The organism is Roseobacter sp. GAI101 (assembly GCF_000156335.1).
Classification (GTDB): domain Bacteria; phylum Pseudomonadota; class Alphaproteobacteria; order Rhodobacterales; family Rhodobacteraceae; genus Sulfitobacter.
The window spans coordinates 1,551,772-1,609,442 of sequence record NZ_DS999213.1; the positions used below are offsets into that span (position 1 = coordinate 1,551,772).

Below are 57,671 nucleotides of genomic sequence, written 5' to 3' on the forward strand. Positions count from 1 at the left end.
AGAACGCCCTGCAGTTCCGCCATCTCGATCTTCAGCCGGACGACATCGTATTTCAGCACGACCTGCGTCTGTTGCTGGCGGGCGTATGTTTCATAGACCCCGACCACATCCATCACCTGTCGCTGGCCCGCGTCATATTGCTCCTGAAAGATGTCCAGATTGCGCCTGGCTTGTGCGGCAAGGGTTGCGGCTTCGTCGGCCTGACGTGTCTTGGCGCTGATCTGCCTTTCCAGACGGCGCAGGTTGCGGTTTGAATCCTCGACCGATTGACGCAGTTTGCGGGTCGCAGTTTCATCAGCCTGTGCGATCGCCTCAAGCGACGCCTTCGTCCCGAAGCCCAGCAACTGATCGGAACCGATGCGCAGCCCAAGGGTGCTGCCTTCGCCGACGGTGCCACCGGCGGACAGGCCCGGCAACTGACCGGCGCGCGCGACCTTGGCGGCGGCGATCGCGCGGGTCTTTTCGGCTTCGGACCGTACGACGTTCAACGGCGCGCCCGAAAACGCCGTGACCGGCACGTCAGGCACCCCGCGCAGATCGCCCAGCGGGATGACTGACATGGCGTTCAGCTCCGCGATCGAGGTTGCCTCGCGTTCAACGGCGGCATCATGGCTGGCGCGGATTTCAGACAGTTTCTGGCGCAGGATGGTGAGGTCGGACATGTCGGACACACCACCCTTGACCCGTTCCCCCATCACCCAGGCGAAATGCGTCATATCCTTGAGCGTCATCTGATCAAGCGCAGCAGTCTCGCGCGCCTCGGCGGCGGCGGTGTAAAGCTTCAGCGCCGTTGCCACGCGGTTGTTGGTGTCTTGCGCCAGCGACACGGCAGCAACCTCGACGTCGGCCACGGCAAAGGCGCGTTCGCCCTTGCGGCGGCCATTGTCGAACAGCACCTGATCCACCACCAGATTGGCAGCAACCGCCCCCAGTGACGTCAGGCTGACCTGCGGGCCGATCCGGGGCAACCAGTTCTTGCTGGCCGCCTCGGACCGCAAGGTCGCAGCGCGCAATTCCGCCTCGGCGGTGCGGCTGTTGGCGGCCAGAACCGCCGACGCGACCTGATCGGAAACGGTACCGACAGGCAGGACAGATGCCCGCAGCGACAACCCCTGGATGATCTGACTGTCAGCGCTGATTTTTTCGGCATAGGTCGGTTTGACGGCCTGCGAGGCGTCGGGCGTCTTCATCCGGGTGACCATATCAGCTGGATCAAACACGCGGGCAATGTCTGACATGCAGCCCGAAAGGGCCAGCGCCGCCGCGCAAAGCCCTCCTGCCCATGTAAAACTGTGCCCCATATCCTGCCCTCAAACGTGCCGTCTTTTTCAAGACGCGGAGGATCGTTGCCCCCGCGCCATCGGCTGGTCCTGGTTTTAGATTACGACGTTGATGTCATCGTCGATCATCAAGGTACCTTCGGCCCCCAGTGTGTAGATGTCGTAGGTCTGGCCATCTTTGACTTCGGACCCGTCGCGCGTTGCTCCGGTGATCGTGACCGTATCGTCACTGTGACCGTTGATCACCAACGTGTTGGTATTGCTGGACAAGTTCACCAATGCGGCTTCGGTGATGGTCAGCTGAGCTTCTTCGGCGAATTGCAGATCAACGGTTTCGATGTTGAACTGGGCCAGGTTGGGGTTGGTCAGGCCCAGCTGTGTGTTCGCACTTTCGTCGTCCAGCGCCAGATAGGTGCCCGACGAATTGCCCGCGGCATCCGTGGCGGTCACGATCAGATCGGACCCGTCAGGAACGTCGGTGGTGAACAGAAAGTTACGCTCCCCGATCTGGTCGATATTGAAGCTGCTTGCTTCAACCTCTGAAATCGATCTGTCGGGATTGACCTGATGCACATCCAGCTGGTCCGGGCTGATCTCGGTCGAGATGCCGCGGATGCCGTCGCCGTCGCGGGTATAGGACGCAATGACGGGGCCGTCGGGGGCGTAGGTATCAATCGCCAGGGTGTCGCTGATCGACGCCATGTTGTCAGCGTGATCGGTGGCGGCGACCGAAATCTCGGCGTCATAGGTGCCCGGGCGGATTTCGGATGCAGGGACAGTGACGCTCCAGGTGCCATTGCCATCGACATCGGCAGCATAGGTGCGCCCGTCAAATGTGACCGTGACGGATGAACCGGCTTCGACCTGCCCGTTCAAGTCGATGCCTACAGCGGCTTCGCGCGCACTGACGATGCCGTCGCTGCCGCCGGCCTGGGCCATGTCAAGCGGATCAACCACGGTGTCGATCAGTACCTGATGGCTTGCGGTGGCCGTATTGCCGGCGCGGTCCGTCGCATCGACCTTGACGGTAACCGTCTCGGTGCCTTGGGGAACCTCAGCGGGGGCGAAGGTCACAGACCAGTTTCCATTGGCGTCAACAGTGCCGCCTGCGATGGCATTGCCCAACGAGATCACGACAGACGATCCGATTTCGGTCGTGCCGGTGACCAGCACGCCGCCATTGGCCAAACGCTCTGCGCCGCTGACGATGTCATCGCCTTCGACTGCGTTCAGCGCCAGATTGTCAACGCGGGTGTCGACCTGGACGCTGTCCTGTTCAAAACGGGTATTCCCGGCCGCATCGGTCGTTGTCGCAGTGATTTGCGCGGTGTAGACGCCCTGCGCCACTTCACCGGCTGCATAAAAGGACGTCCAGTTGCCGTTGCCGTCCGCGTGCACGGAATGCGTCACACCGGCAAGGGAAACTTCGACCAGGGCACCTGCATCAGCGGTCCCCGAGATTACAACACCATCGCTGCGTTCGGCAAAATTGACGACATCATCGCCCTCGATCGCATCGGAGTTGATGGTCAGCAGACCGGCTTCGGTATCGACAGCGACAGACTGCGAAATTGTTCTGGTGTTGCCCGCCGCGTCGGTGGCCGTGGCCGTCACAGAGGTGGCGTAGGTGCCCGCAGGAATGTCGGCGGACGCGAAAGTAACTGTCCAGTTGCCGTCAGTATCCACGATTGCGTCACGGGACGCATCGCCCATTCTGACCACGACTGACGATCCGGCTTCGACCTTGCCGGTCATCACGATGCCATCGCCTGCCTCGGGTCCGTTGATCGTCGCGTCAAAGCCACCGGCCTGATTGCCGAAGGACAGGCGGTTGACCAGCGTATCAATGCTGACCTCACCCTGCGCCGTCGAGGTGTTGCCAAAACTGTCGGTTGCCACCGCAATGACGGTGCCGGTGCTTTCCCCCATCGGAATTTCATTGGCGGCAAAATCGACGGTCCAGTCACCGTTTGCGTCTACTTTGGCGGGATGCGTGGCCGACCCGAAAGTGACGTCAACACTGGATCCCGGCTGTGTGGTGCCGGTCAGCGTGACACCCTCGGCGCGTTCCGCACCGTTGATCATGCCGTCGCCCGCGACTGTATCCTGCGATACGGAAACCTCGGAAACCGTGTCCACCACCAGCTTTTCGACGGTTGTGGTCGCATTGCCATAGCTGTCGGTGGTCTTGACGGTGATGTCTTTGACGTATTCGCCAGCAGGCAAGACCCCGGACTGCCAAGTCACGGACCAAGTCCCGTTTTCCGCAACAGTCGCGGTCCGCGTGAAGGTGTCGATGGTCAGTTCGACCTTGGCACCTGGTTCGCCCGTGCCGCTGATGGTGACGCCGCCGCCAAAGCTGTCGGCGTTATAGCTGTCGCCCGTGGATTGTGCGCCCGAGGTGATGGCGACCGACGGGGCCAGCGTATCCACCACAAGGGTGTCCGTTGTGGTGGTCGAGTTGCCATGTTGGTCGGTCGATTTGATCGTGACCTCTTGTTCGTATTCGCCACCGGCCAGTGTGCCGTTCTCGTATGTTACAGACCACGCCCCATCGTCGCCCACGGTCGTTACCTGCGTGACGCCGCCCACCGTGATTGAAATCGTCGATCCGGCTTCGCCCTGACCTTCGATCTTGACGCCCTGTTCAAAGGTTTCGGCGTTAAAGAAATCAGACGCGCTTTTGGTGCCTTCCGTCACGGTGGTGGTCGGGGCGGTCGTATCGATCACGAATGTCGGACCGTCCAGGGTCGTGGCGGTGTCGTCGGTCGTCACGTCGACAATGGCATCGTAGCTGCCATCGTCGGGGAAATTGTCGCCATCGAAAACGACTTCGAAGGTGCCGTCTTCGTCGATGACGGTTTCGACCGTCTTGTCGCCGATCGTAACGGTCACATCCGATCCCGGTTCGCCGCCGCCGGTAACAGTTACCGACTTCACGACGTCATCCCCGCCAACCGTGGCCGAGGAGTTTGCATCGTTCACGTAGGGGCCCGTCGCGGTCGCACCGCCCCCACCGCCACTGCCGCCGATGCCACCCACTACGGCCGCGCCGCCGACAACCGCCGCGGCGGCCGCAGCAGCACCGCCACCGCCCAGCAACCCTGCCCCCAGCAAAGGTGCCGCAAACATCGACACTTCGTCATCTTCGCTGCCGATGATGCCACCGTTGGCAGCGGCCATATCATTATGACCTAGATAGATCAGATCGTCAGAGGGGCTCCACTTACCCCATTCTTCCGTCGGGCCATATTGCGCAAAAAGGGTCCCGCCCTCGCCTTCGATAAAGCCCACCTCGTTCAGATAGCCATCCGACGAGATGTACAGCCGGTTGGGCGCACCGACGTCGTTAAAGTAGTTCTCGATCGTGATCACGGACCCGTCCGCCAGCGTCAGAACAAGGTCCTTGCCAACGCGCTGCTGACCCGCAAGGTCGGTCTGGCGCAAATTAAGCGAGATTTCCTGACCTGATGTTGCCTGAATGACGTGAAAGCTGGACCCATCGGCCACCACATCACGTTGCACTGCGCCCGCTTGATCGCGAACGACGAAATCTATCGTCTTCATAATATCACCGCTCTGCCCCGATGCCCGTTCTACGCGGATCATCTGGTTGGTTTAATTGACCGCCGCTCCGTTGATCGGATCGTGCAGCCGCCTGAAATTTCCCTTATGATGGGACGCAACCTTTTATTGTCTGGTAATGTACAAGTGGCGCAGACGAAAAGCCAAGTTATATTTCATTCCGCCCTACTGTTGCCGCATTCTTGGGTGCACGCGTGCCACAGTTGCGGTTTTCGGCTGGTAGCGATAACCATATTTAAGCGCGCAGCGGCCAATTATTGTTAGGTTTCGCGGACTTACAACCCTGACGGGATACCCGTTCAATGTCTATTTTCGCACGGCTGAATCGTTGACAACCGGCGGCTTGACGGCAAACCTTCGGCCATGAACACATCTTCAAACACCCCGCTCCCGCTGATCGAAGACCCTGATATGGGCATCACCATGTCCGATGGCTGCCGACTGTCCGCCCGCATTTGGCGGCCCGAAAACTCCGGCGATGTGCCGGTGCCCGTCATTCTGGAATACCTGCCCTACCGCAAGCGCGACGGGACCACGGCACGCGATGCGCTGACCCATCCGTGGTTCGCTGAACGCGGCTATGCCTGCGTGCGCGTCGACATGCGCGGAAATGGCGACAGTCAGGGGCTGATGGAGGACGAATATACCCCGCTTGAGCAATCCGATTGCATCGAGGTGATCAACTGGCTGGCCCAGCAGGACTGGTGCAACGGCAACGTCGGCATGATGGGGATCAGCTGGGGCGGCTTCAACGGCTTGCAGGTCGCAGCACATGGGCCTGAACCGTTGAAGGCGGTGATTACCCTGTGTTCCACCGTGGACCGGTTCGCCGATGACATCCATTACAAGGGTGGCTGCCTGTTGAACGAAAATCTGGGCTGGGGGGCGACGATGTGGGCCTATTCCAGCCGCGCGCCCGATCCCGCTTTGCGAGAGGACTGGCGCGAGATGTGGCTGGAGCGGCTCGAGGCCGAACCATTCCTGCCATCGCTCTGGCTGCGACACCAGTCGCGCGATGCCTATTGGCAGCAAGGGTCGGTGATCGAGGATTATAGCGCGATCAAGGCCAAGGTGCTGGCCGTCGGCGGTTGGGGAGATGCCTATAAAAACGCCGTTCCGCAAATTGTCGAGGCATTGCCGGGGGCAAAAGGCATTGTCGGGCCCTGGGTGCATAAATATCCGCATTTCGCCATTCCCGAACCGCGCATCGGCTTTTTGCAAGAGGCACTGCGCTGGTGGGACCGCTGGCTGAAAGACATCGACACCGGCGTTGAAGACGACCCGGATTACCGCGCCTATCTGATGGACGGCATGCGGCCCGCAACGTGGGTTCTGGAACGGCCCGGTCGCTGGATCGCCGAACCCACGGGGGCCACCACACACCTGCCGGTCGAGACGCTGCACCTGACCGACGCCGGGCTTTTGCCGCAAACGGCATCGCTGGACGCCACCGTAGCATCGCCTGCCCATTGCGGCGCAAGCGCTGGCGAATACTGTGCGATCTGGCTGGGGCCTGAAATGCCCGGTGACCAGCGCCAGGACGACGCGTTGTCCACGACTTTTGATACCGGGCCGCTGACCGAAAACATGGATATCGTCGGCGCGCCACGCATCACCTTGAAGCTGTCTTGCGACAAACCCCAAGGCCAGATCGCGGTCCGGCTGAACCACGTCCACCCCGACGGGTCCAGCGCCCGCATCACCTATGGTGTATTGAACCTGAGCCACCGCAACAGTGCCCAGAACCCTACGGCCATGGAGCCCGGCAAGACAGAAGAGATCAGCTTTGATCTGGATCACATCGCCTACCGCGTACCGGCGGGGCACAGTTTGCGGGTGTCAATTTCGACCGCCTATTGGCCGTTGATCTGGCCCACACCGGAAACCGCGACGCTATCGCTTTCATCCGGTCAGATCGCCCTGCCCCAGCGGCCCACCACAGGGGGCGACGAATACACCTTTGCGCCGCCCACCGCAGCGGCCCCATGGGAAACGGAAACCCTGCGCCCCGAAAACCACATCCGGCGGCAGGAAATCGATATGGTGACAGGTAACGTGTCGCTGGTGATCGAAGATGATTTCGGCAAGGTAAAAGATAGCGACCACGGCCTGATCAACGGATCAATCGCGCGCGAACGCTGGACGATAAACCCCGACGATCCACTAAGCGCCACGGGCGTGTGTCACTGGACCGAAGAACTCGAGCGCGACGGCATCAGCCTGCGCACGGAGACTCATTCGAAAATGTGGTCGGATGCGACCACATTCTACCTGACCGCCCGGCTGGAGGCCTATGAAAACGGTGCATTGATTTACGAACGCGACGTCGAGGATGGCATTCCACGACACTTCATGTAATAAAACCGACGCAATCACCGAGCTATTAAGTCTTGCGACACAAACGGAAATGCTTAACGTTGTGTCATCAGTCAATAAAAACCACGGCGCAAAGTCGTGGATAAATCACGCACCAATCAGGGAGACACGATCAATGGATGATCAACTAAAACACATGACAGGCCAAGTAGCCAAAGGTACAATGACGCGCCGCGAATTCGTTGGCCGCGCTGCTGCCTTGGGTGTTACGGCTGCCGTCGCCAACTCGATGCTGGCCAACAATGCCCAGGCTGCCGCGCACGAGGCTCCGATTCGCGGTGGCTCTCTCAAGATCGGGTCGTCGGGCGGTGAATCCACCAATACGCTTGATCCGGCCCTGACCGCATCCGAAGTGCCACTGGACAACCTGCGCCACCTGTATGAAACGCTGGTCGAAGTCGACCCCAGCGGCTCTGTCGAACCCCGCATGGCCGAAAGCTATGAAGCGTCCGCAGACGCGAAGACATGGGCGTTCAAGATCCGCAAGGGCATCCAGTTCCACAATGGCAAGGACATGACCCCCGAAGACGTGCTGATGACCATGCAGCGCCACTCGGATGAAAACAGCCAGTCGGGTGCCTTGGGCATCATGCGCGGCATTTCAGACATGAAGGTCGATGGCGACAACTTCATCGTCGAACTCGAAGTCGGCAACGCTGACCTTCCCTATCTGATGGCCGACTACCACCTGATGATCCAGCCCGGCGGCGGCATCGACAATCCCGGTGCGGGTATCGGTACGGGCCCCTACACGCTTGAAGTCGACGAACCCGGCGTGCGCCACGGCTTTACCCGCAACGAAAACTACTGGGATGCCGACAACCGCGGCTTTACCGACTATAACGAAGTGCTGGTTCTGAACGACGCAACTGCGCGTACCGCAGCGTTGCAATCGGGTCAGGTCAACATGATCAACCGCGTCGACCCCAAGGTTGCGGCCCTGCTGGACCGTGCGCCGAACCTGAGCGTTAAATCCGTTTCCGGTCGTGGCCACTATGTGTTCATCGCCCACATCGACACGGCACCGTTTGACAACAACGACCTGCGTCTGGCGCTGAAATATGCGATCAACCGCGAAGAGATGGTCGACAAGATCCTGCGCGGCTACGGTTCCATCGGGAACGACATGCCGATCAACGGATCCTATCCGCTGTTTGACGAATCCATTCCGCAGCGCGAGCATTCCATCGAGATGGCGAAAGAACATTACGCCAAATCCGGTCACGATGGCAGCCCGATCATCCTGCGCGTCGCCGATGGTGCCTTCCCCGGTGCCGTGGATGCCGCGTCGCTGTTCCTCGAATCCGCCAAAGCCGCTGGTATCCCGCTGGAAATCAAGCGCGAGCCTAACGATGGCTACTGGTCCGAAGTCTGGAACAAGCAGCCGTTCTGTGCCTCTTACTGGGGTGGCCGTCCGGTGCAGGACCAGATGTATTCGACAGCCTATCTGTCGACCGCAGACTGGAACGACACCCGTTGGAAGCGCCCTGAATTCGACGCGATGCTGCTTGAGGCACGTGCCGAACTGGACGAAGCCAAGCGCAAGGAAATCTACTCCAAGATGGGCATGATGATCCGCGACGAAGGCGGCTTGATCCTGCCGATGTTCAACGACTTCGTCGATGGTGTCGCCAATAACGTCGGTGGCTGGATCGAAGACCCGAATGCGGAGCTGATGAACAACAAAGCGCCGATCAAATGCTGGGTCAAAGACGCGTAAGGGTACCATAGATGCACCCGATATTGAAACTGATCGCCCAACGCTTAGCGTTGGGCCTTCTTCTCCTTTTTGCCGCATCGATCCTGATCTTCGTCGGCACGTCGATTTTGCCCGGTGACGTGGCACAATCCATATTAGGCCAGTCCGCCACGCCCGAAGCGTTGGCGAACATGCGCCGCGAACTTGGACTGAACGATCCCGCCATCACCCGCTATTTCTCATGGCTGGGCGGCGTGTTGCAGGGCGATCTGGGCACTGCCCTGACCAATGGCCGCGACATCGCGGAAAGCCTTGGCGGGCGTCTGAAAAACACACTTTTCCTTGCCTTCTGGGCAGCCGCAATTTCGGTCCCGTTGGCGATCTTCCTGGGGCTTCTGGCAGTACGTTACAAAGACCGCTGGCCTGACAAGCTGATCTCGGCTGTGACGCTGACCACGATATCCATCCCCGAATTCATGATCGGCTACGTGTTGGTCTATTGGGTCGCGATCAAGTGGCGCATGTTTCCGTCAGTGTCGATCATCAACGACAGCATGACCCTTGGGGCCAAGCTGAACGCGATTGCCATTCCCGTCATGGTGCTGACGCTTGTGGTGCTGGCGCATATGATGCGCATGACCCGCGCCGCGATCCTGAACGTGATGCAATCAGCTTACATTGAGACGGCCGAACTGAAAGGTCTCGGCATGCTCAAGATCATTCGCACACATGCCTTCCCGAACGCCATCGCGCCCATCGTCAACGTGGTGATGCTGAACCTTGCCTATCTGGTGGTCGGCGTCGTCGTGGTCGAGGTCGTGTTCGCCTATCCCGGCATGGGTCAGTATCTGGTCGACCATGTCAGCAAACGTGACGTGCCTGTGGTACAGGCTTGCGGCCTGATCTTTGCCGCCGTCTATATCGGCCTGAACCTGATTGCGGACATCGTGTCGATCCTTGCCAATCCAAGGTTGAGGCATCCCAAATGAGGTCAGCGTATTTCCCCCCGAAGAAATGCGCTGCGCGCGACCAAGCATCCTTTTGCGAAAAAGACGCTGACCGACGCCCGGTCGCCGTATCGCCACTCAGTCCCAAAACCCTGCCATCGAAAGGGTTTCGCCCATGAAAAACATTCCCATCTCTGCCATGATCGGCCTGTTCTTTACCGGCATTTACTTCCTCATGGCCGTCTTCGCACCGTGGATTGCACCTTATGGCATGGCCGAAGTCGTCGGCGACGTCTGGGAGCCGTCCTCAAGTGAGTTCCTTCTGGGTACTGACAGCATTGGCCGCGACCTGCTGAGCCGCATGATCTATGGCGGGCAAACCACGATATTCATCGCCACAGCGGCCACGATCCTCAGCTTCACGCTGGGGTCCGTCATGGGGTTTTTCGCTGCGGTTTCAGGCGGCTGGGTGGATCAGGCGCTGTCGCGTTTCGTCGATCTGATCATGTCGATCCCGTCCCTGATCTTTGCACTGGTCGTCTTGTCGGTCATGCCGACGACTGTGCCGATCCTGATCATCCTGATGGGCCTGCTGGACAGCACCCGCGTGTTCCGTCTGGCGCGCGCTGTCGCGGTGGACATCACCGTGATGGATTATGTCGAAGCCGCCCGCCTGCGTGGCGAGAAGATCGGCTGGATCATCTTTCGCGAAACCCTGCCCAATGCGCTGTCCCCACTGGTGGCTGAAATGGGCCTGCGGTTTATCTTTGCGGTGCTGTTCGTCTCGACCCTGTCGTTCCTTGGACTGGGCGTGCAACCGCCACAGGCCGACTGGGGTGGCATCGTGAAAGAGAACAAGGAAGGCATCAACTACGGCATCCAGGCGGCGCTCTATCCCGCCTATGCAATCGCGACGCTTTGCATCTCGATCAACCTTGTTGCGGACTGGATCCTGAACCGCACCACATCGCTGAAAGGGGGCCGGGGATGACCGAACCATTGCTTAAGGTACGCGGGCTGAAAATCGGCGCGACGGCCTATCCGCCCGGTGAAAAGCCCGTTGCGATCAAGATCGTACATGGCGTGGATTTTGATCTGGAGGCCGGCAAGGTGCTGGGCCTGATCGGTGAATCCGGTGCCGGCAAATCCACCATCGGTTTGGCGGCCATGGCCTACGGCCGTGGCGGTGTTGAAATCACCGGCGGTGAAGTCTGGGTCAACGGGCGTGATATCCTCAAGGAAAACCTGCGCAACCTGCGCCGTCTGCGCGGGGCCGAGGTCACCTATGTCTCGCAATCCGCTGCGGCGTCGTTCAACCCCGCCAAAAAGATCATGGAGCAGGTGACCGAAGCGGCCATTTTCCAGAATAAGTTCACCAAGGCCGAGGCCGAAGCCCGCGCGGTTGACCTGTTTCGCAAACTGGGCCTGCCCAACCCCGAAACCATCGGCAACCGCTATCCGCATCAGGTGTCCGGTGGTCAGCTGCAACGCTGCATGACGGCGCTGGCCCTGTGCCCGGAACCCGATCTGGTGGTGTTTGACGAACCGACCACCGCGCTGGACGTGACCACGCAGATCGACGTGCTTGCCGCGATCAAGGAAGCGATTGCAGCAACAGGTGTGGCCGCACTTTATATCACCCACGATTTGGCTGTCGTCGCACAGGTCAGCGACCACATCATGGTGCTGCAACAAGGCGACATGGTGGAATACGGCACCGTCGACCAGATCATCAACAACCCGCAAGAGGAATACACACAGGCGCTGGTGTCCGTCCGGTCGATCCGCCACGAGGAAAAGACCCCGTCCGACAATCCCGTGCTGCGGGTGGAAAACGTGACCGCCCGCTACAAGGGCACCAATTTCGACGTGCTGAAAAACATCAATGTCGACATCCATCCCGGCCAGACCTTGGCGGTGGTCGGTGAATCCGGTTCCGGCAAATCGACGCTGGCCCGCGTGATCACCGGCCTGCTGCCCCCCAGTGACGGCCAGATCACCTTTGACGGACGGACGTTGAACCCCGAACTGGCAACCCGGCCCATCGAGGACCTGCGTGAAATGCAGATGATCTATCAAATGGCCGACACCGCGATGAATCCGCGCCAGACGGTGGGCACCATCATCGGTCGGCCGTTGGAGTTCTATTTCGGGCTGAAAGGCAAAGCCAAGCAGCAGCGCATTCAGGAATTGCTGGACGAAATCGAATTGGGACAAGGATTTCAGGACCGCTATCCGGCAGAGCTTTCGGGCGGTCAGAAACAACGTGTCTGCATTGCGCGCGCCCTTGCGGCCAAGCCCAAGCTGATCATCTGCGACGAGGTCACCTCGGCGCTAGATCCCCTGGTGGCAGATGGCATTCTCAAGCTGTTGCTGAACCTGCAAAAGATCGAGGATGTCGCCTATCTGTTCATCACCCACGATCTGGCGACGGTGCGGGCCATCGCCGATAGCATCGCCGTGATGTATCAAGGCAAAGTCGTGCGCTACGGGCCGAAAAGTGAGGTCCTGTCGCCACCGTTCGATGCCTACACCGACTTGCTGCTCAGCTCTGTTCCGGAAATGAAAATCGGCTGGCTTGAAGAAACCATCGAAAACCGCCGTATGGAAAGCGCCGGGAATTAGGGACACCGGATTTTTCGAAAGATCCGGACCGGAAAATTCGACTTTTCCGGCCAGCCCCGCAAATGTAGGACCAGAACATGGACAAGAAACTGCTGTTGATCATTCTCGACGGTGTGCCCTATCGCAACTTCCGCCGTCTGTTCGGCAATCTTGAAGGTTGGGTCGACAGCGGCGATGCCCGTGTCTGGACACAGCGCGCCGTGCTGCCGTCAATCTCTGCCTCGTGCTATGCCTCGATCCATACCGGCGTGGCCCCCGCCGAACATGGCTGCACCGGCAACGGCAACGTCTTTCGGCTGAAGCACAAGGATGTGTTTTCGCAGGTTCGCGAAGCGCAGGGTATCACGGGGGCCGTGGCGCATTCATTCTGGTCCGAATTCTTCAACCGCCACCCCTTCGATTATGTTCGCGACATCGAATATGACGAACCCGACAGCGACACGATCAACCACGGGCGTTTCCACACGATGACGGGATATGGCCTGATCAACCAGATGACCCCGTCGGACGCGGATCTGTTCGGCACGCTGACCAATCTGGCGGGCCGTTTCGGGTTGAACTACGGCATGCTGCACACCTGCACGTTGGACAGCATGGGACACCGGTTTTTCCACGATTGCCAAGAGATGGACCATGCATGCGCCGTCATGGACGAGATGCTGGCCCCTTTCATCCCCCGGTGGCGCGCGATGGGCTACGAGGTCATCGTGACTGCAGATCATGGGCAAGACGACCGTGGCCACCACGGCGGGCGCAGCGCGCTGCAACAGGAAACCGCGTTGTACTATTTCGGGGATGCCGATGGCCCGTCAGAGGATACGGTGATCGATCAGTTGCAGCTTGCACCGACCATTCTTGGCCGGCTCGGGGCCCCGGTTGCCGACACCATGAAAGCGAAATCGTTCCTAAGCTAGGGGCGTGTCGCAGGCCATTCCCCAGCCCCCAAACGGCTGATCGCATCAACGACCCGATCAAAGAACGCAGCCGCCCTGCGTGACATCACGCGGGCGCGCAGACAGCCATGGACCAGCCCCGCCTCTTCGACCCAGACCGCCTGTCCGCAAGCGGCCAGAATGGCATCGCGGTAGGCTTCTCCGTCGCTGGACAATGGATCACATTCAGCCGTGATCATGACGCTCGGCGGCAGTCCGGCGAAATCCGTATCTTGCAGCGGCGCGTATCGCGGATCATCCTTTGGCGGTTCCCCGCCGGAACGCACCTGCTGATAGAATTCCATATCCGCAACAGTCAGTTGGGGCGCATTGGCGTGACGAAGATAGCTGCCTTGCGTCCGATCGCCCCCAAGCCCCGGATAGATCAGCAGCTGCCCCTTGATGCGCCCGTCAACGCGGCCGCGGGCATGGTGAGCGACAGCGGCAGCCAGATTCCCCCCCGCGCTATCTCCGGCCAACACAATGTCACCTGAATAGGTCTTGGCGATGTTTTCGAACGCGCTGTAGGCATCGTTGAAACAGCCGGGAAAAACGACTTCGGGTGCCAGCCCGTAATCGACGGAGATTACGCGGTATCCGGTGCGTGCACAGATTTCGGCGCAGACGTCATCATGGCTTTCCAGACCACCGACAACGAACCCGCCCCCGTGATAATACACGACCGTCACATCCGATGCGACGACCTCGTAACGCCGGCATGGGACGCCGCCAAATGGAGCGTCCCATGTCTGCACCCCGTCAGGGTGGGGTTGGTGAAAGGCAGCGCACATCTTGTTGTAGACCGCGCGCTGGTCTTCGATTGTCAGCCCGACGGCGTCCGGCGGATAGAATTCATCGGACCGTTTCATGTAGGCCCGGATTTCATCATCCAGCAGGACACCATAGTCGGGATCGCTCATGCTGCGTCCCAGCCAAAGGTGAACACATCCAGCACGCCGCCGACATCTTCCTTGGATGCGCCGTTCAGGGTGACCTGCGCCACCAGTCCACGCTTTTTATCGTCGACCACCGACGTGACCCGCGCAGCAGAGCCCGATGCCTCCAGCGCTTCGTTATAGATGCGGGTGATCGCCATCTTGCGCAGATCCGGCTTGAAGATCTTGCCAACGGCCGTCTTGGGCAGTTCGGGCATGATCGTCAGGTGCTTGGGCTGTGCGGCGCGTTCGTGTACCTTTTTCTTGCAGAACTCGAGCAGTTCCTCTTCGGTCACCGACGCCCCGCCGACCAGTTCGACAAAGGCACATGGCACCTCGCCCGCGTGGGCATCGGGCTGGCCGATCGCGCCCGCGAAGGCAACGGCGTTATGGCCCAGAAGCGCCTCTTCGATCTCGGCGGGGTCGATGTTGTGGCCGCCGCGAATGATCAGATCCTTGGCGCGACCGGTGATCCAGAGATAGTTATCCGCATCAATGCGCCCCAAATCGCCAGTGCGCAGATATTTATCGAAATAGTAAAGGTCCTTGTTCTTGTCGGCCTCGGTATAGGTGTGTCCCGCATAGACGCCGGGGTTCGAGACGCAGATTTCACCGATCTCGTCGATGCCCGCTTCGACGGGGCCGCCGTCGGTGCCTTTGATGATCTTCACATCGGTATAGGGGAAGGTGATGCCGATGCTGCCGACCTTTTTCACACCATCCGTGGGGTTGCAGGACACCAGACAGGTGGCTTCGGTCAGGCCGTAGCCTTCTACCAAAGTGATGCCCGTCGCCTCTTCGAAGCGGCGGAACAATTCGAGCGGCAAAGGCGCAGACCCAGAAAACGCCGTCTTCACGGTCGAGATATCCGCATCAATCGGGCGTTGCATCTTGGCCGAGATCGCCGTGGGCACCGTGATGATAAAGGTGACCTTCCAGCGTTCCACCAGCTTCCAGAAGTTGTCGAATACGCCCTCGCCCCGGTAGCCTTGGGGGGTGGGGAATATCACATGCGCTCCGGACGCGACCGCAGCCATCAGGATCACATGGCAGGCAAAGACATGGAACAACGGCAGCGGGCACATGATGTTGTCGTCTTCGGTATAAAGCAGCGTGTGCCCTAGCCAGCCGTTATAGATCATGCCCGAATATTTGTGCTGCGCGACCTTGGGCATGCCCGTGGTGCCGCCGGTGTGGAAGTAGAAAGCCACGCGATCTTCCTGAGGGTCGTCAAAGGTCAGGTCGGTGGGCTGCTTTGAAATCGCCGTGTTGAAGTTTTGATAGGCCGCCTGGTTGGTGACCGTCAGCTTGGGCCGGATCAACGGGACGATCCACGACTTGGGCGCGGTCAGGTAACGGCACAGGTCCACTTCGAGCACGTGTTTGACATTGGGGGCCAGCTTGACTGCGGCGGCGGCTTTTTCGGCCACGTCCGTCTTGGGGAAAGGCCGCAAGGTCACGACGACCTTGGCGTTCGTTTCCCGCAGGATCGATCCGATCTGTTCGGCGTCAAGCAGCGGGTTGATGGGGTTCGCAATACCGGCAACCGCACCGCCCAGCAAGGTGATGACCGTTTCGTTACAGTTGGGCAGAACATAGGCCACGACATCCGTCGGTCCGACGCCAAGCGAGCGGAACAGATTTGCCGCGCGTCCGACCTGCCCGCGCAGTTGCGCCCAGTTCAGCGTCTCGGCGTGGTCCTTCACGCCGGAAAAAAGCTGGTAGCTGATCGCCTCGTGGCTTGGGAATTTATCCGCCGTATTGCTCAGCAGGCCCCAAAGCGTCTTGGCGACGTTGCGGTCTTCCCACGGCATTTCCGCTTCGATTGCATTACGGTCTTCTATCCCGGCAAATGTCATAATCTTCCTCCCCTCGGGTGCGGTTTGCCCACATCCCGTTTCTTCCCTGCCTGTAAGGATGATGGCTAAACGCAAGTTTCGCAAGCGTTTGAGGGGCGTTGAACGTTGCGTCAGGCATCAATTGCGCGGGTCTGACCGCAAAAAAGCGGCAGATACGCTCTGCCGCTTTTTTCAGAATTGATGATACCGCCCGAAACGTCGGCGGGCAGGCAGATTACTTTGCCGGGATGCGCAGCATCTGGCCCGGATAGATCTTGTCGGGATCGGTCAACATGGGTTTGTTCGCTTCAAAGATTTCCGTGTAGCGTGCGCCGTTGCCAAGGGTCTTCTCTGCGATCGCCCAAAGCGTGTCGCCCTTTTCAACGGTGTGGAATGTGCCGTCGCCGTCACCGCCTTCGATGTCTTCTTCAACGGCGGCCACACCTTCGACGTTGCCCACGGCAAGGATGACCTTTTCCTTCATTTCCTGGCTCACGGCCTTGCCGGAAACAGTTACCTTGTCGCCGGCGACCTGAATATCAAGACCCTCGGACTCAAGGCCCAGGTTTTTCAATTCGTCCTGCAGGGCAGCGCCTTGCACTTCTTTTTCATCATCGCCGCCAAAAATCTTTTTGCCGGCGTCTTTTACGAAGCTCCACAAACCCATGATATTTTTCCTCTGGATACAATTACTCGTGATCATTCCCAGATAGCCCATGCCGGGCACTTAACAAGTGTCTTATTCGGCAGCGATCCCGTCGGTAAATTGCAGGCGGGCCAAACGGGCATAAAGCCCGCCCTTGCCGACCAGTTCGTCATGGGTGCCGGTGTCAATGATCCGACCCGCTTCAAGGACCACGATGCGGTCGGCCTTCTTCACGGTCGCCAAACGGTGCGCAACGATCAACGTCGTGCGATCCGCGCTCAGCTTGTCCACTGCGGCCTGCACCGCGCCTTCGCTTTCGGCATCCAGCGCGCTGGTCGCTTCGTCCAGCAGCAGCACGGGGGCGTCACGCAATATCGCGCGGGCAATGGCGATCCGCTGCTTTTGCCCGCCCGACAGCATCACGCCACGTTCGCCCAGATAGCTGTCATAGCCGTCAGGCAAAGCGCTGATGAAACCATGCGCGGCCGCAGCCTCGGCGGCGGCCTCGATCTCGGCATCTGTGGCCTCAGGGCGGCCAAAGCGGATGTTCTCGCGGGCGGAGGTTGCAAAGATTACCGGGTCTTGGGGCACCAGCGCTACGGACCGGCGGAATTGCGCGCGCGCCATGTCGCGCAGGTCGATCCCGTCAAGGGTGATGCGCCCCGACTGCGGGTCATAAAAGCGCAGGATCATCTGGATGATCGTGGTCTTGCCCGCCCCCGATGGCCCGACAAAGGCAACAGTTTCACCGGGGTTGATGGTCAGGCTGATGCCGTCCAATGCCTGTACCCCGGGACGCGCGGGATAGGAAAACGCCACATTCTCAAAGGTGATACGGCCCGCGACCGGGCTTGGCAGGACCGCAGGTTGCAGCGGATCTTGCACAGTATCCTCAGTTTGCAGCAGTTCCACCAGACGTTCGGTCGCCCCCGCCGCGCGCTGCAATTCGCCCCATATCTCGGACAGCGCGGCAACACCGCCCGCCACCATCACCGCGTAGATCACAAACTGCACCAGCGCACCGGCCGTCATGTCGCCCGCGCGCACATCGCGCGCGCCCATCCACAGCACGCCGACGACGCCCGCAAAAACCAGAAAGATCACGATTACCGTCATCAGTGCGCGGGTCTGGATCCGCCTGCGCGCCGCGTCATAGGATTCTTCTGTCATCTGCGCGAATTGACCCCGGCTGGCCGCCTCGTTGGTAAAGGCCTGCACCGTCTGCACGGCCCCCAGGCTTTCCGACGCATTGCCCGAACTGGCCGCGATCCAATCCTGGTTCTGACGGCTGATCACCCGCAACTTGCGCCCCAACACGAGGATCGGGATCACCACCGCAGGCACGATCAACAGCACCATCCCCGTCAGCTTGGCAGACGTGAACAGCATCAACACCAGCCCGCCGCTGAAGATCAACATATTGCGCAAGGCAATCGACACCGACGACCCGATCACGGACAGGATCAGCGTGGTATCCGTGGTGATCCGGCTCAGGACCTCGCCTGTCATGATGTTTTCATAGAACGCGGGGCTCATGCTGATCACACGGTCAAACACCGCCTTGCGGATGTCGGCCACAACACGTTCGCCAAAGCGCGTCACCAAAGCATAGCGCAGCCCCGTCCCCACGGCGAGAAACCCGGCAATGACCAGTGCCGCGATGAAATACTGATCCAGCAGTTCTTCGCCGCTGCCGAAATTGTCGATCACCCGTCGCACGGCAAGGGGCAGCATCAGCGAAATCACCGCCGTCACCACCAGCGCAAGAATCGCTGCAAACATCAACGGGCGGTAGGGCGCGATGAATGGCACCAACGCGCGCAACGCCCCCAGTTCGCGTGATTTTTCGCGTTCTTCTTTCGACGGGGCGGGCGTTGGGGTGCGTGCCATGAGACTTCCTTTGAAAACTAGGGTTTCATGACCCGCGCGTCGCATGGGGTCAAGACCTGCGGGTCCGACTGCACTGCGCAAACTGCATCATCGTGCTGAAAAATATGGGAAGTTGGAGCGGGCGGAGGGAATCGAACCCTCATCTTCAGTTTGGAAAACTGAGGTCTTAACCATTACACAACGCCCGCGTAACGGGTTGTGACCTATGGCAAAGCAGACCTATCGTCAAGAGCAATGAAGGTGTGAATTCCGCTCAAATGTCTGAGCCGTGACCGTAGTGCTTTACCTGTGGGCGAGTTTGCCGCAAGTTTTTCCCCACAAGCCTGCACAAGGGACATTCCGGATGGCCAATCTGCTTTATGACGCTCTGTTCGGCCGCCATATCGGTCAGAAGACACCGTTTTTGCACATGCCCGACGGACACGTCATTTCCCACGATGATTTCATCAGGTCAGCAGCGCGCTATGCCAATACCCTGGTCGGGCTAGGATCGGAAGCGGGCGACAGGATCGCCGTGCACATCAATAAATCCCCTGACGCGCTGGCGCTTTATGCCGCATGCGTACAGGCTGGCCTCGTCTTTTTGCCACTAAACCCGGCCTATACGGCTGCCGAAATGGAATATTTTGTCGTGAATTCAGGCGCGCGCCTGCTGGTGTGCGATCCGGCCGATCACGATGCGATGGAAAAGGTCGCCAGACGCGCGACCGTCCGGCTTGAGACGATGGACGCCACCGGCCGTGGCAGCCTGCGCGATCTTGCGCAGCTTCAGTCCGGCGATTTCACGACGGTCGACCGGGGGCCTGATGATCTGGCGGCGCTTCTATACACCTCCGGCACCACAGGGCGGTCCAAGGGCGCGATGCTGAGCCACCAGAACCTGCTGAGCAACGCCCAGACCCTTGGCGATGTCTGGCGGTTCACCAAGGCAGATGTTCTGCTGCACGCGCTCCCCATCTTTCACACGCACGGATTGTTCGTGGCGACCAACATCATGCTGCTGGCGGGGGGCGCGATGATCTTCATGCCCCGGTTCGACGTCGACCAACTGATCCGGCTGATGCCGCGGGCGACCGCATTGATGGGCGTGCCGACCTTCTACACGCGGCTGCTGGCCTCGGATGATTTCACCGCCGGGCTGACCGCACATATGCGATTGTTCATTTCCGGGTCTGCCCCGCTGCTGGCCGAAACGCACACCCAATTCGAAGAACGCACCGGCCACCGTATTCTTGAACGCTACGGCATGACCGAAACCAATATGACCACCTCGAACCCCTATGACGGGCCGCGGCGCGCCGGAACGGTGGGCACGCCGCTGCCGGATGTCGAGCTGAAGATCTGCGATCCGGACACAGGGACCACCCTGCCGGACGGCGACACCGGCATGATCGAAGTGCGCGGCCCCGGCGTATTTCAAGGCTATTGGCACATGCCTGAAAAAACCGCTGCGGAACTGCGCTCCGACGGGTTTTTCATCACCGGCGACCTCGGGCTGATCGACGATCAAGGCTATGTGCACATCGTGGGGCGCGACAAGGACCTTATCATCTCGGGGGGGTACAACATCTACCCCAAGGAGATCGAACTGGTGCTGGACACACAACCCGGCGTTCTTGAAAGCGCTGTCATCGGCGTCCCCCACCCCGATCTGGGAGAAGCCCCCTTGGGCGTGCTGGTGCCTGACGGGTCGGTCGATCTGGATCTGGACGCAATCGCCGGAACCATCGGCCAGCACCTTGCGCGCTTCAAATGCCCGCGTTTGCTGGTGCTGGCGCAGGACCTGCCGCGCAACGCCATGGGCAAGGTGCAAAAGAACCTGCTGCGCGCGCAATATGCATCAGCTTTTGCGCCTTAAACTTTGCCCAGCCGTCCGGGTATCTTTGCGCGGATGCCCGATTGTCGCGCCATATCCCATGCCAAAACCTGATTGCTGGACAGACACGGCATCCCTGTCCGCGCCTCGATCAGGTCGATCACGCCAAGAGTGCGCAGATTGGTGCAGCTCAGAAAGATCGCCTCGGTCCCGCCCTGCCCGGCCAGATCAACCGCTGCCGCGATGATGGACTCCGGCGCGATGCGCACGACCTTGCTTTCCTCGGCCTCGTCAAAGCTGCCGAAGGCGGGCGTCGTGATCCCTTGCCCCGCAAGGGCGGTGCGCAATGTCGCCGACACCTCGGCCACATAGGGCGACAGCAGGGCCAGCCGCGTGACGCCCAACGCTCCGCACGCCGCGATCAATGCGGCAAGCGGGTTGGTGACATGGTCCGTCGTTACGCCGTCGTGAATGAAACCGGCAACCCTGTCCGACCCGATCTCGGCCGAGCCGGAGGTGCAGCCATAGCCGACGCTGGCAAAGCGCGCGGCCTTTGGCAGCAGCGCCGCCGACGCCGTCAGATGCGCGGCCATGGCCCCCAGGGTTTCAGGTGTCACATCATCCCCGCTTGGTACCCTGCTGATATAAAGCGCCGTCTCAAGCGGCAGCATCGCGCGCATGTCCCCCTCAAGGGTTTCATCCGCTTGCAGCACAATCAGGCCAAGGGCGGGATCCAGATCAGGGACGGTGGCATAGGGATAGGTCATGACAGCTGCGTCAGGGTGCGGTCGGCGCGCGGGCTTAGAAAACGGCAGCCGGTTTCGGTGATCGCGATGTCTTCCTCATGCACCATGATGCGGTCCGTCCCCGTATCCATCCCCGGCTCAAGGGTGATCACCATGCCGGGCACCAGCACCGTGTGGTCGCTGACGATCAGCGACAGCCCCTCGGTCAGTTGCATGCCCAAACCATGCCCCAGCCGCCCCGCATCGGACCCGCCAGCGCCGCCTGTTACGATCTTATCCATCGCGTGAAACAATTCTGCGGCGGTGGTGCCGGGGCGGGCAATATCGGCGGCGGCGTCAACCGCGTCGATCAGATGGGCGTGGGTATCGCGGGCAAGCTGCGACGCAGGGCCGACTGCAAAATTCCGATCGTAATCGCAGAAATAGCCGTCAAATACCGCCCCCGTATCCAGCATCAGGACATCGCCCTGCATCAACAACCGGTCACTGGCAGGCGATATCACATCGCCGTAGCCATCCGGCCCTGCCCCGCCCGCAAGATAGGGGACCCAATCTGCACCCTCGGCCAGCAGCAGGCCCTGAAAATCGCGAAAGACGGCCGACAGCGCACGCCCCTGCCGCGCAATCTGCGGCACACGGGCAAAGGCGCGACCAGCGATGGCGCAGGCGGTTTCGATCTTGGCGATCTCGGCGTGAGATTTCACGGCCCGCAACTGCGCGGTGATACCGCCATCGCTGACCACCACGCCGTTTAGCGCCGCCGTGATCCGAGCCCAATCGCCCTGGGGCACGCGCAAAAATGTCTCGGGACCCGAGGGCAGGCCGATGCGCCCGCTGCCTGCGACCTCGTTCAGGGTGTCGGTCAGCAGGCTGACCCCGTCGTCCAGCGGCACTGGCGCGCGCCAGGTTCGAATATCGCTGACCCATGTCTGCGCCATCAACGCCGCCCCGATCGACGGGATCACTGCGACCGGCAGGCCTGCAACGGGCAGCACCAGATACCAGGGCCGCGAGGGGCTTTCCCAGAACCGCGTCAGGAAACCGGTGAAATAGCGTATTTCCGCCTCGGTCGTCAGCAGCAGCGCCGACAGGTCATGGGCCGCCATCAAGGCCTGAGCCTTGGTCAGCCGCGCCTCGTACTCTGCCCGCGCAAATCCGCGCATCAGATGGCGGGTCCTTCACTGAGCACCGTCAGGATGATCGAATGGGCGCTGATGCCCAGATCGGCCTTTTGCGCAACCGACAGCGCCAGAAGCCCGGCGATCCCCGCCGCCCCCGAGGGGGTGGAGGCAAGGCCAGCCACCATCGCCGTACCGGCACCTGCCTGCCCTTCTTCTTCGGTGATCAAGGCGAATGCATCGGCATCGCGCGCCAGCCCTTTCAGGGCAATCAGCGACGGCATCTTGCAATCCAGCCGCCCCATATCACTGACCGGTCCGGTGCTGAGGGTCGGCGCACCGGCCTTGATCGACCCGTGCAGGGCTGGCGCGGCATCCGGTTCGACTACGATAATGCACGGACCATCGCCCCACGCCTGCCGTGCCAACGCGGCGCAGGCGGCGGCCAGCCCCCCGACACCCGCCTGAAGAAAAATATGCGTGGGCGGCGCAGGCATCTGGGCAATCGCCTCGGCCATCAGGACCAGATAGCCTTCCATCAGGCGGTGCGGCCGGTCGGTGTAGCCGGGCCATGACCCGTCCGACAGCAAAGCCCAGCCATTGGCCTCGGCGGCATTTTCGGCGGCCATCAGGCTGTCTTCGTAGGTTGCCCCTTCGCGCACCACCTGCGCGCCCTGGTCAGCCAGTCGCGTGGCAAAGCTTTGCGGGACGGTTTCGGCAATGTAGACGACGGATTTCGCACCAAAGGCCTGCGCACCCGCTGCCACCGACATGCCGTGGTTACCGGCGCTTGCCGTCACATAGGTGCGTCCGCGATGATCGCCGCGTTCCTTGTCGCAGGCGATAACATAGGCAGCGCCCAATGCCTTGAAACTGCCCAGCCCCATGCGCCCGCGTTCATCCTTGACCCAGACTTGGGCGACGCCTGCTTCGACGGCGATGGCTTCGGCATCGGACAAGGGTGTTTGTGCGGCGACGGGACAGCGCGCGACCAGCGTTTGCGCGGCCTTTGCGTCGACTGACGGCATGGGTATATCGTCAAGACCGGTGACGTCTGCCGGGCGGGTGTTGTGTAAAATTTCCATGCGCCATCGAACGGTGCAACCGTCGCCGGGTCAAGGATTCGTACACCCCTGTCAGGGATCGTCCGCGCAAGGCGTGCCTGCCGCTGCCCATATATCAAGCGCCGCGATCATGTCATCCAGCGTGCCCGGCGGGGCGCTGCGCCCTGCCCCCGGTGCAAATCCCCACGCCACGAAGGCAGAGGTTTCCAGATGGGTGGCCAAGCCATCCATCGCAAAGCCGTCATTGGTGTCGGGGTTGCGCAACTGTGCACAGACCTCTTCGCTGCTTTTGCCCAGCCACGCCAGTTCCGGTGGCGGCAGCCGCCATGCATCGTCGATCATGGGCGGCGCATGCGGGGTCGCGTTGTCGGAGATTTTCGAGATATGACAGGTCCGGCAGGGCATGGTTTCCGCCCCGACCCGGCTTTCGCCGGCGTGCACATACATGCCATGGGCCGCGTCTGCGCCATAGCCCAGTTCGTTCCACATCGGAACGCCGTCATCGCCCACGTGGCAATTTGTGCAGCGCGGATGCGAGGCGACGGCAAAGATATCCTCCCAGGCGGCAAGGCCGACAGCGCGGCTGGCCTGATCCTGTGCCACAGCGGGGGTGGCCAACAGCAGGCCGATCAGCAGCGTTCTCATACGAAATCAATCTGTTTTGACAGTGGCAATTCACGGATACGCTGACCCGTCGCGGCAAAGATCGCATTGGCCAGCGCGGGGGCTGCAGGCGGCACGCCGGGTTCGCCGATGCCCTTGATCCTGTCGCCGTTCTCAAGGCCCCGCACGATGATCTCCGGCGTCTGGTACAGGCGCATTCCCTCGTAGACGTGAAAGTTTTCCTGCTGGGCCGCGCCGTTCTGATAGGTGATTTCGCAATTCATGGCATGACCAAGGCCAAAGATCACGGCCCCTTGAAGCTGCGCCTCAAAGTTCACGGGGTCCAGCACGCGGCCCACATCGGCGGCGACGAAAACCTTGTCGATGCGAATGCCTGCATCGGTGCTGGTGACCTCGACCACCTCGGCCACAGGCACACCGAAGGCCAGCGTAAAGGCCAGACCGCGCCCCCGGTTCGGGCCAGGGTCACTGCCCCAGTCCGACATCTCGCCCACGGCCTCGAGCACCTTGCGGGACGGATCGTGCCAGCACAGACGCAGCCGTTCCGCCAGCGGATCGGCCCCCGCAGCATGGCACAGTTCATCCACAAAGCTTTCGTGCAGGAACCCGTTGCCCGACGCGCCCACCGACCGCCATGAACTGATCGGCACCATCGCGGGCGTGCGGTAGCCGGTGACCCGGTAATTGGGGATGTTAAACGGCTGATCCCACGCCCCTGCGACGATCGCCACATCAGGACCAATCGCAGGCTGGCCCAGCCGCGCGAGCGAGGATTCAGCGACGGACGGGGCCGCAATCGACAGATCGAACGCGTCCACTTTGCCATCCCTCGTGCTGCCCTTGGCACGTGCCATGGCAAGGGGACGGGGGAAATCATGGGTAAAGTCTTCTTCGCGCTGCCAGACCATCTTGATCGGGGTGTCGGGCAGTTGCATGGCGATCTCGACAGCTTGGTGGATGTAATCATCCTCGAGCCGGCGGCCGAAGCTGCCCCCGGACATCAGCACATGGACGTGGATATTATCGGCGTCCAGACCTGTCAGCTTGGCCATGTTGGCCTGCACGAAACGCGGGATCTGCGTGCCGGTCCAGATGTCGAGCCTCGCATCCGTCAGCCTGACAACCACGCTCATCGGTTCAAGCGGGGCGTGGGCCAGATAGGGGATGCGGTATTCGGCCCTGATGATCTCTGCACCCTCAAGGGCCGCGGCGACATCGCCTTCGTCCTTGAAGCGGCTGTCTTGCATATCATCCTCAAAAGACGCGGCAACGGCGGCAAACTGATCCGCGCTATTGCCGATGTAGGGCGACGGGCCCCAGTCACATTCCACGGCCTGCGCGGCCTGAAATGCCCGCCAGGTATTGTCGGCCACGACGGCAATGCCGCCGGTGATTGGCAAAACGGCCTGCACCCCGCGCATGGTGCGGGCGGTTTCGGCGTCAAACCCGATCAAACCACCACCAATCGCGGGATTGGTGCGGGTGGTGGCGATCACCATACCCTCCATCTGCATGTCGATGCCGTATTTCTGGGTACCGGTGGATTTCGCGACCATATCGGTCCGCTTGAAGGGCTTGCCAAGGTAGCGCCATTCGGCCGGGTCGCGCAGGGTGACGTCCTGAACCGGCTCGATCTCGGCGGCGGCGGCGGCAAGGTCGATGTACTCGAGCTTCAGGCCATCGGGCAGGACGATGCAGCCGTTTTCCGTGCTCAGCTGATCGCGCGGCAGGCCGGTCTGGTTCATTGCCGCCTTGATCAGCGTTTCGCGGGCGACGGCCCCCGCCATGCGCAGACGGTCATACATGTCCGGCACCGTGGTCGACCCGCCGGTGATGTGCAGGCCCATCAGCTTGCCCATGACATCTGCGGCACCGCGCCCGGTGCGCGCCAGCAAGCTGTCCGATGTGGCGGCGATCGGCATCGCTTCGGCACCGACAACGCCGTTGTAATAGATTGCGCTGGCAGGCCCCGGTGACAGTGTCGCGGTTGCGGGATCAATATCAAGCTCTTCTGCGATCAGATAGGCCTGCATCGACCACGCCCCCTGCCCCACGTCGGCGCGCGGCGTGATCAGGGTAACGCCATTTGCGTCGATGATGACATAGGGGGTGATTGCCGCCTGCCCCGGCTCAAGGTCAGCCAACAGCGGGTTGGTGCCCTCGCGCTTGTACAGGTAGGTGCCAAAGGCCACGCCGCCTGCAATGGCCGCCGACCCGATCAAAAAGCTGCGTCGAGCGATGGTTTTAACGCGTCCCATGTCAGACCCCCTTCAGCTTGGTCGCGGCGGATTTCACCGCAGCGCGGATGCGCGGATAGGACCCGCACCGGCACAGGTTACCGCTCATCGCGGCATCGATCTGATCATCGGTCGGGGTGGGGTTCAGGTCCAGAAAGGACGCGGCCTGCATGATCTGGCCTGCCTGACAGTAGCCGCATTGCGCCACCTGCAAGTCGATCCATGCCTCTTGGACAGCATGCAGGACCGCCGGTGTGCCAAGCCCTTCGATGGTCGTGATGTCCCCCGAGACGTCACCAGCGGCCAGTTGGCAGGACCGCACCGCTATGCCATCCACATGCACCGTACAGGCCCCGCATTGGGCAATGCCGCAGCCGTATTTCGGGCCCGTGATGCCAAGTTCATCGCGCAGGACCCATAAAAGCGGCATGTCCTCTTCGACATCGACCACATGAGATGTGCCGTTTACGGTCAGTTTCATGGGAACCCTCTCGCTGCTCTAAACTTAGAGTAGCATAATTCAGGGCGGGGTAAACGCAATGCGGGCCTACGGGGCGATGCCCTTGCGGCAGGCCGTATGGCTGCAGACGACCTGCCCCAACTAAAAACGCTGCCCTTGCGGGGCAGCGTTCAGTTTTTTTCGACAGTCTGGCGTCGGATCAGAATTCGACGACGGCCCGGATCGATTTGCCCTGATGCATCAGCTCGAAGCCATGGTTGATCTCGTCCAGGGTCAGTTTATGGGTGATCATCGGGTCAATCTCGATCTTGCCGTTCATGTACCAATCCACGATCTTCGGCACGTCCGTGCGCCCCTTGGCCCCGCCAAAGGCGGTGCCGCGCCAGACGCGACCGGTTACCAGCTGGAACGGACGGGTCGAGATTTCGGCACCCGCAGGGGCCACGCCGATGATGATCGATTCACCCCAGCCCTTATGCGCGGCTTCAAGCGCCTGACGCATGACCTTGGTGTTGCCGGTGGCATCAAAGGTGTAATCCGCGCCGCCTTTGGTCAACTCGACCAGGTGGGCGACAAGATCGCCTTCGACGTTGGACGGGTTCACGAAATCGGTCATGCCGAAATAGCGGCCGGTTTCTTCCTTGTCGTCATTAAGGTCGACACCGACGATCTGGTCCGCCCCGGCAAGGCGCAGGCCCTGGATCACGTTCAGACCGATGCCGCCCAGGCCGAACACAACGCAGCGTGCACCGATTTCGACCTTGGCCGTGTTGATCACAGCGCCGATGCCCGTGGTGACACCGCACCCGATGTAGCAGATTTTGTCAAACGGCGCGTCCTTGCGGACCTTGGCCAGTGCGATTTCGGGGATGACGGTATGGTTGGCAAAGGTCGAGCAGCCCATGTAATGATGGATCGGCGTGCCATCCAGCATCGAAAAGCGCGTCGTGCCATCGGGCAGCAGCCCCTGGCCCTGTGTCACGCGGATCGCCTGGCACAGGTTGGTCTTGCCAGACAGGCAATATTCGCATTCGCGGCATTCGGGCGTGTAAAGCGGGATGACGTGGTCGCCGACTTCAAGCGTGGTCACACCTTCGCCGACCTCGAGCACGACGCCCGCACCTTCGTGACCGAGGATGGCGGGAAAGATACCTTCGGGATCGTCGCCCGAGCGGGTGAATTCATCGGTGTGGCAAAGGCCGGTGGCCTTGATCTCGATCAGGACTTCGCCTTTGCGGGGGCCTTCGAGGTTGACCTCCATGATTTCGAGCGGTTTGCCTGCGGCAACGGCGACAGCGGCGCGGGTTTTCATCATTGGGGTCATCCTTTTCCTGTTGGTTGCAAAAGGCCGAAATTGAGCCTTCTTGTCAAGTATCGGGCGTGGACGGGGGCGCTGCCCCCGGGCCCGGCAAGCGGCCCCTCCCCCGGGATTTATTTCCATTTGGAATGCAGAAGGGTGGTGATCACCGGGAGATGGCGCTGTGGAGGGCGGTGATCATTGCCGTTATTTCAGGACTGTCGGACAGGCCCGCGCGTTGGCTGATGCCAACGGGTCCGGCCATCATCGGCGCGTTCAGTGACAAGGCACGCAACGACCCCGTGCCGAGTTCTTCAGCGACGACGCCACGCGAGATGAACCAGATCGCATCGGTCTGGTCCAGGATCTGGCGGCCAAAAGCGAGCGAGACGGTTTCAAAGGCGGGCGCGATGTCATCAATGCCGATGCTGCGGAGGTAGGAGCGTACCAGCGGACCGATCACAGCCCCCGGTGGCGGCAGGACCAACGGGAATTGTATCAATGCGTCGGGGCCAAAGCGGTCTTTGAGCGGGTGATCGGCGCGGACAACGGCCACCACGTCTTCGGTATAGAGTTGGCGAAAACTCAGCCCCTCCATCCGGTCGGGTTCGGCCATCCGGCCCACAACCAGATCAAGACTGCCTTCGCGAAGTTGCGACAACAGCAGCCAGTTCGGGCCGGTTGTGACACGGATCAGGCAATGGGGATGCGTGGCCCGAAAGCGGATGGTCGCAGCCGGTACCAGCCGCGTCGCCGCCGTGGGCAGCGCCCCGATGGTCAGCCGCGTCCGGGCCTGCGTCTTTGACTTCGCCTGCATTTGCGCCCGCAGCAAGGTAGTCATGGCCGCACCTGCCAGTTTCTGGAACCGCTGCCCCGCGCTGTTCAGCCGCAGGCGGCGCGCGGTACGGTCGAACAGGGGCTGGCCCAAGATGTCTTCGAGGTCGCGCAGGGTTTTCGAGACGGCGGGCTGGGTCACCCCCAGTTGACTTGCCGCCGCGACAATAGACCCCGCCTGGGCGATTTCCAGAAAGGTCGAGATGTGGCGCAGACGCAGGCGGGGGTCGATATTCATAACCATACGGTTATATGAATTGCTGGAAATCTCAATACCTTTGCGCCAAGCGTTATGCGAAAAGCAGCATGAACCCAGATGGAGGACCATGATGTCACAGAAATACGAAACGGGTATGAAAACCCGCCGCCATGTGCTTGGCGATGCGCATGTGGACCGTGCCGAGGCGGCAAAGACCGATTTTGACGCGCCCTTTCAAACCCTTATCACCGAAGGGGCCTGGGGCACCGTGTGGTCCAGCGACAAGATCACCCTGCGCGAACGGTCGATGCTGACGCTGGCCCTGCTGGCTGCCACCGGAAATTTCGAAGAAATTCCCATGCATATCCGCGCGACGGCCAACACCGGGGCCAGCAAGACCGACGTGATGGAGGCTTTTCAGCACGTTGCGATCTATGCGGGGGTGCCAAAGGCGAACCATGCGCTTAAACTGGCGAAACAGACCTACAAGGAAATGGGGGAGGACCTATGACCGACCAGAATGGCGCATTCTTTCACCGCGATCGCAACTGGCATCCGCCTGCTCTGACGCCGACCTATAAGACCAGCGTCGTGCGGTCGCCGCAAAAGGCGTTGATCTCGATGAACACAACGCTGAGCGAACAGACAGGGCCGGTGTTCGGCCACGATATTCTGGGCGCTTTGGACAATGATCTGATCCTGAACTACGCCGCTGCGGGCGAGATGGCGATTGGCCAGCGCATCATCGTGCACGGGCGCGTGCTGGACCAGAACGGGCGTGGCATTCCCGGTGTTCTTCTTGAATTCTGGCAGGCCAATGCCGGCGGGCGCTATCGCCACAAGAAAGAGGGTTATCTGGCACCGCTTGACCCCAATTTCGGCGGATGCGGGCGTACCGTGACCGATGCGCAGGGCGGCTACAGCTTTCGGACAATCAAGCCCGGCCCATACCCCTGGCCCAACGGGGTGAATGACTGGCGTCCGGCGCATATCCACTTTTCGCTGTTCGGCAGCGGCTTTGCGCAGCGGCTGATCACCCAGATGTATTTCGAGGGCGATCCACTGATCTGGAAATGCCCCATCGTGAAAACCATTCCGTCCCGCGAGGCGATCGAGCAGTTGATCGCACCGCTGGATATGGAAAACACCGTGCCGATGGATGCGCGTGCCTACAAGTTCGACATGGTCCTGCGCGGGCGCAGATCGACCCTGTTTGAAAACCGCCTGGAGGGGAATTGATGCAAGAGTTGAACCACCTGAAAGAAAGCCCTTCGCAGACCGCAGGGCCCTATGTGCATATCGGTTGCGTGCCGAATTTCTGCGACATCAAGGGGGTCTATCCCCATGATCTGGGTGATACGATGGTCAATGCCGACACGCGCGGTGACCGCATTACCGTCAAGGGCACCGTGTTCGACGGCACCGGCACAGCGCTGAAGGATGCCATGGTCGAGATCTGGCAAGCCGACGCCGACGGCATCTATCCAAACAACGATCCGCGCGGGGCGGCCGACCCGAACTTTTCCGGATGGGGCCGCAAGGCTGGCGATTACGACACGGGCGAATGGGTTTTCGACACCATCCGTCCGGGCGCGGTGCCTTTTCCCGACGGGCGGATGATGGCCCCGCATATCAACCTGTGGATCGTTGCGCGCGGGATCAATCTGGGGCTTAACACCCGGATGTATTTCCCCGATGCTGACAACAGCAGCGATCCGCTTTTGACGCGGATCGAACATCAGAACCGCGTGCAGACCCTGATCGCGGTGCAAGAGACGGCGGGCGTGTACCGCTTTGATATTTACCTTCAGGGTGAGAAAGAGACGGTGTTCCTAGATGTCTGATCCTTGTATCCTATGCGTTGCCATTACCGGCAGCGTACCGACCAAAGCCGCCAACCCCAATGTGCCGATTTCCATCGCCGAACAGGTCGAAAGCACCCACGAGGCGTTTGAGGCAGGCGCAAGCATCTGCCATGCCCATGTGCGCAACGACGACGAGACGCCATCCTCCGACCCGGAAAAATTCGCGGCGTTGAAAGAGGGCGTAGAGAAGCATTGCCCCGGGATGATCATCCAGTTTTCGACCGGCGGTCGGTCGGGCGCGGGCAAGGCGCGCGGCGGGATGCTGTCCTTGCGGCCCGATATGGCGTCGCTGTCGGTGGGATCGAATAACTTCCCGACGCGGGTCTACGAGAACCCCCCGGATCTGGTTGAATGGCTGTCGTCAGAGATGCGCCAATACGAGGTCGTGCCCGAAGTCGAAGCCTTTGACCTCAGCCATATCCTGCAAGCCATCCAGCACCACAAGGACGGCAAACTGTTCGGGCGTCTTTACGTGCAATTTGTCATGGGCGTGAAGAACGCGATGCCGGCGGACAAGACGGTGTTCGACTTCTATGTCGAACAGATGAAGGCGCGAGCGCCCGATGCGGCATGGTGTGCGGCCGGTATTGGCCCCAACCAGATCGTCGTCAACGAATGGGCGATTGCGGCGGGCGGCCATACCCGCGCGGGCCTTGAGGACAACGTGCGCCTTGACCGTGACACGCTGGCCCCGTCAAACGCGGCCCTGATCAAACGCGCCGCTGACCTGTGCGAGAAATACGAACGCCCCGTCGCCACATGGCAGCAGGCGCGCGAGATTTTGCGCCTGCGCCCCGTCAGCGTCTGAACACCTGCCTGCCCGGCGTTCTAGTTCAGACGTACGGGCAGGTTCAGCGGACCGCGAAAGCCGAAGCCCGACCAGACGACGGCATCGCGGTCCACCAGTTCCATGTTGGGGAACCGTTCGAACAGCATCGGCAACATGATCTTGCCCACTGTGTGCCGCGAGATGTGAGTGCCCATGCAATGATGCGGCCCGCTGCCAAAGGACTGGTGCGGCGCGGATTTGCGGAAGATGTTGAACAGATGCCCGTCTTCGAACACCTCTTCATCGTGGTTCGCCGAAGCCTGGATCGTCATGACCACATCGCCCTTGGGGATGGTAAAGCCGCGAATTTCCGTATCCTCGACCGCCACCCGTGAACTGGCCTGAATGGGCGCGACCCAACGCACGCCCTCTTCGAAGGCCGATCCCCAATCGCCGGATGATTTCAGCGCATCCAGCTGATCGGGGTTGGTCAGCAAGCCATAAAGGATCGTCAGCAAGGCATCGCGGGGTTCGTTGATCCCGCCCCCGATGGCGATCTTGATGTTCGCGATAATCTGGCTCATCTCGATGGGGTCATCGGCATTGATCATCACAGACAAGGCGGATTGATCTGGCGCGGCGCGCAGGATCTCGACCCGTCGTGCAATTTCCGCGTTCATCGCGACATTCGCTGCTGCGACCCGGGCAAAGGGTTCATCCGCCCAACCGAAATTGCCTGCTCCGTCGATCAGCGCCTGTGACCAGTGCTCCATGTCCGTGTCGGACGCGTCCGGCAGACCCAGAATTTCCGCGAGAATGCGTGCGGCCAAGGGGCCGGCCAGCATCGGGAACAGATCTATCACCTCATCGCGGGGCAAACGGTCAAGGTAGTCCGAGGCGTGTTTTTCATAGGAAGGTGCCCAGATCGTCTTGATGTTGCGGGCTGAAAACGTGGGCATCATCGCCATCCGTTCGCGCATGTGCTCCGCACCGTCCTTGCGCATCAGTGTGTGGGCCTCGAACGCCTTTTCCATCGGTGTATTGGGATCATTCGAACTGAACAGCGCCGGATTATCCTTGACCGCACGGGTGTCGGCAGCCTTGGTCAGAAAGGTCCGGTTCACAGATTTGACCCGCAGCACAGGGGTTTGGGTCCGCAGCCTTTTATAGATCGGATAAGGATCGCGCGTCAGATCGGCGATCGTGATCGTCTCGTCCAGCGGTGCTAATGGCATAGGTCCCCCTCCCAAGGTCGCAAATACGCAAAGTGTTCTACGACCGAACGGTAAGTGAAGCAGGGCGCTTAGGCAATCAGCACGGAGCGGTCACAAAAAGATTTCTTCGAATGCAATATCTGACTCGGCCTCAAGCGTCTTGACCGCGTCCTTGATGTCCTTTTCCGATGGATTGACCCAATCGGCGTTCTCGATCAGCCCCGCATCCTTGAGCGCCCGGGACGTCTTGGCAAAATCAATCAGCGCATAAAGTTCATTATACTGCACCTTTTCGCCCGTGCGGAACCAGAACCGCGTGCAGGCATCCACCACATCCGGCACCACCCCTGCAAACCACTTGAGCTGCAAGGTGAAGTCTTCGAAGATCGTGCCCGGTCGGCGCAGCAAAATGCCGATGCGGCAATCGGGCGGGATCACGAAAGCGGCAAGATGCAGCGCGGAATTATCGGTCGAGACGATCACCGATGCACCCTTGTACCACGCCAGTTGTGTCTCAAGATCATGGGCCTGAGGGTGAAAAATGGTAAAGCCTTCCGCCTCCATCTTGGCCTCGATATAGTCTTCCATCAAGAACCGCCCGCGTTTGCGAAACAGCCCCGACCGGGTGATGTAGATCTTGTCCGGCCCTGCGGGTTTCACCGTTTGGCGCAGCCGACGGTCGGTGAAATCGCGCATTTCGGGGCAGCCGACCATCAGCCCGCTGGTGCCGAACCCCTGCGGGGCAATCACCAGCCGCTCGATGCGGGTTGGTTTGTTAAAGGCCGTGTGGCGGGGCAGATCGCCGAAACGGTCGGTGATGTTCTTGACCATGCTCAGGCTGCGTTCGGGCCATGTCATCTGCTGCTTGGGTATAAAGGCCAGCGCGTCAATCGGTTCGTCAAACACATCCACCGCCCAGAGCCGTGCAAGGGATTCGCACAGCGCGTGTCCAAAGTGGCCATAAGACATTCCCGCATAAAGCATCGTGCCCGCGACCGTGCGGTCAATCTGGTCCTCGGACGGGAAATGGGGTTCAACCGTCGTGGGCTTGCCGCCCGACCGATAGGTCTGGGCGTCAGCGCAATATTCACCGTCAGCAGTAAACACCCCCGCAGGGCGGGCCATGCCTTGGCGCTTGCCTTCCCCCCACGGGACAAGAATGGCGTTTTCGACCACGCGAATATCCCCGGCCAAGGGTTTTTCTGGGTCTAGACGCAACGCCATAATTCTCTCCATTCACGCGCTAAGACGTGTGTTTAGCCCTGACGGATCTGGGCTTGCAATTTCTTAAAGGATACCCGCCCGTCAATGCGGATAAAGGACACGCCCAGACGGATATCGGCGCGGTCCGAGCCGGTGATCTGGATGTCGGGGTTCGCAGGCCATGCAGACAGGTCCAGTTGGTAATCGTCCTGCCAGCCGGTGATCAGCGTGACGCCCCCATAGGCCACATGGAACACCACGCGCCCCTCGCCCGGTTCAATCGTGTTATGGCCGCTGCCCACATGAATATGGTCGTCGCCCCCCGCCGAACGAACGATGTTGCGCCCCGGTCCGGTATGGATTTCCGATCCTCCCGGCCCGTCCGAGATGTCATCATTGCCCGGACCGCCGTAGATCTTGCTGCTTCCCTCGCCACCGCGAATGACGTCATCGCCCGCGCCGCCATCCAGAATATCGCGCCCGTTGCCGCCATAGAGCGTGTCATTACCCGCCCCGCCATAGAAGATATGCACGTCCTTGCCGCGTCCTGATTTGGCGATCAGCAGGTCGTTGCCCGCCCCGCCATGAAACGTGGCACCTGCGTATTTCGCGCCGATCATAACGTCGGCCCCGCGACTGCCCTGCACGTTGACGGCAACGCGCTCAGACGTTTCGAAATTCATCGGCGTTTCAGGGTGGGCCACGATGGCGATTTCCTTGCCCTCGCTGGCGTTTTGCTCCTTGCGCGACACGACCGTGGCGATGCGGATGTTCTCGATATAGGCGGGCATGTGCAGCACGTAGTCATCCGGCCCCGCCATGTACCATAGCGTGTCATTGCCGCCGTCTTCGTCTTCGGTAATTTTCTCGGCGTTGGCCCCGTAGGCCCAATAGTCATTGTCGGCATTGCCGCCCGCCAGTACCACAGACCCGTCCAGCGCCATCATCGCATTGACGCCCCGCTGCGGGTTCTCGAACCCGCGCAGGTCAAGCCCAAGTTCAAGCGCATTATCGACCATGGTGGCGCGCAACTCATCAAGTGGCGCGTCGGCCACGATGTTCGTCGTCTCGCCGGGATCGGCAACAAGATCGTAGATATGTTCTTCGCCATTGGGATAGCGGAAATAGCGATAGCGGCTTAGGTCAGGCTCGGAGGATCGCACCGACAGCGTGCCAAAGACAGAGGTCACAGGCGATTTACTGGCGTTGTACTGGCCGAAACTGTCATCGACCAAGGGCAACAGGCTTTGCCCCGACGTCCAGTCAGGCCGGTACGGCAGTCCCGCCAGATCCATGATCGTTTTGGGCACATTGTGCAAAGACACCGGCAAGTCGATCACCCGCCCCTGTTCCATGCGCGCATTCCAGATGCCAAGCGGAACGTGGGCCGCACTGTCCCACTGGCTCATCTTGTGGAAACTGTCATGGGTGCCAAGATTGAAACCGTTGTCCGACAGCAAAACAACCGTGGTATTCTGGCCCAGTTCGGACTTTCGCAGCGCCTCCATGAACCGGCCGATTTCAGCATCCACATGGCTGATCGCCGCGAAATAGGCCCGCACGACCTGACGCCACGCCTGATCTCCCGCCTTTTCCGGCGTCCAAGGGCCGTTGGCGATATAGGCCGCCTCGTAGACGGCCATGCCCTCTTGGGGGCCGAAATAATCCTCGGGGGCGGCGGTGGTGGGCCAGCTGATCCTGTCGACGTCATATTGCTGATAAAATCGGTCGGGGCATTGCAGGTTGTAATGCGGATGTTTGAAGCCAAGCTGGATCAGATGACGCCGTTTGGGGTCGGCGCGGCCCAGATAGTCGATGGCATTCTGCGCAACCATGTTGTCGTAGAACTTGTCGTCCTGGCTGCCGTCGTCATTCGGGTGATTGATCCCCGCGATCCCCGGCCCCTTGTCGAGGTACTTTTTGACATTGCTGCGCTTGCCCGCATCCTTTGCCTCGGGCTGTTCATGGAACAGGATGCGCGCGTATTCCTCGGGCATGGGTTTGTAATTGCTGTCGACCTTGCCGGTCGTGAATGTGCGAAAACCGGCGCGGCGCAGATCGAATTGCCAGCCCGTCGTAGGCGGCAGGATATCGCGCCAGAACCGGTTGAGATCGACCAGCCCCGTCTGAAACGGCGACAGGCCGGTGGCCAGTTCCGCACGGCACGGCGCGCATAGGGGCACGGTGGCATAGGCGTTGGCAAACCGCGTCCCCTCGGCCATGAACCGGTCAATGTTCGGAGTGCTGATGGTCAGGCCAAAGGCGTTGCGCCATGTGAAAATGTCGATCATGTCATCAATCCAGATGACGCAGATATTGTCGCCCTCGGCGGTCTGTCTGGTAAAGCTCATGACGCGTCCCCTTGGGCTTCGGCAAAGCGGCAGGCCTGGGTGATTTTTTCCAAGTCGGCTGGCCCCGTTCCGGCCGTATCAAGCCAGAACAGCACATCATGGATCACTGAACTGCCCAGCGTTTTCAGGATGCCCTTGCGGTGCGATCGGCACCCGATGAACAGATCATTGGGCCCCGAAAGCGCAGTGGCAAGGGGCGCGCTGGCATCGGGGCTGATGTGCGGAGCGGGGAATTTTGCGCCGGGTTTGGCCGCGCTCAGGCTGATCCTGCCGTGATCATAGCCGACCAGAACCCAGAATTCCGGTCCTGGTGCGGGCGCTGCCACCTCGACCGATCCGGCATCGTCGCGCCATTCCAGCATCCCGTCCTTTTCGGACAGAAACAGATAATTATCCCCGCCCGACGGGTTCAGGGTGATGATCGTGCGCGCCTGCCCCTCGGGCGAGGTCAGGCGCACGGCGCAGCAGAACCGTTCGGCTTCGACCAACGCGGCATCGACGACAAAACCGCCGTTGACCTCGCGGATATAGCCGACACCGCCGCTGGGGGTCAGGCGCGCATGGCCATCATTCGGTTCAGCGGGACGAGCGGCGGTGCCAAGCCCGTTTTCCGGTACCCACATCGCAATCGCGCCGCCTGGGTCCAGCCTCATGGCATCCGCATGACCGCGATACCACATCGCATCGGCGTCATTGGGATGCTGCATCGGCGGCACGTCGGGTACCGCGGGCGCAGGGGCGTCGCGTAGGATCACTGCGTCAGGCAGGTCAACATCCACGAACAGGGGGGCAAATTTATCCATCAGTGCACCGGCAATGCTGCGGGCAAGGCCCAGCGGTGAAGGCGTGTTCCGGTGGCGCTGACATGGGCAAAACCGTCGCGCAAGGACCCGCGATTGGCGGGCATCCCGTCATCGGATGCCGGATGGCCAAGCGCATAGCAAAGGGTCAAATTCTTGCCCTCGGGTGGCTTGTCGCAGGTGATCAGCAGATCGTTGCGATCGTTTCGGTCCACACGGACGTCAATGATCTTGGCCAGTTTCTCATCGCCCTCAAAGCGAAAGCCGCAGGCATCACCGGCGTTCAGCGGATCGTCGGAATCCAGCACGAACGCGCCCAATCCTTCGCCCCGACAGCGGATCACCCTGGCATCCGCCTCGCGTTCGGCCAGCAGCAGCACCGGACAGGCCCATGGGCTGTCGCTGTTGCGCGCCTCGATGGCGAAACTTTCCATCTCGGCCATCTGAATGCGCGCATCGGGTGTCGGGCGGCCAAAGGCGTCTTGGGCGAACATATATCCGGCGGCCGCATAGACGTGGTCATGGCCGCCCTTGTTCCACGCCAGATCCCATTGCGCGCGCAGGATCGGGCTGTCGGAAATATCTGCCGTTCCCGCATCGAAAATCGCGGTGAACAGGGGTTTGCGCAGGCCTTTATCAGCAAACAGATCGGTGATCTGGTGCATCAGCGCGTGCATGCCACGGGTCCAGTCGGGCGCGCTGCTGATCACGTCCTCGAGGGTGAAATCCAGCCCGACGGACAGCACCTTGGCGGGTTTGCCCAGCGACCGCGCTGCATCGCACAGATTGGCGACGGTCTGCCGGAAATTCGCGAAAGCCGCCCCTTGGGACAGTGCCGCGATGCTGGCCGAACTGTCGGTTTCAGAGCGTGCATAGATCAGCGGCAAGGCACGATGGTCGGCCTGACGCCGGCGCAGGATTTCATCAGCGATCAGGCTGTCGCGGGTCTGTTCGGTCAGCTTTTGGATCACGGGCGTTGCGGCAACGTCTTCTGTTCCGGCGGCCCCCGCAGGCCCCAGATCGTCGCCGGTGGTCACCACGTGATAGGGAAAAGACAACGGTTCATGCGCCGTCACCGCACGGCGCGTGCCGCCCAGGGCCAACAACCCGTAAACCGCACCAGCGGTGTCGGCGATGATGTCGGGCGCGCTGGCATCCGGCTCCGCTTTGACGGCGCGGCGAAACTGGCGCGGGCCCTGGGCACCGGGCAGATTGGCGCTGAAGACGTACCAGTCGCCACGCTGGCGTAGGTTCCATGCATCCACATCGCCCAGCACGGCCGGATCAACGGCGGCATCGGCCTGCCCTGCCGGCAAGCGGCGGTGGATATCGGCGATGACACTGTCGGACAGGTTCATCCGCAAACCAGTCTCGTCAAAGCCGATCACATCGCCGTTTTTCGCCCTCAAAAGGACGCCGCGTTTGGGGGCTCCGTGGTCTTGCATCTGTTCCATGTCCTTTGACGGATCGGTGTTGCGGTCAGGTATGGCATGATCCGGCATCGTTCTAAAGGGATCGCGCGTCCGGCTGTTTCATTTGTAGAAAGGTGTCCATTTCTTGATCAAGCGGTGAAAGCCCTTTTCCTGCGCAATCTCAAGAAATTTGCGGGCGGCGGGCTTGTTTTTCTCGTGAAGGAGGGTGCCAAGTTTGCGCAGATACCGAAAGCCGTCACGCCGCCCCGACCGATAGGCGTGACGCAAGGCGCGGGCCGAAAGATCGCCGCGCAGCAGGTCGAAAAGCGCCTGTGACTGGCCCATCCCCACGATGGTCTGGATGCCCGCATGCCCTGCCCCGTGCAGCAGGACACGGGCATAACCTGCCGGCTTGGGCAGGCGTGCCTCGTGTTTCTTGTCCTGCCCGTGCAGCGGATCGAACATCACGATATAGCGGCGCGCGCTATCCATATGGGCGCGCAGATCATGGTGCCAGCCGTCCATTCTGGCCCATTGTTCGCCATAGCGGCGTTCGAAGCGCACGGCACTGGGGTCGATCGAACTTTGCGGGGACACGGCGATGGCGCGGCGCGCATCCAGCGCCTTTGCCCCCAGCAGCGCGCCATAACCGCCCATGCTGAACCCGTAGGCTGTCAAATCTGGCGTGGGTCCGAAGAACGCGCGACAGGCCTGCATCGCCGTGAAAAATTCATCATGCTGGTGCCAGTCCTCGTTGCGATGGAAGACGCAGACATGGGCCATGCCGCGCTTGGTGAAGGACCGCGATCCCCAGCCGCCATCGTCGGCCTGAAACGGATAGTCGAAGGGGGCAAACGCCACTAAAACCCGCGGTGCGGCCCCAAGCGCAGGGCCGGTATATTCCAGCCGAAGCTGCGTGCCGTCATAGATCACCTGACGGCTGACCCACCCTTCGGGCAAGGCGACCTCGGCGCGGGTGGCGTCAGTCATCAGCCAGCAATTTGGCGGGATCGACCTTGTCAAAGCGACGTTCGCCCACGTGCTGCTCCAACATGCCTTTGGCCTTGCGCAGCATATCGACCTCCTTGAGGACCTTCATGTTGCGGTAATGGATCATCTTGATGTCCTTGTCTTCCGGCAAGGGTTCCCCGCGCAGGCTGCCGCCCAGAATATAGTGCTGTTCTTCGGGCAGGATATTCCAGTCCAGCCCCGCTGCGCGGATCGCCAAAGGCAGGCTCATCTGATCCAGATAGGGGCGTTTCTTGATCAGATCGACCTTGTCGATCACCTGCGCCAGACGCATCCACACATCGACAAAGGTTTCACCGCTGTCCGTCACCGGCCCTTCGGGAAAAACAATCAGACCCGCGTTGAAATAGGGCATCAGCTTTTTGCGGCGCTGGCGCGACAGCCAGATGCGCTCTTCGGGCAGCGGCATGTCGCAGGCCCTGTAGATGTCCTGCCAGATATCCTGGCCGGACCACAGCATCGACGTGGCCGGGGCCACCGACACATGCCCGGCCTTGAACATCTGATCTGTGCTGTTGGCCGCGATGAACAACATATCGCTATCCATGAACGCCGAATAGGGCGTGCGCCGGGGTTGCTGCGCCGCGACCATCTTGTTGCCATGGGGATAGGGCGGATCAAAGATACCAGCGGTTTCAATCGGCCGGATGTCCACGTCCAGCTTTTTGTAGATCGCAAGGGCATAGGCGTCCATGTCGCCGATGGTTTCCGCCGGGCAATAGCCGATCAAATCCACATCTTCCTTGAAATGCGTCCGGATCGACGCCGCCAGATAGCAGCCCATGTCCTGATATTTCGGAGGATCCACGACAAAGAAAATCGACAGGTTCGGCACGCTCATAGATCAGGCCCTTTGATCGGCATATGGAAGTCACCCATTGGATGTCTTGCGCTTTTTGGAGGATCCGGCCTTTTTAGCGGCGGGTTTGCGCGCGGGGGCAGCCGGCTTCCGGACGGTGGCCGTCTTCTTGCCCGCCCCCTTTTTGACAACCGCCTTTTCGACGACCGCAGGCGTGGCTTTTGACAGCCCCAATCCATCGCGCATCCCGTCGATCACACCAACAGCGATGGTCTGGCGTAGGTCCGGATCGGCAAGGAATTTGCACATCTCGGCAGAACGCGCCACCATCGCCTTGCAGTCGTCTTGATGATCGTCGCACCACGCCAGCCGCTTGTGCACGTTTCCGTGGTTCTTGCGGATCGGCACAAAATGTTCCCACGGCTTGAAATGATGGGTCGCAAAGGTTTCGAACTGACAATCGACCACCATGGCTACGCTGCCGGAATTCAAAGACCAATACAGGCTCGACCCGACGTCATTGCCGGGCAGCACAACGATGTACTTATAGGTCTGGAAATCCTCACGCGGGATGCGGGGGCGTTCGAAATCCGCCAGAAACGGTTCTTCCTCAAGGATGAAGCCGTCGGAATTGGTATACCCCAGATCAAAGCGGGGATCATCGATATAGCGGTGCAAAAAGTTGAACCGCTGCATGGATTTCAGCACATGCAGGGTTTCATCACGGCTGAATTCACCACTTTTGTATTTGCGCAACAGCGGGTGCATGCGGATCATCTCTCCGCGGGCGCGGGGGCCCAGACGGCCACGGTTGCCCGGCCCGCCCCGCCACACCATGCGGTCTGATTTGTCTTCCCACGCGATGCGGGTCGGATCGAGATTGCCAAGAAATTCGGGACTGTCGATGTCATGGTACAACGGCAACGGCCACAACACCTGCCCCATGGGGCGTGCGTGCAACCGGTTGAAGTTAAACAGCGGTGCCGCGCGGCCTTGTTCATCGGTGACCACGCGGTTGCGATGATCCTGCATGTCGATCAGAAAATCGAAATCCGCCCCGGCGTCCAGAACGGATCGTAACGCGTCTGTCGTCTTGTAGCTGTTTGCACGGCTGCCTTGTTCCGCCTGCCACGGCCGCGCCGGGTCCTTTGACGGCTGCCAGTCGTTCAGATCCTTGGGCGCACGGGCGGCATGATCCCATGACAGGGTCATCCCGCTTGATGCGGCGGCCGCGCGCTCGAACGCTTCGGGCGTATAAGACAGCCCCGCCCCGGCATGTGTGCCCAATTGGTGCGCAATCGAGGAGTCTACAAATTCTTTCGACGTCACCATGGAATGCCCATACCCCAGCAAGACAGCGGATAATTGCCTTTGTTCCCTGTCTATTACGCCTTAAACCATAGACCGGTTTTCCGTGAGGAGGCAACCTTTTCAATCGGCGCAGCCCGCCGTTGTGCCGCGTAAAAACTGCCCCCGTATTGCGCGATTATCGCCAAAGTCTTAGCACTTTGGTAACAGAAGCTGTCACGACGACGCACAGATCAGAATTGGAAACGTGGACTATGGCCATTGGTGGTGAAAAAGCCCTGCTGCTTGCGGTGATGCGCAACGAGGGACCCTATATTATCGAATGGATGGCGCACCACTTTGCCCTTGGCATTGACGATCTGCTGGTCTTCACCAACTTTTGCACCGACAACACTGACAAGATTCTGGACCGCATCGAGGAAATCTGGCCGCACCGCTGCAAACACCAGCCCAACCCCAAGGTGATGTTTCCCAACCACGGCAAATGGCTGATCATGGCGTTGCGCTTTGCGGGGCATTTCGGACGCTATCAGGCGGCCCCGTGGGTCTACACCACCGATCCCGACGAATTCCTGAACTTTACCGGCGACATCAAGACATTCGATGATTTCTTTGAGAAAACCGGCGAAGCCGATGTCGTGTCCTTCACCTCGATCGCGTTCAACAGCGGCAATCACAAACATGCCAAGGATGAACTGGTCACCAAGATGTACACGCAGATGGCAGCCGACCTTGAAAGCGCTGCCGCAGAGGACCAAGAGGTGCTGACCGCGGTCAAAACACTGTACCGCAACAAAGTCGAAGGGCCGCGCCGCCCGCACCGCCCTGTGACGATGGATTTCTCATCCAAAGGCTACAAGTGGATCAACGGCTCGGGCCAGACCATGCCTCCGGAATTCACCGACAGCGCCTACAAGGCGATTGCATCGAATGGCACGCGGGATCTGGCGCAGATCAACCACTATTCGATCAAGAGCGCCGAAGAATTCATCCTCAAGGTCGATCGCGGCGATGGCGGGCAAAACGACCGCGTCGGGGAATCCGAGAAGTATTGGAACACGGCCAACCGCAAGGGCAATATGGACACACGCGGCGTCGGGCTGTCACCGGCCGCGCGGGAAATCTATGATTTTCTGATGAGCGACGCAAAGCTGAAGGCGCTGTACGACGAATGCCTTGAACTGCGCCATGCCCGTTTCCAGGAAATCATGCAGACCGAAGCAGGTCAGGATCTGGCGCGCAGGATCGGCTATTACGACTGATCGGCAGCTTGGGCGTTGCTTCGCGGTTCGATGATGACAAATTCCGGCACGCTCAGGTCCTCCGACGGGGCCAGTGACGCATCGTCGACTTTCTTTTGTTCGCGCATGAAGGTCGCAATGGCGGGTCCGAACAAGACGATCCGTCTGACGCTGCCCAGATTGATCCGGCTAAGCAGTTTCGCCCCGACCTGTTCATAGCTTGCCCGCAGCACGTCGGGTTTTTCATCGGCAATCATCTGGTTGATCCGCGCGACGGTCTTGGCGTCGTCATTTGTGAACACGACCTGATCGGTTGTCATCTTCAGCTGCGCGCCCAGATCAATATCGTTATGCGTCAGAATGTTGCGCATGATTTGCATCCGCGACGCATTGTCGTCCTGCGCCACCACGACGGATTGTGGCACGGCCTTGGCAGTGTAGATCGACAAAAAGCCGATGCCTGCGCCAAGATCGAGTACCTTCTGCCCATCCTCGACCATGCGCCCCACCTTGCGCGCCAAGCGGCGCTGGTATTTGCCGCGCATGACAAAATCGAGCGTATTGTGCGCGAAAATGCGTACGTCGGCAGGCAGGGCGATATCGTGGCTGGGCACCCATTCCACGGCCGTTTCAGCGGTCACGTCAATCTCGCCAGGCACGAATCCATCCCCGCCCTCACCCACATCGGCAAAGTCAGGTTCGGGTTTCTTGCGGCGTTCCTCGGCGGGGCGGTCGGCGTTGTTCTTTTCAACCTGCGACATCAGCGCGGCGATTTCAGCCGGGTCGCGGGCCTTGGGCGGCTTGGCGACGATCTGGGTGATCGGCACCTTGGAAGCTTCTATCAGCGACTGCTTCAACTCTTCATAAGCTTCAGTCTGGCGGTATTCATCCAGACGCGCTTCGACACGGTCAATGGCCGCAAAATGCAGGCGCGACAAAACCGGATCGGTCAGCAACTCATCCATGATCGCCTTGCGGCGTTCGCTATAGCGCAGGATCTTGTCGTCATAGACCTCGTTGCGGTCCTGAAGCGACCAGTAATCCGCGTTATATTTGTCTTTCTTGTTGTTCACATTGCCGCGGAATTTGCGGATCGCATAGCTGTCGATGGATTTCACCGCATAGTGGTTCATTTGCGCCCACTGATACCCCACCGTGCGCCGGATCGACCGCCAGCCGCGAAACTTGAAGTAATCCTCCATCGGAAGGCCGGATCCGTTCAGCCATTTGACCGTGTCGGGAAAACCGGTTTCCAGATGTTTGTTCTTGATCGACGGTCGGTGGATGCCGATCTTCCACTTGTCAGGGTCGAACTTGAACAATGTCTTGACGCCCCAGCCCTTGTTCCAGGTTGGCGGGGCGGCATAAAGATACTGTTCGGTGACAGGCGCGTGCGACCAGTCGACCACATTGCCTGAACCGAAAATGCGCCATGTGATGACGATCCCGTTCGCATCGCCCGCCGCATCCAGCATCGGGTCAAGCGTACCGTCGCCATAGTTGATCGACAGAAATTCATCCGCGTCGAACATCAAGATCCAGTCCGCCTCGGCCACCTTCGGTTCGCTCTGCGCATATTTCATCGCGGATGGCTGTGGCTTGACGCCTTCGGGAATGTCGTTGCGACGATGATAGCCCAGCCCCAATTCCTCGAGGCGGATCAGCATTTCGTCGGTGCCGTCGCTGCAATCGTTCGTGTAGACAAGGATCTTGGTGAACCCCACGGCAAGGTGATGGGCATACCACTCCAGCAGGAATGGTGCCTCATCCTTCATCATCGAGATGGCCAGAAGCTTGCCGTGGGGGCTTTTGTGCGGTTTCAGTTTGATGGCGTCAGGCCCTTTTACTGTCGCTCAGCGCAGCGCCTTGGACGGGTCGATGCCGATCTTTTCACACATCCGCGCAGCATATGATCCGGGCAGCGGTTCGTTCTTTTCCCACCACGGTTTCGTGCCGTTGGTATAAAGATGCACCGAAAGGGTCTTGTCGGTGAAATGTCCTTCGACACGGCCATAGGGGTCGTAGAACACGTCGTTCAACTGAAACGGCACGGGGTACAAAACTTCGCGTTCGCTTGCCTTGTCATACTGGCCGGTCTGCTTGGCAAAATAGGTGAACGCCTGCGGGCCGAATGCCGTGCGCTCGGCGTTATAGATGCGGTGCGCGTGGGACAGTTTCGGGTCCTGGCGGTCGTATTTCTTGCGCTGGTTCTTGTTCCACCAGGCAGGATAATCCGGCAGGTTGTCGTAATAATCCAGCAGTTGATCAATAAGTTCACATTCCTGCGGCATCCCCACGACGCCACAGTTCAACGCCCCCGACATGCCGTGGCGGCCAAAGATATAGTCGTCTTCCTCGGGAAACGGCTGGTGGCAAAACGCGTCGCAATCAATCCAGATCGCGCCGGTCTTCTTGATCATCTTGTAGCGGAATACGTTCGACAGGAACGACGCGCTGGTGGCCTCGACCAGGGCACGGTCGATTTCCATGATCTCGGACGCAGGCCGCACCTCGACGCCTTCGGGGGCGTTATCAACCTTGTCGGCGCAATACAGGATCGTCTTGTGACCCGCGACGACATGGGATTTCAGGCAAAGCTGGTTCAGATAGTGAAGTTTCTCACCAATCCAAAGCGACGCGACGGGGCGGCGGTCATTCATAATTCAGGCCTCTCTGCTGACACTGTTTTTGCTGTGTCTGATACATCTGCTCGCGGGTCAGAATAGCTTAGCAGCCGTTGGCTTGTAAAGAATCCTTAGGGTTTTGGCGGGTTCAGCGCGCAAGATTGACTTGCGACCGCCCACATGAGAGTCAAATACGCAACGCAACCCTTTTTCCGACAAGGTTCCCCCACGCGTGACCCGCATTCTTGCCATCACCTGCATGCGAAACGAAGGGCCCTATTGCCTCGAGTGGATCGCCCATCACCGTGCCGCCGGCGTCGATGCGTTCCTGATCTTTACCCATGATTGTGACGATGGCACGGACGCGTTGTTGGATCTGATCCCCGGCGTGACCCATGTGCCTTTCATGCCAGAGCCCGGCAAATCCGTCCAATGGCAGGCGATGCGGCTGGCCGACGGGCACCCGCTGATGCAGACCGCCGACTGGGTAATCTTTTTCGATTGCGATGAATTTCTCAGCCTTGAGGCCCCGTTGCTGAGTTTCGGCGATCTGATCGCCTCGGTCCCCACAAACACCGATGCCATCGCGCTGCCTTGGCGATTTTTCGGCGCGGCGGGGCGGGAAGACTTCGAAGATCGCCTGACGCCAGAGCGTTTTACAAGGTGCGCGCCCGATCCGTTCTTTCTGCCTGCTGGCAATTTCTTCAAGACGCTTTTTCGGCCGGAACGTTTCCAAAAGCTTGGCGTGCATCGCCCGAAAAACAAAGGCAAAGGTCCAGGCGAATGGAACCTTGGCGGGGTCGCACAGGCAACGGCCGAGTTTGCGCAAAACGATAGCCGAATCAATCTGTTCGGCCTGATGCAAGCCCCTGCCCGCGCGCGGCTGCACCATTATTCACTGCGTTCGGCTGCGGAATTCATGGTCAAGCGCGGGCGCGGCTTACCGAACCGGACGGCGAAAACCCTGGATCTGCATTACTGGGCAGAGCGGAATTTCAACAGCGTCGAGGATCACATGATCGACCCGATGCTGGACGCGACCAGACACGAGATTGCAAATCTGCGGACGATCAAGCCCGTGCAGGATGCCCATGACCATGCGGTCCGCTGGCACCGCGCGGCCTTTGCCGCCTTGATGAACGACCCCGCCGAAGTGCAGGTCTACTGGCATCTGATCTTGCTGGGCAGCAGCACGCCCCCGTCAGCCGATCAGGCACGCGCCCATCTGGCGCGCCACAGACAGGCTGGGCAAAGCTGATCCCTTAGGACGGCTGTGGTTTCGGTGCGTCAGGCCAAAACCGGGTACCCGCGCGGGCATATCCGCCCCCCATCGCCATCGCTGTGCCATCCGCGCGCCAACAGGCAGCACCCGCCTTGGACCCTTGCGGCCCAAATTCGATCCCCGCCATGCCGCCGCCCACATGCGGCACATTCAAGACCTGCCAGCCTTTCGATCGCAACGCATCCCGGCAGGCGTCGCCATAGCCCTCCTCGACTTCGATCTCTTGGCCTTGGGTCCACAGGCGCGGCGCTTCGACGGCTTCTTGCAAGATCATGCCATGGTCGATCAGATTGACCAGCGCCTGCATGACCGACCCGAAAATCCGCAACCCGCCCGGCAGGCCAATCGCAAAGGCCGGTGCATCGCCGCGCATCACGATCGTCGGGGCCATCGACGTTGTCACGCGCTTGCCCGGCGCGATCGACAGCGCGTGGCCCGGATGCGGATCGAACAGGCACATGTAATTGTTGGGAATAATTCCCGTTCCGGGGATCATAAAGCGCGCACCGAACAGCCCGTTGATGGTTTGCGTGGTCGCCACGATATTGCCCGCGGCATCGGCCACACTGACATGGGTGGTGTTGGCAGATTCACCCGGCAGCGCCGGCGCAACCCCGGCCTGCCAGTCCTGGGTCCGGTCCAAGTCGATCATACCGCGACGCTGCGCGGCATAGTCCTTGGCAATCAACTGCGCGACAGGAACATCCACAAAAGCAGGGTCCGCCGTCGCGGCAGCACGGTCGGCAAATGCGATCTTGAGCACCTCGCCCAGCAGATGCGTCGCCTCCGGTGATCCGTAGCCCATCGCGCCGATGTCAAAGCCTTCGAGGATATTGAGCATCTGGAGCACATGCACCCCACCCGCCGAGGGGGGCGGTGGCCCATAAAGAGTATATCCGCGATAGCTGCCCCTGATCGGGGCACGGGTGATGGTGCGGACAGCGGCCAGATCATCCGCCGTGATCAACCCGCCGACACGCGCCATGTGATCTGTAACGGCTTGGCCAAGAGGACCGTCATAAAATACCTCGGGGCCGTCTTGGGCGATGGCGCGCAAGGTTCTGGCGTAATCCGCCATCACCAGCCTTTGCCCGGCCAAAAGAGGCACCCCACCGGGCAGCAGATGGCGGGCAATCTCGGGGTCCTGTGCCAGTTCGGCGGCGGCTTCTGCGATGCAATTGGCCAGATACGGCGTTACGGCAAAGCCCTGTTCGGCATGGCGGATCGCCGGGGCCATGACATGGTCAAGCGGCAAGGTCCCGAAGCTTTCCAATGAATCACACCAGCCCCGCAAGTTGCCCGGGGTCGCGACCGCCTTGGGCCCGATTTCGGTCTCGCGGCCCGCAACCTTCATGTAATCCGGCCCGCTGTCAGCAATGGTCTGAAAGGTATCCGCAGACGCTGACAAGGGCGCGGCACTCAACCCGTCCAGCACCACATGGTCGCCGTCCTTCATCCGGATGTGCGCGACACCGCCGCCGAAGATGCCGACCATCATCGGTTCGACCACCGACAGGGTGAACAAGGCGGCAATCGCGGCGTCAACGGCATTGCCCCCCGCCGCCAGCATCTCGGTTCCGGCGGCGGTGGCCAGCGGGTGGTTGGTCACCACCATGCCCTGATCGCCAGATGCAGGGCTTTTCTCGCAGTCAAAGACGGTCTTGGCAGTGCTGCGCCAATCGCGCAGACGGAGGTTCGGGGCGGTCATATGGATCAACCTTCATGTTTCAAAGGCAAGTATCCGACCACCCCTTGGCAGTTGCAACCGAAGTTTCGATCGACCGGCGTATGTCCTACGACAACCTGTCAAGCAAGGCGCGCGACGGATCGCCTGTCGCGCTCAGACCGACGCTTTGCTGATAGGCTGCGATCGCCTTGCGGCTGTTCGGGCCAATCACGCCATCGGTGCCGTCGGTATCAAAGCCGCGCGCGGTCAACCGCTGTTGAAGCGCCTTGCGATCATCAATCGTCAGGCCGTATCTGTCAGGGCCAAACTTGGCCTGGATCGGTCCGCCACCCGCAATCCGGTCCGACAAATGCCCCACGCCAATCGCGTAATTATCCGAATTATTATAGCGTTTGATCGCTTGGAAATTGCGGAACACGGCAAAGCGCGGACCGCCTGCATCGGGTTGCAGCACGGAAACGGGTGTCGCGGAGCCAGCCGCAGGCGTCCCCATTTCGCCGCCCCATTTCTGGCCCGACTGCCAGCCGGATTTCGCCAGATACGCAGCGGTCGAAGCCAATGAGTCCGCAGGATTCTCAGACCAGATATCGCGGCGGCCATCGCCGTTGAAATCAACGGCAAAGGCTTGGTACGAGGTCGGGATAAACTGTGTGTGCCCCATCGCCCCTGCCCAGCTTCCGGTCAGACCGGAGGCCGAAACATCCCCACGCTCAAGAATTTTCAGCGCCGCGATCAGCTGCTTTTCAAAAAACGCGCCGCGTCTGCCATCAAAGGCCAGCGTCGAGGTCGCCGAGATCACCGGCACGTTGCCGCGCCTTTCGCCGTAAAAGCTTTCCAGCCCCCAAACGGCAGTCACAACTTCGGCTGCAACGCCGTAGCGCGCTTCGATCTGGCGCAAGGTATCGCGGTGACGCGCAAAGGCCGCACGGCCCTTTGACACCCGTTCCTCGGACGCTGCGATGGCCAGATAATCCTCAAGCGTTCGGCTGAATTCGGTCTGGTTGCGGTCCCGTTTGACGACACCGGGCAGATACCCCGCACCAGCAAACCCCCGCCGCAAGGTGCTGTCCGATATGCCTTGTGCGCGCGCGCGGGGCTTGAACGCCGCGACCCACGCATCATAGGCCCCGTTTGACTGCGGTCGCAGATCATCCGGCAACGCGCCGTCGCTGCGCGAGGCGAAAACCTGCCCCCTGCCAGCGCTGTCGCAGGCCGACAGCCCCAGTGCCGCCAACCCGATCGTGAAACCTCTACGTGAAATACTCATACTGCTCGCGCCCTTTTTGCCTGCCGCTTTGAAGCAGGTTACCTCATGCCAGCGGGGGCGCAAAGGGGCACTTGCAGGGCGGCAAAGCTTTGCCGAGATTGCGTTGATTGCCCCCCAGCGGAGTTAAAGCTGATCCCCCGGCGTCTGACCGCCAAAGAACGCGTCCAGATTGTCGAGCGCCCGAAACCCCATGGCATCGCGGGTCTTGCGGGTGGCACTGCCGATGTGGGGCAGCATGAAGATGTTGTCATGTGCCGAAAACGCAGGATTGCCGCCCGGTTCGGTCTGGAAGCAATCCAGCCCTGCGGCGGATATCTGACCCTTTTCAAGCGCGTCCAGCAAGGCGGCCTCGTCTACCAGGGCACCGCGTGCGGTGTTGACGATAACGGCCCCCGGCGGCAGCAGGGCAAATCGTTCCTGGTTCATCAGGTTTGTCGTCTCGGGCGTGGCAGGACAATGCAGCGACAGGAAGTCCGCGACCTCAAGCAAGCTTTCGACGCTGTCATGATAAATTGCATCCTTGGCCTGATCCGCAGGCAGTTCCGAGCGGTTGTAGTAGTGAATTTCCATATCGAACCCGCGCGCCTTGGCGGCAAATGCGCGGCCCACACGGCCCATACCGATGATGCCCAGCCGTGCGCCCGTGACCTGCTTGCCGACCATGAAGGCCGGTGACCAGCTGTCCCATGCGCCGGTGCGCACGATGCGGTCACCCGCGACCGCGTTGCGCGCGGCCCCCAGCATCAGCAGCATGGCAAGTTCGGCCGTGGCATCGGACAGCACATCGGGTGTGTTGGTCACGACGATGCCGCGCTTTTTCAAGGCAGGCAGATCGCAGTGGTCGACCCCCACAGAATGGTTCGCAACGATCCTGAGCCGGTCCGCGAATTGCGCGACGACATCGGCGCTGAAATGTTCGGAATGGCACGGGATGATGGCATCGAAATCCGCGCTGGCCGCAATCAACTGGTCGGCGGTGCCGGGCTGGTCGTCGTAGTTGATTACGACATCATAATCGCGCGCGGCCCGTTCCAACGTGGCGTCAGACAGGCGGCGGGTGATCCAAAGGCGGGGTTTACGGTCGACTTCGCTCATTTCTTGCGGACACATTCATCCCAGAAATCATAGACGGCCATCGCGCAGACGACAAAGCCGATGATCATGAAGGGTGCCCCCCCGACGAAGCCCGCAAAACCGGTCGAGATGCTTTTGGACAGGCCGCCGATGAAGATGCACAGGATCGCCGTCCCGATGAACCCCACCACCAATTTAGTTGCGTATGACATATGAGTGTCCTTTCCCTTATTCGGCTGCGTCAGCCAGTTGGGTTTGCAGCCAGCGCGCCGTGCGCAGCAGGCGGTTGTCTTTCTCGGCAGGACCGATCAACTGCACGCCGATCGGCAGCCCGGTTTCCCCGACGAGCAAGGGCAGGCTGATGCAGGGCAATCCTGCCAGCGTCCAAAGCGTGCAGAAAATCGGATCGCCCGTGCCTGCCCCGAATTTCGGGGCCTCGCCTGCTGCCGAGGGCGCGATGATGGCGTCGAATTCAACAAAGAAGTTGTCAAAGAACGCCTCGGCCGAGGCTTTGACGGCCAGCGCATCTTCGTATTCGGCGCGGGTGATCTGGTTGCCACGCGTGATCACGGGCTTCAGCGTTTCGCTGATCTGGTCCCAGTGCCCTTCGAACACCTCGGCTTGATGTTGGCAGATCTCGTATTCGTGGATACGCGCCTGCACGGCGACAAGGTTCGACAGGGTGTCGGCCGGCTCCATCCGGGTCACTTGCGGATCCAGAATTTCCAGCACGGCCTCCAGCCCCTCTTGGGCATCGGCTGACAGGCGGTCATTGAAAGGCAGGTCGAACCAGACAAGTTCCGGCGTGACCGGCGCATCCTCGGCGGCCCCTGCGGACATGTCGGGGCGTGGGCGGGCAAAGCTGGTCGCATCGCTGCCGTCATAGCCCCCGATCACATCGGTCAGCAGCGCCACATCCGCAAGGCTGCGGCCAAAGCAGCCCACCTGATCCAGCGAGACCGATGTTTGCAGCAGCCCTGTGCGCGACACGACCCCGCGTGTCGGTTTGAACCCGAAAGTCCCGCAAAACGACGCAGGCCGGATCACGGAGCCGTTGGTTTGCGTGCCGATGGCAAGCGGAACGTGATGCGCCCCGACAGCCGCCGCCGACCCGCTGGATGACCCGCCGGGGCTGTGATCGGGGTTGTGCGGGTTGCGCGTATCGTTGGCGTGCACGAATGCCATTTCGGTCGTCACGGTCTTGCCCATGATCACCGCCCCGGCACCGCGCAGAAGTTCGACAAGACGCGCATCGTGGTCGGTCTGCCGACCCGCAAAGATCGGCGTGCCGCGCGCGGTCGGCATGTCTGCGGTGTCGATGATATCCTTGAGACCCACGGGAATCCCGTGCAAAGCGCCAATCGTCATCCCCGCCCTGCGGATGCGGTCACATTCCTGCGCCTGCGCGATCGCCGCCTCTTGATCAAGATAGGCCCAGGCCCGGATCGCATCATCCGTCGCGGTGATCTGCGCAAGGCAGGATTTCACCAGCTCGACCGAGGTCAGCTTGCCCGAGGCGCAAAGTGCCAGCGCCTCGGTTGCGGTCAGTTTATATGCGTCCTTGATCATGGGATGTATTCACCGAACAGATAGTCGGGGAACCACAGCGCGATGCCGGGGAACAAATACATCAGACACATCGTCAGGATCACGATCCCCAGATACGGCATGATGCCCCGGAAGATCTCCATCAGTTCGATCTGGTTCTTCAACACGCCCTTCAGATAATAGGCCGACATGGCCATGGGCGGTGTCAGGAAGGACGTTTGCAGGTTCAAGGCGATCAGCATGGCGAAGAAATAGGGGTTCACGCCAAAGACTTCGAGCAGGGGCAGGAAGATCGGCACGAAGATGATCAGGATTTCCGACCACTCGAGCGGCCAGCCCAGCAAGAAGATGATGACCTGCGCCAGAATGAGGAACTGCCAAGGCTCAAGGTCCATACCGCCGACCCATTGCGCGATCAGGTCATGCCCCCCGAGGTAGGAAAACACCGATGCGAAAGTCCAGGACCCGACGAAAAGCCAACAGACCATTGCCGTCGCCTTGGCGGTCAGGAACACGCTTTCCTTCAGTTTTGTCCAGCTCATCGACCGGTAGAGCACGGCGAGCACCATCCCCCCCAAGGCCCCCATCGCGGCCGCTTCCGCAGGCGTCGCAAGGCCGCCCAGAATGGACCCCAGAACAAGCGCGATCAGAACGGTCAGCGGCACGAAGCTCAGCAGCAGGTCCATATAGATTTCTTTGGGCGGCGGCACATCTTTCATCGACGGCTTGGGGGCCAGCGCCGGGTTCATCCAGACGCGCACGATTACGTAGACGATATAAAGACCCGCCAGCAAAAGCCCCGGGAACACCGCCGCCGCATACAGGCGCAGGGGCGAAAGATCGGCGATCGCGGCATAGACGATCAGCATGATCGACGGCGGGATTAGGATCCCCAGCGTACCGCCGGCACAGATGACACCGGATGCAAAGCTTTTGTTGTAGTTGGCATTGGCCATCGCGGGGAAAGCCAGCAGGCCCATCAGCGTCACGACCGCACCGACGATCCCGGACGCGGTCGAGAATACCGCGCAGGTCAGCAGCGCCGCGATGGCAAGGCTGCCCGGCAGGTTGCGCGCGGCCATGTAAAGCGAGAAGAACAGCTTGTCCACGATGTTGGCGCGTTCCACCACATACCCCATGAACAAGAACAGCGGGATCGCCACAAGGGTCGGGTTCTCCATCACGGAATAGGTGTTCTGGTTCACCAGATAGAAGATATTATTGTTAAAAATATCCGAGAATGTTTCGATAGGGTGCCCTTGGTAATAGGCGTAATAACCAAAGCCCACCCCCATCGCGAGAAGGGTGAAGGCAATCGGGAAACCAAGCAAGACAAAGACAATGAACAGTCCAAGCATCACCAGGGCGACTTCGGGATTTGACATCTTTTTTTCTTTCGTGAAGCGCTGAATAGCTTATTTGCGGGCTGGGGCCATGGCGCTGATCTGATCAAGATCGGCTTCGGTCAGAAGGTCTTCGGTCTCTTTCACGTCCGCCAGGCGTTCGGGCCAGATACCGGTGCGCATGGCCATCACGCAGCGAACCAGTTCGGCAAAGCCCTGGATCATCAAGAGCGCGCCGGACAACGGGATCAGGGACTTGAAAAAGTAGATCTGAATGCTGGCCGGACTGTTGAAGCTGACCTCCTTGTAGCGCCAGCTGTCCGAGGCGATCTCGTAGCCGTACCAGACCAGCGCAAGGATGCCGGGGAAGAAGAACAGGAAGTAGAGCACGAAATCCAGCACCGCCTGAACCCGGACCGGAAACAGACGGTACAGGACGTCGGCGCGCACATGCGTATCTTGCGCCAGCGCATAGGCCCCGCACATCAAGAACAGCGCGCCATACATCTGGACCATCATGTCGAACGACCAGACCGTCGGCGCATTGAGCACGTAGCGTACGAAGACCTCGTAGGACACCGACAGCGTCAGGATCAGAATGCACCACCCAAAGGCGCGCCCCACCCAAAGACTGAGACCTTCAATGGCATGTACGAATTTCATGTGTCTGTTGCTCCCTTAACAGATCAGCGGAACGGTGTTCTCGCTTGCAGTCATAGGATGTCCGGGCACCGATCTGGTACCCGGACATCTTTGTTCATGGTGTGACGATCAGCCGAAGTAGTGGTCGTAAGCCATCTGGTAGTTAGGCTGGTTCAGGTTGAGATAGCCCATGACTTCCTTGGCATAGACCTTCTGCGATTCCATCACCTTGGCAAAGAACGGATCTTCTTCCGCGATGCGGTTCGCAACCACGTCCCACGCAACCAGCTGCGCCTGCATGACGGAATCTGGTGTGCGGTGCACATTGACGCCGTCCGCTTCCTGCAGCTTGATCAGATCGTCCGAATACCGCTTGGTGTTGCCCCAGTAGAAGCCGGAGTTTTCAGCCATCGAGGCGTTCTTGATGATGGCCTTGTGCTCATCGGACAGCGAATTGAACTTGTCCTTGTTGATCGTGATCTCAAAGCATTCCTGGCTTTGGTGATACGACGCCAGCATGTATTCCTTGGACACGTCCTGCATCCCGAAGTCACGGTCAGACGTCGGGTTGTTGAATTCGGCCGCGTCAATCAGGCCGGATTTCATCGCAGGCTGGATTTCACCGCCCGGAAGCTGCACGACGGACATGCCCATTTCCAGCATGACGTCAGCGGCCAGACCGACGGTGCGGTACTTGAGGCCCTTCATCTCGGACGCATCGGTGATCTGCTTCTGGAACCAGCCAAGCGGCTGTGCAGGCATTGGCGAGTTGAAGAAGGAAACCACGTTCAACCGCAGTTCGCCCATCAGTTCGTCAAACAGTTCCTGACCGCCACCTGCGTGGATCCAGCCCAGCATTTCCTGGCTCGACCAGCCAAAGCAAGGGCCGGTGCCGAACAGCGACGCGGATTTCGACTTGCCGTACCAGTAGGCTGACACATAGTGCGCCGCATCCAGAACACCGCGATGGACCGCGTCTTGCATCTGGCTTGTTTTCACGACCGCGTCCACCGACAGGACTTCGATGGTCAGCGATCCGCCGGACATCTCATTGACCCGTGCGGCAAAGGACTGCGCGTTCTCAAGAAAGATGCCGCCGCCCCAGGCCGCTTGCATCTTGATCGTCGTGCCGTGGCTTTCCGCTAGTGCGGGCGTCGCCAGCGCTGCGGCACCGGCAACAGCCGAACCGCGCAGAAACTTTCTGCGATTGATAGAGTTTGTCATATTTCCTCCCAAGGAATTCGATGCGGTGGCCTCTCGGTCGAGCGGTCCGCATTCAATTTTACAGGTCCCGTTCAGCCGTTTCTGTGACTTTCGATCCCGGCTCTCCCCCCGGATCACAGAACGCAGCACAACATTACCCAAGGGCAATGTTATTGGTTACAGTTTTATAGGCAAGGGCTTCTTTTTGACGGCAGCCTTTGATGCGCCGCAATTTCGGGAAATTATTCCGCCTTGAATGCATGCTTTTTGCTGGGGCAACGCCCGGCCCAAATCGCTAGGAAATCAGGCGTTTCACCTGTTTTTTCTACCCTGATCAGGCACATTCGACCCCGGGAAGCACTGCATATGAAGGTGCCGGAAAATCGCCCCGGCCAGGTCCGAATTCGACCCGTCGCAAAGGTCATTAAACATTGTTCATGCCGCTTGGCGGCGCACGACGCTGGGTCAATTTTTTAAGATTTCGTAAGGGTTCGAAGACGTTAGCGGAAACAATGCGCAAAGGTAACGAATCAAAAAATATGAATATGTATCTTGCTGTCTGCACGTTAGCGCTACCGCTCTCCAAGCGCTTTGATCTGTGGCCCTGCGCTTGCGGTCAGGGGCGCTGCAAGATGTAATCAGGCTGGATACCTGATGTCTGAATGGGCCCGTCCACATCATGGCCCGAAAAGAAACCGTATCCGGCGATCAAGGCTGTCTTCACCCCGGCCGCCTGCCCCCCCAGAATATCCGTATGAAGGCTGTCTCCGACCATCACCGTGCGGCCAAGATCGACCTTGTCGATCTGCGCAAAGGCCAGATCAAAGATGTTTCCGAAGGGCTTACCGAAGAACTGCGGCTCGATTCCGGTCTGGTCCGCCAACCGGTGTGCGAAATGCCCCGGTTCGATGGAAAACCCGTCTTCGCGCGGGGCCACGATGTCGGGATTGCCGACATAGACCGGGCGCGGCGCGTGTCTTAGCGAGGCTTCCAGCAACGCCTGGCGCGTTTCCGTCCACACCGCACTGCCCAACAGCACAAACGCATCCGCAGCATCATAGTCAGCGGCATCTTCCGCAAGATAGACCATATCGAACGGCTCAATATCCCCGCGGCCAAGGCTTTGGGTCGCCATCAGCCCCCATTTCAACGGCGGGGCATTGTGCAGCGCATGAAGCGTGGCCTTGCGGCTGGTGATTACGTCCTCGGGCGCAAAATGATATCCGAGGTTCTTGTATTTCTCCATCAGCCGGGCATGGGGAAATCCGGCCGCGTTTGACACGATCATGACCCGCTTGCCGGCGTTCTGAAGGCCCGCGATCCGGTCTGGCACGCCCGGAATCGCGGTGTCGCCGATATTGAGAACTCCAAAAGCGTCGAGCAGGAAAATGTCCATCTTATCGGCAAGCGCATCAAGGTCCGGCAACCGCGTGCAAGGCGCGCCGGATGTGGACGCAGGCAGCCGGTGGCGCACCCGCTCGTAGCTGGCAAACGCCTCTTGCAGGTTCATATGATCGCGCCGCGTACTTTGGCGGAAACCCATTCCGAAATGACGACGGCCGCCAAAATCACCAGCAAGATCAGCGACACCTGTGGCCAGGCGAGCACGTTCAGCGACGATGACAACTGCAACCCAATGCCGCCTGCTCCGACCAGTCCCAGAACCGTCGATTCCCGAATATTGATGTCCCAGCGGAACACCGCGATGCCTGCAAAGGCGGGCAGGATTTGCGGGACGATGCCATAGGCCATGACCTGCCAGCGTGACGCGCCCGTTGCCGTGATCGCCTCAACCTGTGTCTGATCAATCTCCTCGATCGCCTCGTACAACAGCTTGGCGCAGAAGCCGATCGAACGGATTG

At 60.4% G+C, this 57,671-nt stretch carries 47 protein-coding genes and 1 tRNA gene (2 of these 48 only partly in view); 13 read left to right on the top strand and 35 right to left on the bottom strand.

The features are described 5' to 3' along the window. Window positions 1–1,301, bottom strand: the 5' portion of a protein-coding gene (locus tag RGAI101_RS07320) for a TolC family protein (protein ID WP_008225905.1). 22 nt of this gene lie to the left of the window's left edge; only the first 1,301 of its 1,323 coding nucleotides appear in the window; it begins with the start codon at window positions 1,299–1,301; its stop codon lies beyond the left edge, outside the window. 75 nt (window positions 1,302–1,376) lie between these two features. Next, the gene (locus tag RGAI101_RS07325; protein WP_037229213.1) at window positions 1,377–4,847 is read right to left on the bottom strand and encodes an Ig-like domain-containing protein; all 3,471 of its coding nucleotides are present in this window, start codon (window positions 4,845–4,847) and stop codon (window positions 1,377–1,379) included. A 381-nt stretch (window positions 4,848–5,228) separates the two neighbouring features. Here RGAI101_RS07325 and RGAI101_RS07330 point away from each other — a divergent pair, with 381 nt between their 5' ends. The 6 genes from RGAI101_RS07330 to RGAI101_RS07355 all read left to right on the top strand — a co-directional run bounded on the left by RGAI101_RS07330 (window position 5,229) and on the right by RGAI101_RS07355 (window position 13,426). After that, entirely contained in the window at window positions 5,229–7,223 is a 1,995-nt protein-coding gene (locus RGAI101_RS07330) for a CocE/NonD family hydrolase (RefSeq protein ID WP_008227181.1), read from the top strand. Between the two features lie 133 nt (window positions 7,224–7,356). Then, window positions 7,357–8,961 carry an ABC transporter substrate-binding protein gene (locus tag RGAI101_RS07335; RefSeq protein ID WP_008225890.1) on the top strand — a complete coding sequence of 535 codons (1,605 nt, stop codon included), beginning with the start codon at window positions 7,357–7,359 and terminating at the stop codon, window positions 8,959–8,961. Window positions 8,962–8,972: 11 nt separating this feature from the next. Beyond that, window positions 8,973–9,929 (top strand): ABC transporter permease, encoded by a 957-nt coding sequence (locus RGAI101_RS07340; protein ID WP_008228649.1) that lies wholly within the window; start codon window positions 8,973–8,975, stop codon window positions 9,927–9,929. A gap of 133 nt (window positions 9,930–10,062) precedes the next feature. Next, window positions 10,063–10,878: an ABC transporter permease gene (locus tag RGAI101_RS07345; protein ID WP_008227204.1), complete on the top strand. Its 816-nt coding sequence runs from the start codon at window positions 10,063–10,065 to the stop codon at window positions 10,876–10,878. Next, window positions 10,875–12,512 (top strand): ABC transporter ATP-binding protein, encoded by a 1,638-nt coding sequence (locus tag RGAI101_RS07350; protein WP_008225742.1) that lies wholly within the window; start codon window positions 10,875–10,877, stop codon window positions 12,510–12,512. The genes RGAI101_RS07345 and RGAI101_RS07350 overlap by 4 nt, the downstream gene beginning before the upstream one ends. A 77-nt stretch (window positions 12,513–12,589) precedes the next feature. Further along, window positions 12,590–13,426, top strand: coding sequence for an alkaline phosphatase family protein (locus RGAI101_RS07355; protein WP_008228074.1), 837 nt, complete (start codon window positions 12,590–12,592; stop codon window positions 13,424–13,426). On the opposite strand, the gene RGAI101_RS07360 is transcribed toward RGAI101_RS07355, so the two are convergent. The 5 genes from RGAI101_RS07360 to RGAI101_RS07380 form a co-directional block, all read right to left on the bottom strand. Next, window positions 13,423–14,364 carry an alpha/beta hydrolase gene (locus tag RGAI101_RS07360; RefSeq protein ID WP_008228276.1) on the bottom strand — a complete coding sequence of 314 codons (942 nt, stop codon included), beginning with the start codon at window positions 14,362–14,364 and terminating at the stop codon, window positions 13,423–13,425. The two genes, RGAI101_RS07355 and RGAI101_RS07360, sit on opposite strands and share 4 nt — an antisense overlap. Beyond that, window positions 14,361–16,238, bottom strand: a complete 1,878-nt coding sequence (locus tag RGAI101_RS07365; protein ID WP_037227658.1) for an acyl-CoA synthetase — start codon at window positions 16,236–16,238, stop codon at window positions 14,361–14,363. The genes RGAI101_RS07360 and RGAI101_RS07365 overlap by 4 nt, the downstream gene beginning before the upstream one ends. A gap of 214 nt (window positions 16,239–16,452) precedes the next feature. Next, window positions 16,453–16,884, bottom strand: coding sequence for a peptidoglycan-binding protein LysM (gene lysM, locus RGAI101_RS07370; protein WP_037227660.1), 432 nt, complete (start codon window positions 16,882–16,884; stop codon window positions 16,453–16,455). Window positions 16,885–16,956: 72 nt separating this feature from the next. Next, complete coding sequence (locus RGAI101_RS07375; RefSeq protein ID WP_008227632.1) at window positions 16,957–18,753, bottom strand: ABC transporter transmembrane domain-containing protein; 1,797 nt, start codon at window positions 18,751–18,753, stop codon at window positions 16,957–16,959. Window positions 18,754–18,866: 113 nt separating this feature from the next. After that, window positions 18,867–18,941 (bottom strand) — tRNA-Gly (locus tag RGAI101_RS07380). 155 nt (window positions 18,942–19,096) lie between these two features. Here RGAI101_RS07380 and RGAI101_RS07385 point away from each other — a divergent pair. Next, complete coding sequence (locus RGAI101_RS07385) at window positions 19,097–20,611, top strand: malonate--CoA ligase (protein WP_008226797.1); 1,515 nt, start codon at window positions 19,097–19,099, stop codon at window positions 20,609–20,611. Here RGAI101_RS07385 and RGAI101_RS07390 read toward each other — a convergent pair. From RGAI101_RS07390 to pcaQ, 8 genes are all read right to left on the bottom strand, one after another. Continuing rightward, window positions 20,608–21,336, bottom strand: coding sequence for a maleate cis-trans isomerase family protein (locus RGAI101_RS07390; protein WP_008225894.1), 729 nt, complete (start codon window positions 21,334–21,336; stop codon window positions 20,608–20,610). The two genes, RGAI101_RS07385 and RGAI101_RS07390, sit on opposite strands and share 4 nt — an antisense overlap. After that, on the bottom strand, window positions 21,333–22,478 hold the full coding sequence (locus RGAI101_RS07395; RefSeq protein ID WP_008227091.1) for a M24 family metallopeptidase: 1,146 nt from the start codon (window positions 22,476–22,478) through the stop codon (window positions 21,333–21,335). Before RGAI101_RS07395 ends, RGAI101_RS07390 begins: the two co-directional genes overlap by 4 nt. Next, window positions 22,478–23,518 (bottom strand): pyridoxal-phosphate dependent enzyme, encoded by a 1,041-nt coding sequence (locus RGAI101_RS07400; RefSeq protein ID WP_008229416.1) that lies wholly within the window; start codon window positions 23,516–23,518, stop codon window positions 22,478–22,480. Before RGAI101_RS07400 ends, RGAI101_RS07395 begins: the two co-directional genes overlap by 1 nt. Before the next feature lie 51 nt (window positions 23,519–23,569). Next, window positions 23,570–24,142 carry a hypothetical protein gene (locus RGAI101_RS07405; protein WP_008226214.1) on the bottom strand — a complete coding sequence of 191 codons (573 nt, stop codon included), beginning with the start codon at window positions 24,140–24,142 and terminating at the stop codon, window positions 23,570–23,572. Next, entirely contained in the window at window positions 24,139–26,379 is a 2,241-nt protein-coding gene (locus RGAI101_RS07410; RefSeq protein WP_008229358.1) for a xanthine dehydrogenase family protein molybdopterin-binding subunit, read from the bottom strand. The genes RGAI101_RS07405 and RGAI101_RS07410 overlap by 4 nt, the downstream gene beginning before the upstream one ends. Window position 26,380: 1 nt before the next feature. Then, entirely contained in the window at window positions 26,381–26,839 is a 459-nt protein-coding gene (locus tag RGAI101_RS07415; RefSeq protein WP_008227918.1) for a (2Fe-2S)-binding protein, read from the bottom strand. 178 nt (window positions 26,840–27,017) lie between these two features. Then, window positions 27,018–28,130 (bottom strand): S-(hydroxymethyl)glutathione dehydrogenase/class III alcohol dehydrogenase, encoded by a 1,113-nt coding sequence (locus RGAI101_RS07420; protein WP_037229215.1) that lies wholly within the window; start codon window positions 28,128–28,130, stop codon window positions 27,018–27,020. A gap of 151 nt (window positions 28,131–28,281) precedes the next feature. After that, the gene (gene pcaQ / locus RGAI101_RS07425) at window positions 28,282–29,187 is read right to left on the bottom strand and encodes a pca operon transcription factor PcaQ (protein WP_008226534.1); all 906 of its coding nucleotides are present in this window, start codon (window positions 29,185–29,187) and stop codon (window positions 28,282–28,284) included. A gap of 88 nt (window positions 29,188–29,275) precedes the next feature. Here pcaQ and pcaC point away from each other — a divergent pair, with 88 nt between their 5' ends. The 4 genes from pcaC to RGAI101_RS07445 are packed head-to-tail and all read left to right on the top strand — an operon-like array spanning window position 29,276 to window position 31,821. After that, window positions 29,276–29,659, top strand: coding sequence for a 4-carboxymuconolactone decarboxylase (pcaC, locus tag RGAI101_RS07430; RefSeq protein ID WP_008225150.1), 384 nt, complete (start codon window positions 29,276–29,278; stop codon window positions 29,657–29,659). Then, on the top strand, window positions 29,656–30,387 hold the full coding sequence (pcaH, locus tag RGAI101_RS07435; RefSeq protein ID WP_008228542.1) for a protocatechuate 3,4-dioxygenase subunit beta: 732 nt from the start codon (window positions 29,656–29,658) through the stop codon (window positions 30,385–30,387). The genes pcaC and pcaH overlap by 4 nt, the downstream gene beginning before the upstream one ends. Next, window positions 30,387–30,992, top strand: a complete 606-nt coding sequence (pcaG, locus tag RGAI101_RS07440) for a protocatechuate 3,4-dioxygenase subunit alpha (protein ID WP_008228052.1) — start codon at window positions 30,387–30,389, stop codon at window positions 30,990–30,992. The genes pcaH and pcaG overlap by 1 nt, the downstream gene beginning before the upstream one ends. Beyond that, complete coding sequence (locus RGAI101_RS07445) at window positions 30,985–31,821, top strand: 3-keto-5-aminohexanoate cleavage protein (protein ID WP_008227235.1); 837 nt, start codon at window positions 30,985–30,987, stop codon at window positions 31,819–31,821. Before pcaG ends, RGAI101_RS07445 begins: the two co-directional genes overlap by 8 nt. Window positions 31,822–31,841: 20 nt before the next feature. Here the strand turns inward: RGAI101_RS07445 and RGAI101_RS07450 are convergent, their stop codons facing one another. The 8 genes from RGAI101_RS07450 to RGAI101_RS07485 form a co-directional block, all read right to left on the bottom strand. Then, window positions 31,842–33,017 carry a cytochrome P450 gene (locus tag RGAI101_RS07450; RefSeq protein WP_008225831.1) on the bottom strand — a complete coding sequence of 392 codons (1,176 nt, stop codon included), beginning with the start codon at window positions 33,015–33,017 and terminating at the stop codon, window positions 31,842–31,844. 90 nt (window positions 33,018–33,107) lie between these two features. Then, window positions 33,108–34,220 carry a glycosyltransferase family 61 protein gene (locus RGAI101_RS07455; RefSeq protein WP_008226875.1) on the bottom strand — a complete coding sequence of 371 codons (1,113 nt, stop codon included), beginning with the start codon at window positions 34,218–34,220 and terminating at the stop codon, window positions 33,108–33,110. Window positions 34,221–34,252: 32 nt separating this feature from the next. Continuing rightward, entirely contained in the window at window positions 34,253–36,550 is a 2,298-nt protein-coding gene (locus tag RGAI101_RS07460) for a sulfatase-like hydrolase/transferase (RefSeq protein ID WP_008224992.1), read from the bottom strand. Next, window positions 36,547–37,353: a hypothetical protein gene (locus RGAI101_RS07465; RefSeq protein ID WP_085980056.1), complete on the bottom strand. Its 807-nt coding sequence runs from the start codon at window positions 37,351–37,353 to the stop codon at window positions 36,547–36,549. Before RGAI101_RS07465 ends, RGAI101_RS07460 begins: the two co-directional genes overlap by 4 nt. Beyond that, the gene (locus tag RGAI101_RS07470) at window positions 37,353–38,795 is read right to left on the bottom strand and encodes a hypothetical protein (RefSeq protein WP_037229220.1); all 1,443 of its coding nucleotides are present in this window, start codon (window positions 38,793–38,795) and stop codon (window positions 37,353–37,355) included. Before RGAI101_RS07470 ends, RGAI101_RS07465 begins: the two co-directional genes overlap by 1 nt. Window positions 38,796–38,882: 87 nt before the next feature. Then, window positions 38,883–39,752: a hypothetical protein gene (locus tag RGAI101_RS07475; RefSeq protein WP_008228804.1), complete on the bottom strand. Its 870-nt coding sequence runs from the start codon at window positions 39,750–39,752 to the stop codon at window positions 38,883–38,885. After that, a complete protein-coding gene (locus RGAI101_RS07480; RefSeq protein ID WP_050763189.1) occupies window positions 39,745–40,632 on the bottom strand; it encodes a hypothetical protein in 888 nt (295 codons plus the stop codon). The genes RGAI101_RS07475 and RGAI101_RS07480 overlap by 8 nt, the downstream gene beginning before the upstream one ends. A 30-nt stretch (window positions 40,633–40,662) precedes the next feature. Beyond that, a complete protein-coding gene (locus RGAI101_RS07485; protein ID WP_008228915.1) occupies window positions 40,663–41,922 on the bottom strand; it encodes a glycosyl transferase family 90 in 1,260 nt (419 codons plus the stop codon). Between the two features lie 230 nt (window positions 41,923–42,152). On the opposite strand from RGAI101_RS07485, the gene RGAI101_RS07490 reads away from it, so the two are divergent. Beyond that, entirely contained in the window at window positions 42,153–43,160 is a 1,008-nt protein-coding gene (locus RGAI101_RS07490) for a glycosyltransferase family 2 protein (protein ID WP_008229409.1), read from the top strand. On the opposite strand, the gene RGAI101_RS07495 is transcribed toward RGAI101_RS07490, so the two are convergent. Both RGAI101_RS07495 and RGAI101_RS07500 read right to left on the bottom strand, forming a co-directional pair. Next, a complete protein-coding gene (locus tag RGAI101_RS07495) occupies window positions 43,151–44,917 on the bottom strand; it encodes a glycosyltransferase family 2 protein (protein ID WP_008228534.1) in 1,767 nt (588 codons plus the stop codon). The two genes, RGAI101_RS07490 and RGAI101_RS07495, sit on opposite strands and share 10 nt — an antisense overlap. 75 nt (window positions 44,918–44,992) lie before the next feature. Further along, on the bottom strand, window positions 44,993–45,799 hold the full coding sequence (locus RGAI101_RS07500) for a hypothetical protein (protein WP_008225485.1): 807 nt from the start codon (window positions 45,797–45,799) through the stop codon (window positions 44,993–44,995). A 196-nt stretch (window positions 45,800–45,995) separates the two neighbouring features. Between RGAI101_RS07500 and RGAI101_RS07505 the strand changes: the two genes are divergently transcribed. Continuing rightward, window positions 45,996–47,021: a glycosyltransferase family 2 protein gene (locus RGAI101_RS07505; RefSeq protein ID WP_008227929.1), complete on the top strand. Its 1,026-nt coding sequence runs from the start codon at window positions 45,996–45,998 to the stop codon at window positions 47,019–47,021. 4 nt (window positions 47,022–47,025) lie between these two features. Here RGAI101_RS07505 and ggt read toward each other — a convergent pair whose 3' ends face one another. From ggt to phnE, 10 genes are all read right to left on the bottom strand, one after another. Beyond that, the gene (gene ggt / locus RGAI101_RS07510; RefSeq protein ID WP_008228770.1) at window positions 47,026–48,753 is read right to left on the bottom strand and encodes a gamma-glutamyltransferase; all 1,728 of its coding nucleotides are present in this window, start codon (window positions 48,751–48,753) and stop codon (window positions 47,026–47,028) included. Between the two features lie 85 nt (window positions 48,754–48,838). Continuing rightward, window positions 48,839–49,999: a lytic murein transglycosylase gene (locus RGAI101_RS07515; protein ID WP_008226653.1), complete on the bottom strand. Its 1,161-nt coding sequence runs from the start codon at window positions 49,997–49,999 to the stop codon at window positions 48,839–48,841. Between the two features lie 123 nt (window positions 50,000–50,122). Further along, a complete protein-coding gene (locus RGAI101_RS07520) occupies window positions 50,123–51,094 on the bottom strand; it encodes a 2-hydroxyacid dehydrogenase (RefSeq protein ID WP_008229210.1) in 972 nt (323 codons plus the stop codon). Beyond that, window positions 51,091–51,285: a hypothetical protein gene (locus RGAI101_RS07525; protein ID WP_037227674.1), complete on the bottom strand. Its 195-nt coding sequence runs from the start codon at window positions 51,283–51,285 to the stop codon at window positions 51,091–51,093. Before RGAI101_RS07525 ends, RGAI101_RS07520 begins: the two co-directional genes overlap by 4 nt. Before the next feature lie 16 nt (window positions 51,286–51,301). Continuing rightward, window positions 51,302–52,642: an amidase gene (locus RGAI101_RS07530; RefSeq protein WP_008227576.1), complete on the bottom strand. Its 1,341-nt coding sequence runs from the start codon at window positions 52,640–52,642 to the stop codon at window positions 51,302–51,304. Beyond that, a complete protein-coding gene (locus RGAI101_RS07535) occupies window positions 52,639–54,006 on the bottom strand; it encodes a TRAP transporter large permease (RefSeq protein ID WP_008227775.1) in 1,368 nt (455 codons plus the stop codon). Before RGAI101_RS07535 ends, RGAI101_RS07530 begins: the two co-directional genes overlap by 4 nt. Before the next feature lie 30 nt (window positions 54,007–54,036). Beyond that, on the bottom strand, window positions 54,037–54,627 hold the full coding sequence (locus RGAI101_RS07540; RefSeq protein WP_008229110.1) for a TRAP transporter small permease subunit: 591 nt from the start codon (window positions 54,625–54,627) through the stop codon (window positions 54,037–54,039). A gap of 108 nt (window positions 54,628–54,735) precedes the next feature. After that, entirely contained in the window at window positions 54,736–55,830 is a 1,095-nt protein-coding gene (locus RGAI101_RS07545) for a TRAP transporter substrate-binding protein (protein WP_008225050.1), read from the bottom strand. Between the two features lie 595 nt (window positions 55,831–56,425). After that, complete coding sequence (locus RGAI101_RS07550; protein WP_037227677.1) at window positions 56,426–57,319, bottom strand: HAD-IIA family hydrolase; 894 nt, start codon at window positions 57,317–57,319, stop codon at window positions 56,426–56,428. Next, window positions 57,316–57,671 carry the final stretch of a phosphonate ABC transporter, permease protein PhnE gene (gene phnE / locus RGAI101_RS07555; protein WP_008227517.1) on the bottom strand. It continues 460 nt past the right edge of the window, so the window shows 356 of its 816 coding nt (coding positions 461–816); the start codon falls outside the window, past its right edge — the gene reads right to left on this strand; the stop codon is at window positions 57,316–57,318. The genes RGAI101_RS07550 and phnE overlap by 4 nt, the downstream gene beginning before the upstream one ends.

What these genes read in the sequence shown, in the direction of transcription:
- RGAI101_RS07360 (WP_008228276.1), bottom strand. Translation starts at nt 14,364, where the DNA reads ATGAGCGATCCCGACTATGGTGTCCTGCTGGATGATGAAATCCGGGCC.
- RGAI101_RS07335 (WP_008225890.1), top strand. Translation starts at nt 7,357, where the DNA reads ATGGATGATCAACTAAAACACATGACAGGCCAAGTAGCCAAAGGTACA.
- RGAI101_RS07540 (WP_008229110.1), bottom strand. Translation starts at nt 54,627, where the DNA reads ATGAAATTCGTACATGCCATTGAAGGTCTCAGTCTTTGGGTGGGGCGC.
- RGAI101_RS07515 (WP_008226653.1), bottom strand. Translation starts at nt 49,999, where the DNA reads ATGAGTATTTCACGTAGAGGTTTCACGATCGGGTTGGCGGCACTGGGG.
- RGAI101_RS07490 (WP_008229409.1), top strand. Translation starts at nt 42,153, where the DNA reads ATGGCCATTGGTGGTGAAAAAGCCCTGCTGCTTGCGGTGATGCGCAAC.
- RGAI101_RS07495 (WP_008228534.1), bottom strand. Translation starts at nt 44,917, where the DNA reads ATGATGAAGGATGAGGCACCATTCCTGCTGGAGTGGTATGCCCATCAC.
- RGAI101_RS07365 (WP_037227658.1), bottom strand. Translation starts at nt 16,238, where the DNA reads ATGACATTTGCCGGGATAGAAGACCGTAATGCAATCGAAGCGGAAATG.
- RGAI101_RS07480 (WP_050763189.1), bottom strand. Translation starts at nt 40,632, where the DNA reads ATGAGCGTGCCGAACCTGTCGATTTTCTTTGTCGTGGATCCTCCGAAA.
- RGAI101_RS07545 (WP_008225050.1), bottom strand. Translation starts at nt 55,830, where the DNA reads ATGACAAACTCTATCAATCGCAGAAAGTTTCTGCGCGGTTCGGCTGTT.
- RGAI101_RS07385 (WP_008226797.1), top strand. Translation starts at nt 19,097, where the DNA reads ATGGCCAATCTGCTTTATGACGCTCTGTTCGGCCGCCATATCGGTCAG.
- RGAI101_RS07485 (WP_008228915.1), bottom strand. Translation starts at nt 41,922, where the DNA reads ATGGTGACGTCGAAAGAATTTGTAGACTCCTCGATTGCGCACCAATTG.
- RGAI101_RS07390 (WP_008225894.1), bottom strand. Translation starts at nt 21,336, where the DNA reads ATGACCTATCCCTATGCCACCGTCCCTGATCTGGATCCCGCCCTTGGC.
- RGAI101_RS07465 (WP_085980056.1), bottom strand. Translation starts at nt 37,353, where the DNA reads ATGGATAAATTTGCCCCCCTGTTCGTGGATGTTGACCTGCCTGACGCA.
- RGAI101_RS07475 (WP_008228804.1), bottom strand. Translation starts at nt 39,752, where the DNA reads ATGACTGACGCCACCCGCGCCGAGGTCGCCTTGCCCGAAGGGTGGGTC.
- RGAI101_RS07410 (WP_008229358.1), bottom strand. Translation starts at nt 26,379, where the DNA reads ATGGGACGCGTTAAAACCATCGCTCGACGCAGCTTTTTGATCGGGTCG.
- pcaG (WP_008228052.1), top strand. Translation starts at nt 30,387, where the DNA reads ATGCAAGAGTTGAACCACCTGAAAGAAAGCCCTTCGCAGACCGCAGGG.
- RGAI101_RS07325 (WP_037229213.1), bottom strand. Translation starts at nt 4,847, where the DNA reads ATGAAGACGATAGATTTCGTCGTTCGCGATCAAGCGGGCGCAGTGCAA.
- RGAI101_RS07420 (WP_037229215.1), bottom strand. Translation starts at nt 28,130, where the DNA reads ATGAAAACCCGCGCCGCTGTCGCCGTTGCCGCAGGCAAACCGCTCGAA.
- RGAI101_RS07455 (WP_008226875.1), bottom strand. Translation starts at nt 34,220, where the DNA reads ATGGCGTTGCGTCTAGACCCAGAAAAACCCTTGGCCGGGGATATTCGC.
- RGAI101_RS07470 (WP_037229220.1), bottom strand. Translation starts at nt 38,795, where the DNA reads ATGCAAGACCACGGAGCCCCCAAACGCGGCGTCCTTTTGAGGGCGAAA.
- RGAI101_RS07445 (WP_008227235.1), top strand. Translation starts at nt 30,985, where the DNA reads ATGTCTGATCCTTGTATCCTATGCGTTGCCATTACCGGCAGCGTACCG.
- RGAI101_RS07500 (WP_008225485.1), bottom strand. Translation starts at nt 45,799, where the DNA reads ATGAATGACCGCCGCCCCGTCGCGTCGCTTTGGATTGGTGAGAAACTT.
- RGAI101_RS07375 (WP_008227632.1), bottom strand. Translation starts at nt 18,753, where the DNA reads ATGGCACGCACCCCAACGCCCGCCCCGTCGAAAGAAGAACGCGAAAAA.
- RGAI101_RS07350 (WP_008225742.1), top strand. Translation starts at nt 10,875, where the DNA reads ATGACCGAACCATTGCTTAAGGTACGCGGGCTGAAAATCGGCGCGACG.
- pcaC (WP_008225150.1), top strand. Translation starts at nt 29,276, where the DNA reads ATGATGTCACAGAAATACGAAACGGGTATGAAAACCCGCCGCCATGTG.
- RGAI101_RS07355 (WP_008228074.1), top strand. Translation starts at nt 12,590, where the DNA reads ATGGACAAGAAACTGCTGTTGATCATTCTCGACGGTGTGCCCTATCGC.
- RGAI101_RS07345 (WP_008227204.1), top strand. Translation starts at nt 10,063, where the DNA reads ATGAAAAACATTCCCATCTCTGCCATGATCGGCCTGTTCTTTACCGGC.
- lysM (WP_037227660.1), bottom strand. Translation starts at nt 16,884, where the DNA reads ATGGGTTTGTGGAGCTTCGTAAAAGACGCCGGCAAAAAGATTTTTGGC.
- RGAI101_RS07535 (WP_008227775.1), bottom strand. Translation starts at nt 54,006, where the DNA reads ATGTCAAATCCCGAAGTCGCCCTGGTGATGCTTGGACTGTTCATTGTC.
- RGAI101_RS07400 (WP_008229416.1), bottom strand. Translation starts at nt 23,518, where the DNA reads ATGGAAATTTTACACAACACCCGCCCGGCAGACGTCACCGGTCTTGAC.
- RGAI101_RS07405 (WP_008226214.1), bottom strand. Translation starts at nt 24,142, where the DNA reads ATGAGAACGCTGCTGATCGGCCTGCTGTTGGCCACCCCCGCTGTGGCA.
- RGAI101_RS07450 (WP_008225831.1), bottom strand. Translation starts at nt 33,017, where the DNA reads ATGCCATTAGCACCGCTGGACGAGACGATCACGATCGCCGATCTGACG.
- pcaH (WP_008228542.1), top strand. Translation starts at nt 29,656, where the DNA reads ATGACCGACCAGAATGGCGCATTCTTTCACCGCGATCGCAACTGGCAT.
- RGAI101_RS07520 (WP_008229210.1), bottom strand. Translation starts at nt 51,094, where the DNA reads ATGAGCGAAGTCGACCGTAAACCCCGCCTTTGGATCACCCGCCGCCTG.
- RGAI101_RS07415 (WP_008227918.1), bottom strand. Translation starts at nt 26,839, where the DNA reads ATGAAACTGACCGTAAACGGCACATCTCATGTGGTCGATGTCGAAGAG.
- RGAI101_RS07330 (WP_008227181.1), top strand. Translation starts at nt 5,229, where the DNA reads ATGAACACATCTTCAAACACCCCGCTCCCGCTGATCGAAGACCCTGAT.
- RGAI101_RS07460 (WP_008224992.1), bottom strand. Translation starts at nt 36,550, where the DNA reads ATGAGCTTTACCAGACAGACCGCCGAGGGCGACAATATCTGCGTCATC.
- ggt (WP_008228770.1), bottom strand. Translation starts at nt 48,753, where the DNA reads ATGACCGCCCCGAACCTCCGTCTGCGCGATTGGCGCAGCACTGCCAAG.
- RGAI101_RS07530 (WP_008227576.1), bottom strand. Translation starts at nt 52,642, where the DNA reads ATGATCAAGGACGCATATAAACTGACCGCAACCGAGGCGCTGGCACTT.
- RGAI101_RS07525 (WP_037227674.1), bottom strand. Translation starts at nt 51,285, where the DNA reads ATGTCATACGCAACTAAATTGGTGGTGGGGTTCATCGGGACGGCGATC.
- RGAI101_RS07340 (WP_008228649.1), top strand. Translation starts at nt 8,973, where the DNA reads ATGCACCCGATATTGAAACTGATCGCCCAACGCTTAGCGTTGGGCCTT.
- RGAI101_RS07395 (WP_008227091.1), bottom strand. Translation starts at nt 22,478, where the DNA reads ATGCGCGGATTTGCGCGGGCAGAGTACGAGGCGCGGCTGACCAAGGCT.
- pcaQ (WP_008226534.1), bottom strand. Translation starts at nt 29,187, where the DNA reads ATGAATATCGACCCCCGCCTGCGTCTGCGCCACATCTCGACCTTTCTG.
- RGAI101_RS07550 (WP_037227677.1), bottom strand. Translation starts at nt 57,319, where the DNA reads ATGAACCTGCAAGAGGCGTTTGCCAGCTACGAGCGGGTGCGCCACCGG.